53 protein-coding genes and 1 tRNA gene (2 of these 54 running past the window's edge) are annotated in these 57,671 nt (G+C 40.4%); 13 read left to right on the top strand and 41 right to left on the bottom strand.

All coding sequences use genetic code 11. The features are described 5' to 3' along the window. From B1C82_RS15975 to B1C82_RS15940, 8 genes are all read right to left on the bottom strand, one after another. A protein-coding gene (locus B1C82_RS15975; protein ID WP_086448473.1) for a response regulator crosses the window boundary here: on the bottom strand, positions 1-142 show its beginning. Its footprint begins 236 nt before the window's first position; 142 of the gene's 378 nt are visible here — the first part of the coding sequence; its start codon is at positions 140-142; its stop codon lies beyond the left edge, outside the window. Between the two features lies 1 nt (position 143). Beyond that, positions 144-1,691: a PAS domain S-box protein gene (locus B1C82_RS15970; RefSeq protein WP_086448472.1), complete on the bottom strand. Its 1,548-nt coding sequence runs from the start codon at positions 1,689-1,691 to the stop codon at positions 144-146. A 159-nt stretch (positions 1,692-1,850) separates the two neighbouring features. Continuing rightward, complete coding sequence (locus tag B1C82_RS15965; protein ID WP_086448471.1) at positions 1,851-2,246, bottom strand: DUF6941 family protein; 396 nt, start codon at positions 2,244-2,246, stop codon at positions 1,851-1,853. A 19-nt stretch (positions 2,247-2,265) separates the two neighbouring features. Further along, positions 2,266-5,040, bottom strand: a complete 2,775-nt coding sequence (locus tag B1C82_RS15960) for a 2-oxoglutarate dehydrogenase E1 component (protein WP_086448470.1) — start codon at positions 5,038-5,040, stop codon at positions 2,266-2,268. Positions 5,041-5,052: 12 nt separating this feature from the next. Next, on the bottom strand, positions 5,053-6,456 hold the full coding sequence (gene lpdA / locus B1C82_RS15955) for a dihydrolipoyl dehydrogenase (protein WP_086448469.1): 1,404 nt from the start codon (positions 6,454-6,456) through the stop codon (positions 5,053-5,055). A 15-nt stretch (positions 6,457-6,471) separates the two neighbouring features. Further along, a complete protein-coding gene (gene odhB, locus B1C82_RS15950) occupies positions 6,472-7,722 on the bottom strand; it encodes a 2-oxoglutarate dehydrogenase complex dihydrolipoyllysine-residue succinyltransferase (protein WP_167373771.1) in 1,251 nt (416 codons plus the stop codon). Positions 7,723-7,862: 140 nt separating this feature from the next. Beyond that, positions 7,863-10,319, bottom strand: coding sequence for a penicillin-binding protein 1A (locus B1C82_RS15945; protein ID WP_086448467.1), 2,457 nt, complete (start codon positions 10,317-10,319; stop codon positions 7,863-7,865). Beyond that, on the bottom strand, positions 10,316-11,269 hold the full coding sequence (locus tag B1C82_RS15940; RefSeq protein ID WP_086448466.1) for an MBL fold metallo-hydrolase: 954 nt from the start codon (positions 11,267-11,269) through the stop codon (positions 10,316-10,318). The genes B1C82_RS15945 and B1C82_RS15940 overlap by 4 nt, the downstream gene beginning before the upstream one ends. Positions 11,270-11,366: 97 nt before the next feature. Here B1C82_RS15940 and B1C82_RS15935 point away from each other — a divergent pair, with 97 nt between their 5' ends. Next, a complete protein-coding gene (locus B1C82_RS15935; RefSeq protein WP_086448465.1) occupies positions 11,367-12,206 on the top strand; it encodes a rhomboid family intramembrane serine protease in 840 nt (279 codons plus the stop codon). A gap of 11 nt (positions 12,207-12,217) precedes the next feature. Here the strand turns inward: B1C82_RS15935 and B1C82_RS15930 are convergent, their stop codons facing one another. Both B1C82_RS15930 and B1C82_RS15925 read right to left on the bottom strand, forming a co-directional pair. Continuing rightward, positions 12,218-13,012: a hypothetical protein gene (locus tag B1C82_RS15930; RefSeq protein WP_086448464.1), complete on the bottom strand. Its 795-nt coding sequence runs from the start codon at positions 13,010-13,012 to the stop codon at positions 12,218-12,220. Continuing rightward, positions 13,009-13,692 (bottom strand): SGNH/GDSL hydrolase family protein, encoded by a 684-nt coding sequence (locus tag B1C82_RS15925; RefSeq protein ID WP_086448463.1) that lies wholly within the window; start codon positions 13,690-13,692, stop codon positions 13,009-13,011. Before B1C82_RS15925 ends, B1C82_RS15930 begins: the two co-directional genes overlap by 4 nt. A 298-nt stretch (positions 13,693-13,990) precedes the next feature. Here B1C82_RS15925 and B1C82_RS15920 point away from each other — a divergent pair, with 298 nt between their 5' ends. The 4 genes from B1C82_RS15920 (at position 13,991) to B1C82_RS15905 (ending at position 19,548) form a co-directional block, all read left to right on the top strand. Next, positions 13,991-14,824 (top strand): lipoate--protein ligase family protein, encoded by an 834-nt coding sequence (locus B1C82_RS15920; protein WP_086448641.1) that lies wholly within the window; start codon positions 13,991-13,993, stop codon positions 14,822-14,824. Positions 14,825-14,848: 24 nt separating this feature from the next. Continuing rightward, positions 14,849-16,096 (top strand): serine hydroxymethyltransferase, encoded by a 1,248-nt coding sequence (gene glyA, locus B1C82_RS15915; protein ID WP_086448462.1) that lies wholly within the window; start codon positions 14,849-14,851, stop codon positions 16,094-16,096. Between the two features lie 125 nt (positions 16,097-16,221). Further along, a complete protein-coding gene (locus B1C82_RS15910; protein ID WP_086448461.1) occupies positions 16,222-18,195 on the top strand; it encodes a hypothetical protein in 1,974 nt (657 codons plus the stop codon). Between the two features lie 150 nt (positions 18,196-18,345). Further along, positions 18,346-19,548 carry an acyltransferase family protein gene (locus B1C82_RS15905; protein ID WP_086448460.1) on the top strand — a complete coding sequence of 401 codons (1,203 nt, stop codon included), beginning with the start codon at positions 18,346-18,348 and terminating at the stop codon, positions 19,546-19,548. Between the two features lie 3 nt (positions 19,549-19,551). Here the strand turns inward: B1C82_RS15905 and B1C82_RS15900 are convergent, their stop codons facing one another. Both B1C82_RS15900 and B1C82_RS15895 read right to left on the bottom strand, forming a co-directional pair. Continuing rightward, a complete protein-coding gene (locus B1C82_RS15900; RefSeq protein ID WP_199775801.1) occupies positions 19,552-19,791 on the bottom strand; it encodes a GNAT family protein in 240 nt (79 codons plus the stop codon). 12 nt (positions 19,792-19,803) lie between these two features. Continuing rightward, positions 19,804-20,325 (bottom strand): Pycsar system effector family protein, encoded by a 522-nt coding sequence (locus tag B1C82_RS15895; RefSeq protein WP_086448459.1) that lies wholly within the window; start codon positions 20,323-20,325, stop codon positions 19,804-19,806. Between the two features lie 237 nt (positions 20,326-20,562). Between B1C82_RS15895 and B1C82_RS15890 the strand changes: the two genes are divergently transcribed. The 4 genes from B1C82_RS15890 (at position 20,563) to B1C82_RS15875 (ending at position 24,381) form a co-directional block, all read left to right on the top strand. Next, positions 20,563-20,937, top strand: coding sequence for a cupin domain-containing protein (locus B1C82_RS15890; RefSeq protein ID WP_086448458.1), 375 nt, complete (start codon positions 20,563-20,565; stop codon positions 20,935-20,937). A gap of 249 nt (positions 20,938-21,186) precedes the next feature. Beyond that, positions 21,187-21,834, top strand: coding sequence for a hypothetical protein (locus B1C82_RS15885; RefSeq protein ID WP_086448457.1), 648 nt, complete (start codon positions 21,187-21,189; stop codon positions 21,832-21,834). After that, positions 21,827-22,087, top strand: coding sequence for a DUF8156 family protein (locus B1C82_RS15880; protein WP_086448456.1), 261 nt, complete (start codon positions 21,827-21,829; stop codon positions 22,085-22,087). Before B1C82_RS15885 ends, B1C82_RS15880 begins: the two co-directional genes overlap by 8 nt. Beyond that, positions 22,084-24,381 carry a DNA polymerase domain-containing protein gene (locus B1C82_RS15875; protein ID WP_086448455.1) on the top strand — a complete coding sequence of 766 codons (2,298 nt, stop codon included), beginning with the start codon at positions 22,084-22,086 and terminating at the stop codon, positions 24,379-24,381. Before B1C82_RS15880 ends, B1C82_RS15875 begins: the two co-directional genes overlap by 4 nt. A 1-nt stretch (position 24,382) precedes the next feature. On the opposite strand, the gene B1C82_RS15870 is transcribed toward B1C82_RS15875, so the two are convergent. Further along, positions 24,383-25,528, bottom strand: a complete 1,146-nt coding sequence (locus B1C82_RS15870) for a DUF1577 domain-containing protein (protein WP_086448454.1) — start codon at positions 25,526-25,528, stop codon at positions 24,383-24,385. A gap of 371 nt (positions 25,529-25,899) precedes the next feature. Here B1C82_RS15870 and B1C82_RS15865 point away from each other — a divergent pair, with 371 nt between their 5' ends. Continuing rightward, positions 25,900-26,199 (top strand): hypothetical protein, encoded by a 300-nt coding sequence (locus B1C82_RS15865; RefSeq protein WP_086448453.1) that lies wholly within the window; start codon positions 25,900-25,902, stop codon positions 26,197-26,199. A 37-nt stretch (positions 26,200-26,236) separates the two neighbouring features. On the opposite strand, the gene B1C82_RS15860 is transcribed toward B1C82_RS15865, so the two are convergent. The 9 genes from B1C82_RS15860 to B1C82_RS15820 all read right to left on the bottom strand — a co-directional run bounded on the left by B1C82_RS15860 (position 26,237) and on the right by B1C82_RS15820 (position 35,529). After that, positions 26,237-27,049 carry an Lp29 family lipoprotein gene (locus B1C82_RS15860; protein ID WP_086448452.1) on the bottom strand — a complete coding sequence of 271 codons (813 nt, stop codon included), beginning with the start codon at positions 27,047-27,049 and terminating at the stop codon, positions 26,237-26,239. Positions 27,050-27,118: 69 nt separating this feature from the next. Next, positions 27,119-27,532 carry a hypothetical protein gene (locus tag B1C82_RS15855; protein ID WP_086448451.1) on the bottom strand — a complete coding sequence of 138 codons (414 nt, stop codon included), beginning with the start codon at positions 27,530-27,532 and terminating at the stop codon, positions 27,119-27,121. A gap of 98 nt (positions 27,533-27,630) precedes the next feature. Continuing rightward, positions 27,631-28,155, bottom strand: a complete 525-nt coding sequence (locus B1C82_RS15850) for an Lsa16 family lipoprotein adhesin (RefSeq protein ID WP_086448450.1) — start codon at positions 28,153-28,155, stop codon at positions 27,631-27,633. Between the two features lie 10 nt (positions 28,156-28,165). Then, positions 28,166-29,389: a hypothetical protein gene (locus tag B1C82_RS15845; RefSeq protein WP_086448449.1), complete on the bottom strand. Its 1,224-nt coding sequence runs from the start codon at positions 29,387-29,389 to the stop codon at positions 28,166-28,168. Continuing rightward, positions 29,389-29,985 (bottom strand): c-type cytochrome, encoded by a 597-nt coding sequence (locus tag B1C82_RS15840; RefSeq protein ID WP_086448448.1) that lies wholly within the window; start codon positions 29,983-29,985, stop codon positions 29,389-29,391. The genes B1C82_RS15845 and B1C82_RS15840 overlap by 1 nt, the downstream gene beginning before the upstream one ends. Positions 29,986-29,995: 10 nt before the next feature. Next, complete coding sequence (locus tag B1C82_RS15835) at positions 29,996-30,547, bottom strand: DUF3341 domain-containing protein (protein WP_008594153.1); 552 nt, start codon at positions 30,545-30,547, stop codon at positions 29,996-29,998. Then, complete coding sequence (gene nrfD / locus B1C82_RS15830; RefSeq protein WP_024863936.1) at positions 30,547-31,914, bottom strand: NrfD/PsrC family molybdoenzyme membrane anchor subunit; 1,368 nt, start codon at positions 31,912-31,914, stop codon at positions 30,547-30,549. The genes B1C82_RS15835 and nrfD overlap by 1 nt, the downstream gene beginning before the upstream one ends. Positions 31,915-31,940: 26 nt before the next feature. Next, the gene (locus B1C82_RS15825) at positions 31,941-35,003 is read right to left on the bottom strand and encodes a TAT-variant-translocated molybdopterin oxidoreductase (RefSeq protein ID WP_086448447.1); all 3,063 of its coding nucleotides are present in this window, start codon (positions 35,001-35,003) and stop codon (positions 31,941-31,943) included. Between the two features lie 19 nt (positions 35,004-35,022). Continuing rightward, on the bottom strand, positions 35,023-35,529 hold the full coding sequence (locus B1C82_RS15820) for a cytochrome c3 family protein (RefSeq protein ID WP_086448446.1): 507 nt from the start codon (positions 35,527-35,529) through the stop codon (positions 35,023-35,025). A 312-nt stretch (positions 35,530-35,841) separates the two neighbouring features. On the opposite strand from B1C82_RS15820, the gene B1C82_RS15815 reads away from it, so the two are divergent. Next, on the top strand, positions 35,842-36,690 hold the full coding sequence (locus B1C82_RS15815; RefSeq protein WP_234008406.1) for an endonuclease/exonuclease/phosphatase family protein: 849 nt from the start codon (positions 35,842-35,844) through the stop codon (positions 36,688-36,690). A 30-nt stretch (positions 36,691-36,720) separates the two neighbouring features. On the opposite strand, the gene B1C82_RS15810 is transcribed toward B1C82_RS15815, so the two are convergent. The 13 genes from B1C82_RS15810 to B1C82_RS15750 all read right to left on the bottom strand — a co-directional run bounded on the left by B1C82_RS15810 (position 36,721) and on the right by B1C82_RS15750 (position 51,540). Further along, positions 36,721-37,428: an SCO family protein gene (locus tag B1C82_RS15810; RefSeq protein ID WP_086448444.1), complete on the bottom strand. Its 708-nt coding sequence runs from the start codon at positions 37,426-37,428 to the stop codon at positions 36,721-36,723. Further along, positions 37,406-37,957: a toxin-antitoxin system YwqK family antitoxin gene (locus tag B1C82_RS15805; RefSeq protein WP_086448443.1), complete on the bottom strand. Its 552-nt coding sequence runs from the start codon at positions 37,955-37,957 to the stop codon at positions 37,406-37,408. Before B1C82_RS15805 ends, B1C82_RS15810 begins: the two co-directional genes overlap by 23 nt. 12 nt (positions 37,958-37,969) lie before the next feature. Then, positions 37,970-38,860 (bottom strand): YHYH protein, encoded by an 891-nt coding sequence (locus B1C82_RS15800; RefSeq protein ID WP_086448442.1) that lies wholly within the window; start codon positions 38,858-38,860, stop codon positions 37,970-37,972. A 92-nt stretch (positions 38,861-38,952) separates the two neighbouring features. Then, positions 38,953-40,116 (bottom strand): helix-turn-helix domain-containing protein, encoded by a 1,164-nt coding sequence (locus B1C82_RS15795; protein WP_086448441.1) that lies wholly within the window; start codon positions 40,114-40,116, stop codon positions 38,953-38,955. A 2-nt stretch (positions 40,117-40,118) separates the two neighbouring features. Further along, positions 40,119-41,081, bottom strand: a complete 963-nt coding sequence (locus B1C82_RS15790; RefSeq protein ID WP_199775805.1) for a lysophospholipid acyltransferase family protein — start codon at positions 41,079-41,081, stop codon at positions 40,119-40,121. A gap of 112 nt (positions 41,082-41,193) precedes the next feature. After that, positions 41,194-42,627, bottom strand: a complete 1,434-nt coding sequence (locus B1C82_RS15785; RefSeq protein WP_086448440.1) for a M20/M25/M40 family metallo-hydrolase — start codon at positions 42,625-42,627, stop codon at positions 41,194-41,196. Positions 42,628-42,936: 309 nt separating this feature from the next. Continuing rightward, a complete protein-coding gene (locus B1C82_RS15780; RefSeq protein WP_086448439.1) occupies positions 42,937-44,670 on the bottom strand; it encodes an ArnT family glycosyltransferase in 1,734 nt (577 codons plus the stop codon). Positions 44,671-44,710: 40 nt separating this feature from the next. Further along, the gene (locus B1C82_RS15775; protein ID WP_086448438.1) at positions 44,711-45,007 is read right to left on the bottom strand and encodes a Cys-rich protein; all 297 of its coding nucleotides are present in this window, start codon (positions 45,005-45,007) and stop codon (positions 44,711-44,713) included. A 31-nt stretch (positions 45,008-45,038) separates the two neighbouring features. Next, positions 45,039-46,100, bottom strand: a complete 1,062-nt coding sequence (rlmN, locus tag B1C82_RS15770; RefSeq protein WP_199775806.1) for a dual-specificity RNA methyltransferase RlmN — start codon at positions 46,098-46,100, stop codon at positions 45,039-45,041. Positions 46,101-46,108: 8 nt separating this feature from the next. Then, positions 46,109-47,017 carry a tetratricopeptide repeat protein gene (locus B1C82_RS15765; RefSeq protein WP_086448437.1) on the bottom strand — a complete coding sequence of 303 codons (909 nt, stop codon included), beginning with the start codon at positions 47,015-47,017 and terminating at the stop codon, positions 46,109-46,111. A gap of 47 nt (positions 47,018-47,064) precedes the next feature. Further along, positions 47,065-48,477 carry a Fe-S cluster assembly protein SufB gene (sufB, locus tag B1C82_RS15760; protein ID WP_086448638.1) on the bottom strand — a complete coding sequence of 471 codons (1,413 nt, stop codon included), beginning with the start codon at positions 48,475-48,477 and terminating at the stop codon, positions 47,065-47,067. Between the two features lie 180 nt (positions 48,478-48,657). After that, entirely contained in the window at positions 48,658-49,239 is a 582-nt protein-coding gene (locus B1C82_RS15755) for a peroxiredoxin (RefSeq protein ID WP_086448436.1), read from the bottom strand. A gap of 267 nt (positions 49,240-49,506) precedes the next feature. After that, positions 49,507-51,540: a hypothetical protein gene (locus B1C82_RS15750; protein ID WP_086448435.1), complete on the bottom strand. Its 2,034-nt coding sequence runs from the start codon at positions 51,538-51,540 to the stop codon at positions 49,507-49,509. A gap of 110 nt (positions 51,541-51,650) precedes the next feature. Here B1C82_RS15750 and B1C82_RS15745 point away from each other — a divergent pair, with 110 nt between their 5' ends. Further along, positions 51,651-52,055: a PaaI family thioesterase gene (locus B1C82_RS15745; protein WP_008595600.1), complete on the top strand. Its 405-nt coding sequence runs from the start codon at positions 51,651-51,653 to the stop codon at positions 52,053-52,055. A gap of 23 nt (positions 52,056-52,078) precedes the next feature. Further along, a tRNA-Leu gene (locus B1C82_RS15740) sits at positions 52,079-52,162 on the top strand. A gap of 3 nt (positions 52,163-52,165) precedes the next feature. On the opposite strand, the gene B1C82_RS15735 is transcribed toward B1C82_RS15740, so the two are convergent. From B1C82_RS15735 to B1C82_RS15710, 6 genes are all read right to left on the bottom strand, one after another. Further along, positions 52,166-52,921, bottom strand: coding sequence for a hypothetical protein (locus tag B1C82_RS15735; RefSeq protein ID WP_086448434.1), 756 nt, complete (start codon positions 52,919-52,921; stop codon positions 52,166-52,168). A 213-nt stretch (positions 52,922-53,134) separates the two neighbouring features. Beyond that, complete coding sequence (locus B1C82_RS15730; protein ID WP_106407697.1) at positions 53,135-54,319, bottom strand: multiheme c-type cytochrome; 1,185 nt, start codon at positions 54,317-54,319, stop codon at positions 53,135-53,137. Then, positions 54,307-55,740 (bottom strand): sulfurtransferase, encoded by a 1,434-nt coding sequence (locus B1C82_RS15725; protein ID WP_086448433.1) that lies wholly within the window; start codon positions 55,738-55,740, stop codon positions 54,307-54,309. Before B1C82_RS15725 ends, B1C82_RS15730 begins: the two co-directional genes overlap by 13 nt. A gap of 13 nt (positions 55,741-55,753) precedes the next feature. After that, complete coding sequence (locus B1C82_RS15720; protein WP_086448432.1) at positions 55,754-56,725, bottom strand: hypothetical protein; 972 nt, start codon at positions 56,723-56,725, stop codon at positions 55,754-55,756. An 18-nt stretch (positions 56,726-56,743) separates the two neighbouring features. Further along, positions 56,744-57,112, bottom strand: coding sequence for a hypothetical protein (locus tag B1C82_RS15715; protein WP_086448431.1), 369 nt, complete (start codon positions 57,110-57,112; stop codon positions 56,744-56,746). An 82-nt stretch (positions 57,113-57,194) separates the two neighbouring features. Then, positions 57,195-57,671 carry the final stretch of a sulfurtransferase gene (locus B1C82_RS15710; protein WP_086448430.1) on the bottom strand. 1,071 nt of this gene lie beyond the right edge of the window, so only the last 477 of its 1,548 coding nucleotides appear in the window; its start codon lies off the right edge, out of view — the gene reads right to left on this strand; its stop codon occupies positions 57,195-57,197.

Here is a 57,671-nt window from a genome sequence, read left to right as displayed (position 1 = left end):
CCAAAGGAAAATTATCAATGATCTGAAGTGCCTCTTCTGCATTCCCTGCTTTTAAAACTTCATACTCATCTAATTCCAATAATTCGCAAATCAATTTGAGATTTACGATATTATCATCTACTACCAAAACCTTAGGAGGCATATTATTTTCCGTTCAAAATATTCCTAGGAAGTATTATAGTGAAAATTGATCCTTTGCCCAACACACTTTCTACTTTTATAGTTCCGTTCATTAATTCCACTATCCTTTTTGTTAGAGCAAGACCTAACCCCGTTCCCTGGAATTGCCGATTTGCGCCGCTATCTATTTGTTGAAATTCCTCAAAAATCCGCGTAATGTCCTTTTCATCTATTCCGATCCCCTCGTCTTCGAATTTCATTCGGATAAAATCTTTGCCTTCTGCCTCCATATTCACTTTAATATTGCCAGTTTCATTGCTGAATTTTACGGCATTGGATAAAAGATTGTATAGTATCTGTTTAATTTTTTGGGGATCCCATGTCACTGAGTCCACAGAGTCCTCTACTTTTACTAAAAAGTTGATCTTCTTCTTTCTTAATAAAGGGCGAATAATGGATGAAACTTCTTTGATTGCGTTGGATAAGGAGAATGTTTCCAGAAATAATTCCATCTTTCCTGATTCTACTTTTGCGAGATCCAGGACATCATTGATCAATTTCAAAAGATGATTCGCGCTATTTAAAATATCTGTTAAGTATTCTTTTTGTTTTCCATTTAATGGTCCTGGCCTTTCGTCGGAAAGTAATTCGGAGAAACCTATAATTCCATTCAAAGGAGTTCTTAGCTCATGTGACATGTTCGCCAGGAATTCGCTTTTTAATCTGGCAGTTTCCTTCATTCTTTCATTCTGTTCTTCTAATGCAGCTCTTCTGAATTCCTCTTGTTGTTTTCTTTCAGTGATATCACGAATAGAACTAGAAACCAGCATACCTTCTTCCGTTTCTAAAGGACTTAAACTTATCTCTACAGGGAATTCTAATCCGTTTTTCTTAAGTCCATATAGTTCTAGCCCGCTTCCCATTCCTCGAACTTTTGGATCCTTGAAAAAACCGATCCTATTGCCGGTATGATTGGACCTGAATCTTTCCGGTACCAGAACTTCCACCGGCTTATACAGCAATTCTTCCCTAGGGTATCCGAATAATTTTTCTGCTTGGGAATTGATTAGGACTATATTTCCGTCCCGATTTACGATCACGACTGCGTCAGGAGCGGACTCAAGAAGTCCTCTGAACTTAGCTTCCGCTTTAATCCTTTCTCTAATGTCACGGATGGCGCTCAATACCAATGTTGTTTCTTCTGTTCGGTAAGGACTTAAACTAATCTCTACCGGGAATTCGGTTCCATTGGATTTCCTACCAAAAAGTTCCGAACCAACGCCCATTGATCTTGTTCTTGGCATTGTGAAATAATGATTACGATGTGAAATATGGTTTTTCCTGAATCTATCAGGAAGAAGAATCTCTATAGGCTGCCCCAATAGCTCCTTTAATGTATAATCAAACATTCTAAGAGCCTGTTCATTTACGAATACTATACTTCCTGAATCGTTTACCATAACGATAGAATCAGGTAAAGATTCTAGAAGGCCTTTAAATCTGGCCTCGATCAGCTTTGCATCCTTCAAAGCCTTTTCGAATGTGATGTCTTTTTCCGCAGGCGTCGTCATAATATATAATAAATTCGTATATTAGAGACAGGTAGAATACTTGGAAAAAAGTCCCAAGGCAAGCCTATTTCAAAAGATGAATATTGGAAAAAAATTATTATCTATTCGTACAAGAAAACGAAGGAATTCCCAAAGTATTTGGATTCTCCAAAAGGAGGGTTAAACAGGAGGATTTAATTTATCTACCCAGAGAGGGCGACTTCCCACGATTTCCTTTCCTACTTTAAAAAGTAGAATATAACGTCCTTCTTTTGGAAAAACGGCATGGGGGATAGGGATACCAATTTCAACTGGTTCGGAGCCGTTATTTACGCGGATATTTCCTCCGACTCCTATTACTTTTTCACCAGAATCTGCATGTTCTAATTCTAGAGAAAACTCATGATCTCCTGGGGAAAGATTTGTGACACATACATATATTCCCCAAGGAGGAAAGACTACGGGAAATTGTCCGGTAAAGAACTTTGTAAAAGTCCCTATTATACCCTTTTTCCCATTGTCTTCCGAGATAACCCGGTCCGCAAAGACTAATGCTAATAGGACGGGTTCTCCCACGTTATTCGACACTCAAGTTTCAGACAGTGTAAGCGTCTGAAACCAGTTGTTCCTGCTCTTTTGTATGAACTTTCATATGTCCTGCAGCAGGGCTTGCAGATTCTTTTCTTCCGGCATATTTGAGTTTTGTTCCATTAGGAAGAAGATCTTCGAATCTATCTCTTACAAATGTCCAAGCTCCTTGATTTTTAGGCTCTTCTTGGCACCAAACAAAAGTTTTAGCGTTTTTGTAAGTTTTAAGGACTTCTTGGATCTCTTTCGCAGGGAAAGGATAAACCTGTTCTACTCGGATAAGCGCAGTATTTTGCACTTTATTCTCTTCTCTATATTTTAGAAGATCATAATATACTTTTCCAAAGCTGAACACTACCTTCTCTACTTTATCCGCTTTGATCTCAGGTTGATCCGGAAGAACTTCTCTAAACGCTCCTTTTAATAGATCGTCTATCGGAGAAAGTGCTCCAGGGAAACGTAACAAGGATTTAGGAGTGAAGATAATCAGAGGTTTGCGGAAATTACGCAGTATCTGCCTACGAAGCAAATGGAAATACTGAGCAGCATTTGTACAATTTGCCACCTGCATATTATTGTCCGCACATAGTTGTAGGAATCTTTCTATCCTACCAGAACTATGCTCAGGTCCTTGTCCTTCGTATCCATGAGGAAGAAGAATCACAAGGCCGGACATCCTTTGCCATTTCACTTCCGAGCTGGAAAGGAATTGGTCAAAGATCACTTGGGTATTGTTTGCAAAGTCACCGAACTGAGCTTCCCAAAGTACGAGTGCACTTGGATCAGAAAGAGAATAACCGTATTCAAAACCTAACACTGAAAACTCAGATAAGGAAGAGTTAACAACCTCTGCCCTGGCTTGTTTTTCGGAAATATGATTTAGACCTACGTATTTAGCTCCCGAGTTGATATCCACAAGAACTGCATGTCTATGAGAGAATGTTCCACGCTGGCTGTCCTGACCGGAAAGACGAACTCTAAATCCATTTTCCAAAATCGAACCGAAAGAAAGAGCTTCCGCCATTCCGTAATCTAAAGAAGCTTTGCCTTCTGCCATTTCCTTACGGCTTTGCAGTAGTTTTACTAATTTAGGGTTCGGAGTAAAACCTTCAGGAACTGTAGTAATCGCTTTTACGATACGATCAATTTGTTCCGCAAGTAGAGAAGTAGCAGTACCACTATCCAAAGGTTCTTTGGAATATTTCGCCCAAACACCTTGCATGGTATCCACTTTCATCTTGATATCTTGTTCTTTTGCTCTTTGGAAAGAATCCTCTAAACCTTGAGCAGAACCGTTCTTAATGAAGTCTAACTCTTCACCAGTGATGTCCCCGTCATTTATCAACTTTTTCTCATATAGCTGAGCGGTTGGAAGATGACTTTTGATGATGGAATACATCTTAGGCTGAGTGAATGCAGGTTCGTCTGTTTCGTTATGACCCAATCTGCGGTAACAAATCAGATCTATAATAAAGTCTTTTTTGAATTTTTGGCGGTATTCCATTCCGAGTTTGGTTACTCGGTAGACTGCTTCTGGATCATCCCCATTTACGTGAACGATTGGGATTTGATAACCTTTTGCAAGATCAGTTGCGTACAAAGTGGATCTGGATTCATTCGGTAAAGTGGTGAATCCTATCTGGTTATTGATCACAATATGGAAAGTTCCACCAGTAGTATAACCGTCCAGGTTCATTAGGTTGATTGTTTCTGCGACAACACCCTGTCCTGCAAATGCAGCGTCACCATGGATTGTGATCGGCATAAATTTAGAACGATCCTCATCCCCATATTGCTCTTGGCGAGCGCGAACAGAACCTGTAACCACAGGGTTCACTGCTTCCAAGTGACTTGGGTTGAATGCGAGAGAAAGTTTTACTTCCTTTCCACTCGAGGTCATTTTGCTATTAGAATATCCTAAGTGATACTTAACGTCCGCGTAATTTTGAGCGCTTGCGTCAGCCTTCTCTTCGAATTCAGCGAATACTAATGAAGCAGGTTTTTCGATCACGTTCACGAGAACGTTCAAACGTCCCCTGTGAGCCATACCGATCACTAGTCCGTCCATTTTGAAACGTCCTGCTTCTTCTATGATGGTATCTAACATAGGGATCATACTTTCTCCCCCTTCGAGAGAGAAACGTTTTTTACCTACGTATTTTTTAGCTAAGAATGTTTCCAAATGATCCGCTTGGAATAATTTTTCGAACAATCTCAGACGAATACTTTTAGGAAGAGGTGCATGATATTCAGCAGACTCGATCTGATGCTGGAGCCATTCTCTTTCTTCGTCGTTTACAAGATAATATTGCTCGTAACCTACAGTGCTGCAATATGCTTTTTCAAACCAAGCCACAACATCTTTCAGTTTTGCACGACCCAGAGAAGGATTCTGTGTGTCGACTACAGTGTCTAAATCCGCAGGAGTTAAATTTCCTAATTTAGATTCGATAAATTTACGATTCGGTTGAGAAATTCCAAGAGGATCTAATTTTGCTGCTAAGTGTCCCTGTCTACGATAAGCGTTTAACAGGTTGATAATCCCCATCTCTCTGATGGATCCTGCCTGAGCATCTGTGAAGGAAGTGGAAACAGCTGATTTCCCGTTGCCATTTCCATTTCCGTTGGATCCATTAGAATATACACCGTTAGTCTCTACTTCTTGAAAGAACAGAGACCATTCTTTGTCCAGAGAGTTCGGATCCTTCTTAAACTTTTCGTAAAGTTCTTCGAGTAATGCTCCGTTCTCTCCGTATAATGCCATCAATTGTTCGATTTTCATGATCGGATCTCCCTAAGCGTGAATCGCCCACTTGTCTACGGCCATTGCGGCCTCTTTTACGACTTCGGACAATGTAGGATGCGCGTGGAAGGAACGTGCTATATCTTCCGAAGAAGCACCGAACTCTACTGCAACCGCAAGTTCTGCGATCATATCCGAAGCTCTAGGCCCGAATACAAACGCTCCCAATACCTTATCCGTTTTTTTATCTGCTAAAATTTTGACTTGGCCTTCCGCTTCGTTCATAGCCTTAGCTCTTGCATTCGGCTTGAATAATGACTTACCAACTTTGTATTCTACACCCGCAGCTTTAAGTTCTTCTTCACCTTTTCCAACCCAAGCCATTTCAGGCCAGGTATAGATAATGCTTGGAACCGCCGCGTAATTCACATGTCCGGATTGACCTGCTAGTAATTCAGCAAGTGCAACACCTTCTTCTTCTGCCTTATGAGCAAGCATAGGACCGTCTATCACATCACCGATCGCGTAGATACCAGCTGCACTAGTTTGGAAATGAGAATCTACTTTGATTCTTTTTCTTTCTGTTAACTGGACCCCAGCTGCTTCTAATCCGATCCCATCAATGAATGGTTTACGTCCAACCGCAACAAGCACAACGTCTGCATCTAATTCTGATTCTTTTCCGTCAGGTGCAGCAATCTTTACCTTAGCACCTGATTTAGAAGCAGTCGCTCCTAATACCTTATGTTCGAATAAGAAATTAAAACCTTGGGACTCTAAACTTCTCTGCAATAAGCTGCCAAAAGATCTGTCAACTGTAGGCAGAAGCCCTGGTAGGAGTTCCACCACAGTTACTTCTGCTCCGAGTCTTCCCCATACGGAACCTAACTCCAAGCCGATAACTCCTGCACCGATCACGACCAGTTTTTTAGGAACTGTTCTTAGATCGATTGCATGGTCGGAAGTGATAATCGTTTTTCCGTCAACGGGCAGGCTTGGAATATCGATTGGAACAGAACCTGTCGCCAGAACGATATGTTTTGCAGTTAGAACTTCCTTTTTGCCGTCAGCCAAAGCAACTTCTACCTGACCACCACCAAGCAATTTACCAAAACCCTCATAACGAGTGATCTTGTTCTTTTTCATTAAGTAGTCTACACCGTCTGTGACTTCCTTAACGATCGTGTTCTTTCGCTCCATGAGTTTGTTTAGGTCCAGAGTGACTTTGCCAACCCCGATCCCATGGACATCAGTCTTATGCAAAACTTTATGATATTCTTCAGAAGAATCTAAAAGTGCCTTGGAAGGAATACAACCTACGTTCAAGCAGGTTCCTCCCAGGGTTTTTCTTTTTTCGATGATCCCGGTTTTGAGCCCGAGTTGAGCCGATCGGATCGCGCCCACATAACCTCCGGGTCCAGATCCGATTACTAATACGTCGTATTGTTCCGCCATGATTCCTTCTATTCCTTAGACTTCTAAAAGAAGGCGGGTCGGATCTTCGATCGCTTCTTTTACTTTTACGAGGAAGGTTACCGCTTCTTTTCCATCTACAACCCTATGGTCATAAGAAAGAGCAACATACATCATAGGTCGTATCACAATCTGATCGTTTACTACTACTGCACGTTTCACAATATTATGGAGTCCTAAAATTCCACTTTGAGGTGGGTTTAGGATAGGAGTGGACATCATGGATCCGTAGATCCCTCCATTGGAGATGGTGAATGTTCCACCTTCCATATCGGAAAGATCAATTTTTCCATCTTTCACCTTATTTGCGAGGCGAGCGATTTCAGATTCTACTTGAGCGAAACTTAAAAGATCAGCGTCACGAACAATCGGAACTACTAGACCTTTTGGACCTCCAACAGCCACACCGATATCAAAATAGTTTTTATAAACTAGATCCGTACCGCGAATTTCAGCGTTGATTGCAGGAACAAATTTTAAGGCTCCGATCACTGCCTTAGTGAAGAAGCTCATAAATCCTAAATTGATATTGTGAGCGTCTTTGAACTTGTCCTTATACTTAGCTCGGAGATCCATCACGGCTCCCATATCCACTTCGTTAAAAGTAGTGAGAAGCGCTGCGTTATGTTGAGCCGCAACCAAACGATTTGCGATCGTCTGGCGAAGTTTAGTCATAGGTACTACATTTTCTCTTGGAAGATTACTACGAGAAGCAGCCGGAACCGCTTTAGGAATTTCAGGAGAAGGAGCAGACTTAGCCGCTGCCGGCGCCGCAGAAACTGCGGCCGCAGGTGCTGACTGTTTATTTGCAATTGCGTTTAACACGTCTTCTTTTGTGATCTGTCCGTTCTTGCCGGAGCCAGAGATAGAAGCAGGATTTAATCCATTATCATCTATCAATTTGCGAACTGCAGGAGGAAGTGTATCGTTCTGCGCTGCGTTAGTCGTGTTAGTTGGTGCTGTATTTGTTGAGGAAGGAGTGCTTGGAGTAGGAGTGCTTTTTGCAGAGGCAGAAGGGTCAATGATTCCGATCACTTCTTTGATCTTGACCGTCTCCCCCGGTTTCTTGTTAATTTTTTGGAGAACTCCCGCCGAGGGGGCTGGTACCTCCATGGTCACCTTGTCGGTTTCCAATTCCACCAGGACCTCGTCCTGTTCTACTCGTTCGCCTTCTTTTTTTACCCAGTTTGCTATTGTTGCTTCCGTAATGGATTCACCCATTTCGGGAACCTTGATCTCTATCGACATCTTGATCCTACGGAGGTCGGTGTATACGTCCCATTCCGGGACCGCCTCCATTTCACTTTCGGAAAGCGGAAATATTCTGTAAAGTCGTTCTTGTCAAAACGGTGTTTTGGACTAATTTTCGCGCAAGCGACTGGAAATTTTTAGTCTGCTTGCGGTTTAAACTTACGGTCTGTTTTTCCGATCTCTTCGTCGCTGATCTGGTATTCCAATTGGAGGAATTCTCTGAAATCTATTGACTTATGATGGTCCCGATCTCCGTCGCATTGGCGGTTTGCCTGGACAGCTTTTGTCACGCCTGCTACAGTAATTGGCTTTAAGGTCAAGTTCTGGGTAACAGGACATACTCCTGGTTTAGGAGACAATCCATTATACGCACAGGTTCCTCCACCTTGCACTTCTTCAGGCTGTGGATCCAGACCATGCTCATTCTCGAAAGTCGGATAATTTTCACCGTTATAGAAACGACGATACATTTTTCCCCAAATAGGAACTGCAAGAACCCCGGCCGCCTGGCCTCTTCCGAGTGAAATAGAACTCTTATCAAATCCAAGCCAAATAACAGTCGTCAATTTAGGATCGAATCCGCAGTACCAAGCATTTGTAAAAGAAGAAGTGGATCCTGTTTTTCCTGCAGCGACCCCTCTGTAATTTCCTTGGTCAGGAGAATGGAGTCCGTTTGCGGCAGTCCCTCCCATGGCAACCATGGTCAACATTTTACGAAGAATATATGCGGTTCCTTCGCTGATGATCTGAATGGAACCATCTTCTGCTTCTTTGTCTAATTCTTCCCTGACTTTTAGCTCTTCATTATAAATTACGTTTCCTGACTGATCGATCACATATCGAACAGAAAGTGGGATCACATTTCTTCCCTTATTCGCAATGATAGAATATCCGACCGCCATTTCATACGGAGAAAGTTCAGCAATCCCGAGTGCAAGCGCAGGGCTTGGCATAAATCTACTCTTATCAGCCTTTGTTAAGCGAGAAGCAAAATCTATAACCGCATCCGCACCAGTTCTCAAGAATACCTGCACAGAAACAATGTTCAAGGACATGGAAAGCGCTCTGGAAAGAGGAACCATACCTTGGAAGTCCCCGTCAAAATCCTGAGGGGACCAACCTTCTCCTTCTTCCGTCAAAGTGGTCAAAGGCGCATCCATGATCCCAGTTCCGGAACCTACGATACGTTCCGCGATTGCGGCACCATACACAAATGGTTTGAAAGAAGATCCAGTCTGCCTTCTCGCCTGGACCGCTCTGTTGAATTGGTTTTTAGGAGTGAATTCATAACCTCCGACCATTGTTTCTATATAACCGTTAGTATGATCTATTGTGATAGCAGCGCCTTCTACGTGAAGGTTTTTGCCGAAGACAGCAGTTCTTTTCTGGAATTCTGTAAATGCAGCGGACTCATTATCCGCAGGAAGAAGTAAACTGAGCACATCTGCGGAATCGATCAGTTCTTTTTCGAGTGCAACTCTGAAATTTGCCTTATCGTCTAAACGGCTTACGAAAGGAGGAGCCACTGGGAATAAGGAACCGATAAAATTATAAAGACCAACAAGTCCTCGATCTGCACCGCCCGCATAATTTACAGTAACACCAGAAACCAGGTCGTCATGCTTTTTGAGAGCCTTACGAAGTTCATCCTGAGCGATCTCTTGCTTACGAATATCCAGAGTGGTATAAATTTTGAGACCACCACTATAGATCCTATCTTCTCCCAATTCCTTTAATAATCTCTGTCTTACGAATTCAGTAAAATGGGGAGCTCTGTTCAGCTTGGTTCCCCATGTAGATTGAGAAGGAGATTGAGTAATTACGATCGGCCAGTATTTTTCCCAGAATTCATCATGAATGGTCTGGACCTTATCTGATGGAACAAATCCCTGGGAAGCCATAAGTTTTAGAACTTCCAAGTGAGCTCTTTTAGAAGCCGCAGGATTTTTATAAGGAGAATAATCTACAGGAGCCTTAGGAAGTCTTGCAAGAAGTGCAGCTTCTGCCACATCTAAGTCCGAAACATCCTTATGGAAATAAACATCCGCTGCGGACGCAAGACCGGTAGTTCCATGACCTAAATATATTAAGTTAAAATAAATTTCTAATATTTCTTCTTTAGAATATTCTTGTTCTATCTGAAGAGTAAACAGTGCTTCCACGAATTTACGAATAAAGGATTTTTTCCTGTTATTCAAAACCGTTTTAGCTAGCTGTTGAGTAAGAGTGGATCCACCCTGCTTGATCCTACCAGAGATCACATTGACAGCCGCCGCGCGAAGGATTGCGGAGAAATCTATCCCGAAGTGATTGAAAAAGTTATTATCCTCTACCGAAAGGAATGCTTGGACTACATGAGGAGGAATATCTTGGTATTTTAGAAGTTGCTGTTTATGACGATATAACTCTGCATACACCACACCATTGATATCATACAGACGAGTCGGGGTAGTTGGCTGGTAAGAAGCCAAGATTGCAAGTTCTCCCCCCTCGTCTACTTCTGCGATGATGTATCCGAAAAACAGACCGCCCAGTAAGGCTAAGACCAAAAGTGTTTTTGTAGCTCTGTGAATTCCTTCGCTAAATAGATTCATACGAGTTTGAATTTCATTCCTTCTCTAGCCAGTACAATGGATAGGTCCTTAGCTCCAAGATTTTCAGCATGGGTTCTGGCGTCATCCAAGATGATGGCTAAAATTTCGTCAGAATAGGCGGGTTCATGGTGGGTCAAAGCCAGTTTTTTGACCTCCCAGGAAGATGCACAATTGACCGCCATTGTGTAAGCAGTATGGCCCCAGTCGAATTTTTGGAAGGATTCGTCCAGAGTGTATTGAGCGTCCAAAACCAAAAGATCCGCACCTTTAAAGAAAGGTTTTTGCTCCTGGATCAATGGAAAATCCTCTCCGTTGTATTCAGCATCGGTGGCAAAAATAAAACTTTTTCCATTTTCGGTAAATTTGTAAGCGATGGAGCCTCCCGGATGTTTGAGAGCCAGCCATTCAATTTTAACACCACCGATTTCCAGGACTTCTCCCTTTTGGAGCCTGCGGAAATTTCTTTCAGAACCGAAATGATCAAAATGGATTGGGAAAAATCTAGGTTCTTGTTGGTATTTTAATCTTTCCGGAAGATCTTCCAGGGGAGAATAGAAGGTGAACTTATTTCCAGGAATATACATAGGTTTGAAAAACGGGATCCCATGTATATGATCCCAGTGGGTATGAGTGAAAAATACGGAGGCTTCTCCCTTTCCTTGCCCGAATTTTTCTCGGACTAAGTCCTCTCCTAGGACTCTTGCGCCTGTTCCCAAATCTACAACCAGTTCCACACCAGAAGAACCGATGATCCGAACGCAGGTAGTATTTCCACCGACCACATAATTTAGAGGTTCAGGTAACTGATCAAACCATTCTTCGGGAGAAGAGAAAGCTTTTCCCTCTGACTTGGCGACAAGTCTCAAAATGGAAATTACTTTCTCCCTGTATTCCGCGTTTGATAAGGGGGCAGGAATGGAGCCCCGGACTCCGTACAAGAAGATTTCCATCTTAGGAACATTTACTATACTTCGCCCAAACTGTCAAAGGAAACAAAATCCGGATTTAGGTTGTCGTTCGAAAGGAAAAAAGAAAACTAGGGAGGCAATGGCGTCTTTCTCTAGCGGATTCGGTGTCTCAACCTCTCCCCTCGTTCGTAAACTTTTAATCTTAAATATAGCGATTTTTGGGATAGAATTTATCCTAAGCTTGGTGGCCCCTACTATTCTTTTGGCAATCCTTGGACTATTCGGGCTAACTCCTGGCCTAGTCCTAGAAAAGTTTTTCGGCTGGCAATTACTGACTTATAGCTTCTTCCATTCCCCTAATATGCTGATCGGATTCTTATTCGAAATGTTTGCATTTTGGATGTTTGGGTCTGCGTTAGAGTCCCATTGGGGAACCAGGAACTTTTTACGTTATTTTATGTTCTGTATCTTCGGAGGCGGGGTTGCTACGGTTTTAGCGTCTCTGTTCGGATTCCAGCAAGGGACAGTACTCGGAATTTCCGCAGTCCTATACGGGCTAATTACGGCTTACGCATTGATCTGGCCGAATAGAGAGCTGTTGTTTTGGGGAATACTTCCGATCAAAGCAAAGTATCTAGCAATTATCATCCTAGCAGTTTTAGTATTTTTCGGATTACAGGCAGGAACTCCTATCGCGAATGGACTAGGCGGCTTTGCTGCAGGCGGGCTGTACTTCTTATATTATACTAAACTAAAATATAGATTCGGTATTAAATTCCCAAGCTTCTCTTTTTCCAGATGGAGACAAAAAAGAAAAATGGTCCGCTGGCAAGAAGAGATGAAAACAAGAGAAGAGGCAAAAGAAGAAGTGGATCGTCTCTTAGAAAAAATTTCGAAAGAAGGAATGAATTCTCTTAACAAAAAAGAGAAAAAATTCCTGAAAGAAGCTTCCAGTAAGTATTATAGAGCAGAAGATTAATTTTGATCGGCCTACTCAAATGAAAACATCTGCTGATACCCCATCTTAAAGCCCTGATCGTAGGTATTATCCTTTCTCATTCCATACAAACCGCTAAAGAAAACTCTCCCTCCATCTCCTATCTTATACTGAACTCCTGGATGAAGATTAAATGAATCAGAACGGGGAGTTGCAATCGTATCCTCTACCGCCATACGATAGGTAGTTTCCAGGAGAAGTATCCAATTCGAATTTGTTTCATAAGATAAAGTCGCACCCGCTTCCATATATCGATAATATTTTTCTTGGATAGGATCCCTTAATCTGAAATCAGTTTCTCTTTCATATAAACCGAATGCTTGAAACTTTGTTCTACCAAAGTCTAAAACAAAACCTAAATGAGGTCGAACCAAAAGTAAATCTGGATTTCTTTCTCCAATCCAAGGTTCAGATGCAGAAGGTCCGTAAACGTTTACACCCCCTCCTATCGAAAATATTCCGAAAGTATAAAATGTTTTTAGCCCCGCTTTCCACCTATCCCATCCACTCCAAGGAGTAGCCTGAGTAGCATATTGGTCTACGTATCCGTAACCCGCAGAAACAGAAAAATGATCCCCTAATTTCAATTCTCCATCTAATGTAATATTGCGGCTTCTATCATAGTCCGTTGAGTTCCTATATTCTTTTGCACCTGCACTAATTACAAAAATATTATATAGTCCGACCGATTGCCCCCATGCGGGATAAGGGATCACGGCCTTATCAGAAGCTAAAATTTCAGCAACAGGACTAAAGAATACCAGAAGAAACATGAACCTATATTTCATAAGAACTCCAACCAGAACTCAGGCAAGGTCACTCTTAAATACTCCCTTACTCTTTGAGAAAGAATTCCGTATCCCTCCTCAGTCAAGTGACCGCCGTCTAATAACATCTCACTATGGATCAGATCTTCTGGATCGATTCTAGGCAAGAAGGTGACCTTCTCCTTCATTTCTAAATTGATCATAGACGCAACCTTTACTGGCCAAGGAAGTTCTACAGACCACACATTCAAGACGATGATATAGTCACAATGGTTGTTTAATATCTCCAAGGTCTTAAGCTGACGTTCAACAGTGGCGTCGACTTCGTCCCAAGTGGGTTCAAAATTATTCAGAAAATCATTTACGCCGCCATTTAACATACAGGATCTATATCTTCTTGTTTCGGTTCTTGCAGCCTCTTGGATCTCACTAGTCCTTCTACCCGGATACGCCTTCTTATACGTTTCAAATTCAGGGAACTGCTCCTCTACAGGCCAAAAGGCGGAGATACTGTCCCCAAAAAGGGCAAAGCTTGGTTTGTACAATCCAGTTTCTTTAGATTGGATATCCTGATGCTGAACGCATACTCCAAGAAAAAGAGACATACCCAAAACAAAAACGGAAAACCGATTAAAAACTCCCTTGGCCTTCGAAGGTAAAGAAAGAAGGTTCAGCTTCTCCAAGAAATAAATTATATTCATTTTTCATAATGCTCTATAACTTAAGACAAAGCGAAAGAGAAGAATGTTCCCATTTTATCAAAATTCGTTTAACAGTGACCGAAGTTCAACTATACTTAAAGTGCACTTTAATATTATATTTTCATAATTCAATTGGAACACGGTTCATTTTTATTTACACAAGGTGTTCTGAAATATTCCCGGAGTAAGAAATTAAAGAAGAAGATCAAGACTGTTGTTCAAATGGATCAATTAAAGACCACAGTCCGTAGTAAAACCCATGGACGAAAACTATAGTCTGATAGACCTTGGTCTCGAAGTGCGAACTTTTATTCTAGACCAAAAATCCATTAGGACACCTTATTATAATCTAGCTTTGGAAGAAGCGCTAGCAGTCCAACTAGTATCCGGAGGATATTCTGGTGGGGTTCGATTTTGGGAAGGACCCAGGTCCATTATAATGGGTCTCTCTGAAAAACCGGAATTAAGCGCAGGAAAGGAAAACATAGAAAATTTCCTGACAGAATTCCAAAATAGAGAAAGGCCTAAAAAACCCTCCCAAAAAGATCCTGTGTATCTAGCCAGACGAGCGAGCGGCGGCGGGACAGTTGTTCATGAGCCGGGATGGAATTTAAACTTCAGTCTTTTTGTATCCTTGGAAACAAAACCTGAATTGTATCCTGTCTCTAACTCTTATAATATATTTTTAGGCCTGATATCTTCTGCTTTGAACAAACAAGGACTCAAAACAAAATGTAAGGGAAAATCCGACCTGGCAATGGAACTTTCTCCGGATGTATGGAAAAAAATTTCAGGGAATGCTCAGTTCAGAAAGAAGAATTGTATCGTACAACATGGGACCTTGATCCTGGATTCCAGGTTAATTCCATTAGTGTCGGACCTCCTACCCCATCCACCGGAAGAACCCGAATACAGAAAAGGCAGAGCTCATGATGAGTTTGTAACCTCTCTACCTGCCTCATTTTCCCCAGGAAAATTCAAACAAGACCTTTCCCTTTTATTTGCGGATTATCTGGGGGTTGAAATCCTAGGTAACGAGACCGATCCTTCCTTCTTTCGAAACGTTCGCAAGCTGGCAGATCGACTGTTCCAGGAAAAATATTCAAATCTAGGCTATATTCTGGGAGAATGATTCTCTCACACCACCGAGGAAAAAATGAAATACCTTCCCCAACAAGACCCCGAAATTTTCAAAGCCTTACAAGCAGAAGACCAAAGACAGGAACAAAACCTGGAAATGATCGCTTCTGAAAACTTTGTATCCAGACCAGTTCTGGAAGCTTATACTTCTACGCTTACCAATAAATACGCAGAAGGATACCCTGGAAAAAGATATTATAATGGATGTGTAAACGCTGACGCAGTTGAGACCTTGGCGATAGAAAGAGCCAAAAAGATCTTTAAAGCAGAATATGCAAACGTTCAGCCTCACTCTGGAGCACAGGCAAATATGGCAGTCTTCTTGGCTACCATGGAACCTGGAGATTCTTTCCTAGGAATGAATCTGGCTCACGGAGGACATTTAACTCATGGTTCTCCAGTTAATATCAGCGGAAAATACTATAAACCGATCCCTTACGGTGTGGATCCTAAAACGGAAACGATTGATTATGATGCTCTTGCATCTCTTGCAAAAGAACATAAGCCAAAATTAATCGTAGCAGGTGCTTCCGCATATTCCAGAACAATCGATTTTGATAAGTTTGCTGAAATTGCAAAGTCTGTAGGCGCAAAACTTATGGCGGATATCGCACATATTTCCGGGTTAGTCGCTACAGGATATCACCCTTCTCCAATCGATAGCTTTGATTATGTTACTACCACAACCCATAAAACCCTTAGAGGGCCAAGAGGTGGATTAATTCTTTCTAAATTAGAAAATGAGAAAGTATTAAACTCCAGAGTATTCCCAGGGATCCAGGGTGGACCTTTAATGCATGTAATCGCTGCAAAAGCGGTAGCATTCGGAGAAGCTTTGACTCCTGATTATAAAAAGTATATTGAAACAGTACTTGCAAACGCAAAAGTTTTGGCAGAAGTTTTTGTAAAAAGAGGATTCAGAGTAGTGAGCGGTGGAACAGACAACCATTTAGTTCTACTCGATGTTTCTGTAAAAGGTCTAACCGGTGCAAAAGCGGCTGATGGATTGGACGAAGTGGGAGTTACCGTGAACAAAAACGCGATCCCATTTGACAAAAATCCTCCCGCAGTTGCTTCCGGAATTCGTTTAGGAACTCCTGCGCTAACTACCAGAGGACTCAAGCCTGCTGATATTGAAAAAGTAGGAAATTTGATCTGCGATTTCTTGGACAACCCGGATGACGAAAAAACAAAGGAAAAAGTCAAGGCTGGCGTAAAAGAGATCACCCAACAATTCCCGATGACCAATTTCAGATTGGATTAAAATTATCAGACTTCTCCGGGATTTTTCCGGAGAAGTCATCCAAGCTTTCTCGAATTCTTTCCGTTCCTCCGCTCCAAACCAAGTAAACATCTTGACTACTTTATAATTCTATTTACTATTTTTGCATGCTCATATTAGGTCAGGATTCCGGAAACCCTATCCTGATTTGGCCAGAATTCTCTTGGACTCCAGTTATCAGTGGAGCAATCTTTTTAGTCCTTCTATTCGCGGTAATCTATCTATTACAACGCTATTTACGCAGACAGAACCAACTCGCGTTAGAACATAGAGCTAAGATTGTATCTAAACTACAACTTCATCACTTTAATTCCAAAGACACGAATCTTTTCCACACATTCTTAGATCGGGTTGATAACTCAGATCTAAAACGATTGGCAGATGATCCGTCTTGGTATCGAAAATATTTTCTTCCTGAATTTTTGCAATTCCTCGCAGAACAAAGCAATCTCCCCGCTTGGAAAGATATCTTGATCGTGCATACTTTGGATCATTTGATAGAAGATCATAAGGCCACTGCCAAAAACTTTATCACTGCTATTATAGAAACAGACTCCCAAGAAAGATTTCCAGCCTTATTAGGGATCCAAGAATTAGATGAGAATTCTTTAAATAGAGCAATTCGCGCCAGAATCTATACTAAAAAAGTAGGAGCTACATTCTCCCTTACAAGATACGAAAGAATGCAGATCTTAGTTCCAGACGAGAGCAAACAATGGCTTAAATCAGAAGCGATATTGATCTCTCAAGAAGGTACAAATCTTACATTACAGATCAAAACCTCTCCAGAACTAGACGAAAAGAAAAGCGAAGAATGGGCTGAATCTCCTAAAACAAGTCCTGCCGGCCCTGCTCATTCTGGAGCAATGCCAGAAGAATACACAAACAGTCTTGCTCAAATTTTAGAATATTCAGGACTAAACCCAAACGTTTGCGAAGAAATCACTAGACTTGTAACCGCATACAAAGAACATCCGGGTTTAACACGCCAAAGACATAGGCAAGAAGATTATAAAATATTAATACGACTATACAAAGTTTGTTTCATAAAATTCCGCTCGCAAGCAGCACATATCCCCAAGCCTGTTCTTCTATTTATATACTTTTTTTTCTTGGACGAGGGCTTGGTCTCCGCAAAACGGTTGCAAGACCTGGAACAATCGATCGCCACACTAAAATCCTCGGCACATGATCGCCATTATCAGGAAGTAAAACTTTCTATTCATCTTCTCCCGGACTGGTTAAACCTAATACTCACAGGTAAAAAGAATCCTTCCCAAAATCATTTCGGACAAACCTACGATCAGATCCAAAAATCGAATCTACGCTGGAACCAAGAAGCAGAATCAAAGAATATTATGAATAAAGAATATCTTTTGCATATTCTGGACTGGGAATTGGAAAATATTCTTTATATGGGTTTATTAGGAGTGTCTTTAAATCCGAACTTTGCTTACCCGATTCTGTCTGAAGATCAATTTTATGGAGCAACTGAATCTAATCTGACTTTCCCGGATAAAATTTTATCAAATGCGGAAAGAGTTTCAAAAATAGATACTAGCATTTTTCACAGAGAAGTAAGTGTAACTTCCCATACAGATCCAAACAAAACAGATCAATATAGAAAGGAATTTTATGCTGATTGTATTCTTCTACCCTATAGCGGAAATAGAGGAGTTCTCTGGCAAGAAACAAGTGTAGGCAACCAAGATTATAGTAGATTATTATTTCCAGTAGTCATGACAGAGAACGCAACCCTAGTAGTTACGAAAACCTTAGGAGAATTTCGCTGGGAAACGGAAAGAACCTTAAAAGGTAGAAAATGGAAAGATCCTATCCCTGCGTCTCTGACCTCAGAATATTATTCCTATTTAGAAAATTTCGAAAGAAATCCCAACCTAACTCCGGAAGCTAAAAAAAGAATAGAGCAACAATGGGTAAAGGTCGGAAAAAATATAAAGGATATGTTTAGCATAGACTATGCCTATTGGATCCTTCTGGAAGCAGAAGGAAAACCGAGACTCAATCGGGCCATCAGGGAAATCCTAAATCGATTTGTTCCTATCAAGATTAAGATGTGATTTGATTCCGGATCACATTATCTCGTTTTAACCGAACGAAACGTTAAAATTAAAATCCAAAAATAAGTTTTCAATTTAAGGTCCTTCCCTTTTATATTGTAACGCCGATCCGATATTCGGTTTTAGAAACAAAAAAATAAGAGATTCGAATTGAAATACCTATTCTCCAAAAATGAGTCCGAATTACCCGCTTTAAACGGCCTAAGGGCCTTATCTATCTTCCTAGTAATTATTTATCATATGTGGGACCATGCAGAAAAGGTCCATTTATTAAACTATGAATATTCTTTAACAAAGATCGTTTTCCACAATTTCCGGACAGGTGTAGATTTATTTTTTATCCTCAGCGGGTTTCTTATCTATAGTGGATTATTGGAGGAAAAAAAGAGAACAAACACATTGAATCTAAAGATGTTTTATCTAAAGAGAACTCTTAGGATCATGCCTGCTTATTATATCTGCCTAATTATTACTTATTTTCAGTCCAGGAATCTATTAAATTTTTATCAATCACATCCAGATCTTGCTCCAAATGGTATTGCGGGAATACAAAAATTAGCCACGACGATTTCCACTTCCTGGGCAGATTTTTTTTATATTTCAAATTATTTTAATCATAGACTCTTCCTTTACGGCTGGTCTTTATCCATCGAGGAACAATTCTATTTAGTGATACCTGGTCTATGTCTTTTATTCTTCTTTAAAATCTCTGATAAAATTAGAAGGATCTCACTACTTGGATTATTTTTTGTACCGTTAATCATAAGAATTTTCTATATGTTTTTGGGATTCAAAGAAGGAATCGTGCTCTATCATACCGAAACCAGATTCGATACCATAATTTGTGGAATGCTGATCGCTGAGTTATTTTTTTGGAAACCTGATTTTTTTAAATTATGGAACTCTAAAATTCCTTATTTGTTAGGATTCGGAGCAATCTTATTCTTAAGTTTTGGTTATTTAACGGAACGAGCCGGCTGGGGTTTAGTATTCAATTTTACCGGATTTCATCTAGGATACTCTTCCTTATTCATACTTTCATTATGGGAAGGCGGAATTATCAATCGGTTCTTTAGTCTTTCCATTTTCAGACCTTTTTCAAGGATCAGTTACACAATGTATTTATGGCATACACCTTGTACTGCAATTGCGCTTGGAATTATTTTTGGAACAAAAATTCCAGAAAGTTTAGCCTGGAGATCATTTTGGCTGACTGGGGCTTTTGCGGTCATAGTCTCTTTCTTAGTTTGTATCCCTATATTTTACGTAACTGAAAGACCTTTCTTGCTTCTAAGAGATTATCTAATCAAAAGAATGAAGAAAAAGAAAAACGAAGCAGCGGTTCTGAACTAAAGTTTATCTTTCGTTCCTTCTCCAGTCTTCCCTGGTCAAAAGGTAAACTTTGCAGTCATCCAATCCAAACCTGCGGTTTTCTAAAAATTTGAATCCAAATCTTTCGTAAAACTTGTGGGCCCTAAGATTTTTAGCAAGCGGGTCCACAAGAATTGAATGAATTGAATTCTTAGAAAAACATTTTTCTAAGGTTTTTAGATCTCCATAGTTTGCGATTCGAAGGACAATCTCAGATCCTTTCATAGAAAAATCTTATTAGAGAATTCCTTTAATTTCCAGGAATATTAAGACCATGGAAGAAGTTACTCCTACTAAAAGGCAACGGTAGCTCCATCTCAAATATCTATATTTTGTAAAGTAGAGGGATCTTCCTAACTCATACAGATCTCGAGTCAGAGCTTCATACAAAGAAGAATCTTCCGAAGCGATTTCTTCCATCTTATTCATAAATTCTTTTTCACTCATAGGAGCAAAATGCCCGAAAAACAAAGGATTCGACTTACCATTCTTTTTCTGTTTGAATGTGGGCATTACAGCAAGTATAGCTAAGCTCGCCGCAACTACGATAAATACCATCAAGGTTAATAAACCTGTTCTATAGGTAGGTCTTTGAACATATCCTAAGGAAAGTGAAAGTATTACAAAAGATGCAGCGATCAGAATGTTGGCCTTCTGATCTGCCATCTGACTGAGTTGAGAATGATGTTGGTGAACGGTCCTAAAAAGATAATCCACTGCAGAGCGCGCACGGACCGTTTTGAAATGATCTGATTCCATAGCTCCAAGGATTTAGGAAAAATTTTTTCGACAAGACATAAATCAAACCCGAGAAGCCTTAGCTGTTTGTTCTACTTAAACTATGCGCAACAAGATGCTCTCATATAACATATATTTATTCTGTTATATGGAATGGAGCTTTCCCTTCCTTTTCCCAAAAGCAAAATCAGAAAATCGAGCCTTTCTTTCTATATACGGAAGCAAAGACTCCAATTTCAACGTAAAAGGTAAAATCACATGTCGGATCATAAAATGCAAAGAGGAAGTTTAAATTCTCCGAACGATGTAGTTCGGTTCGGTTTAATAAAAAAAGAAGAAGTAGTTCTAGACGGTGTGATCGTGCATCGAGTAACATTTGATGTAGGTGCAAAATGGTCAAAAGATCTAAAACCAGTTGCTGGAACAGAAAGTTGCCTGCTCCCCCATGTTGCCTATGTTCAATCCGGTAAATTACATGTGGTAATGGATGATGGAAGCGAAGACGAGTTTGGCCCGAATGATATAATGTTATTGCCTCCCGGACATGATGCCTGGTCTGTAGGAGATCAACCTTGCGTGTTCATAGAATTTTCCGCGGGTGGCGATATTTACGAACATAACCACAAACATTGATACAAAAGCGGAATTTTGTCTTTTCCAAAATTCCGCTTCCGATTATCAATTCGACATTTATATTATAAATTTTTAATGTAATAGATATCAATGGAATCCATAACGGAACAACTGTTGATATAAAAATCTCCAGATTCCGTGGAATTCCGACATAATCCGAATTTTAGCCCAAAGACCAAGCTTCTCTTTTTGTAATTCCTATACCTCAAATCACTTTACATTTTTTAACATATCATTTATATAGTATATATGTATTTAGGTCCCCTGGAGGGTTTCCAAGACCAGTTGTTTCGCCCTGTTCTAGGTTGGAGCAGGGACAATGTCGGACTCTTAACAGGAAGACAGGGAATCTATAAATTGGCGCTTCTTTGGCAATATGCTTTTGCAGTTTCAGGATTCCAAGTTTTCAATTTGGACTGCGCCATTCGTTTTGACGTATTCACGATTACAGAAGAGACCAGAAAAAGAAGAGTTTCTCCCGAGGCACTTTTAGAAAAGATCTTAGTCCAGAGAGCATTCACTCCTTATCAAATCTTGGACTCTGTCCAGGAAATTTATACTTCTACAAAAGAGAATACCATTTATTTCGTTTTAGCTCCATGCAAACAATTCTTCGATGGAGATGTTCAAGACGACGAGGGGCTTTTTCTTTTAGAAAAATTAGTATTACTATTGGAACGTATACGCTCCAGGCAGATTCCAATCGTTCTCGTAGAATCTACAAAATACACCCATCCCAGTTTTCAAAAAATTTTTCCCAAGTTGGTTGAACTCTCTGAAGACCTTTGGGAACTAAATGTGGTAGAAGGTCATTCTTACCTAAAGATCAGAAAAGCAAAATCTATATCTGAAATTGAAACAGATCCGAATCCCAAGCAGGAGTTTATTTATGGGTAGGACGGTTATTCCATATTCTAGGCAAATGCAATACATTGAATCTAGCTTAGGGCAATACCGAAGAGGACTTCGCAAACCGGATCAGGAAATTTTTGATGAATTGATCCGAACTGCAAAATTACAAGTGCAAGCTGGAGTAATGGCGTCTTCTCCTTATCCAATCGATATCATGCTTCTTACAATGATGATAGATCTGAAAAAAGAAATTCACAAATTGAAAAAGGAAATGGAAACTCTTCGGAAATCGGAATGAACCTCCAAACTGCTAAAGGATATTTGTTCGACGTTTACCATGCGGAGGACATCGTATATCTTTGGCTAAAAAACAAAGAAGGTGAATCTAAACTCTTTTTAGATAAATTTAATCCAATCATATATGCAAGAGGAGAAGCGGATTTACTTAAAAAATTAGTAAAACGCCTTTTCGAGTTAGATGCGATTGTAGATATTCCTGTTTACGAAAACAGAAACCTATTCTACGAAAACAAAACAGTTCCAGTCCTAAAAATTATCATCACCAGACCTTCTATCTTACCTAAAATCAGTCGCAAATTATTTGCTCTGTATGGCAAATTCGAGATCTATCACTCAGATCTAGATCTTCCCACAAGCTATATGTTCCAAAAAGGTCTATTTCCCTTATGCAAAATGGAGATTGATTACACAGAAGATCCCGGGGCAAAAAGGGTCGTGAATATTAGGACTCAAGATTCTCCCTTAGAAATGGATTATGAGGTTCCTAAATTTAAGATCATGCATTTGGACCTCAAAAAAAGCCATAGGATCGGCATAGAAAATAATCCATTGATAGTTCGCACAGACACCGATTACCACGAATTATCCGGAACAAATCCAAAAAGACTATTAGAAAAATTAGATATACTATTAAGGGAAGAAGATCCAGACATTCTTCTAACCAGATATGGGGACCAAGTCATTCTCCCTTATTTGTTCTACCAATCACAAAGGCAGGGATTTCTTCCGGCTTTGGATAGGGATAGGACAACTCCTATCCGAAGAAATATCAGCACCAAGGGAACCAGTTATTTTACTTATGGAAATATAGTATTTCGTGCACCTTCCTATCCATTATTTGGGAGATGGCATATAGATTCTAAAAACAGCTTCGTATATAAAGAAGCGGATCTAATGGGAGTCGTGGAACTCGCAAGGCTTTCCAGGCTTCCTATGCAAAAGATGGCAAGAGCATCTACAGGGAAGGCACTCACTTATATTGAAACAGATGTAGCATTAAGAAGAGGCTATTTAGTTCCTTGGCAGAAAAGTGCGGTAGAAGCTCCAAAAACCGCACTTCAATTATTGGAAGCAGATAAAGGAGGATTAGTTTTTCAACCAGACATTAGCTATGGAAAGACGGCGGAGAATGTTGCACAATTGGATTTTGCTCAGATGTATCCAAGCATCATGGCAATGCATAATATTTCTCCAGAGTGTGTGAATTGTCTATGTTGCGTTAACGACAAGACAGTTCCCAAGGCTCCAGACATAGGATATCGTATATGTAATAAACGTAAAGGAGTTGTATCGGAAGCCTTGGAGCATGTGTTAGAAAGAAGAGCCTATTACAAAAAACAATCAAAGATCACTTCAGGGCGTCTGTTAGAAGATTATGAAGCAAAACAAGCCAGTTTAAAATGGATGTTAGTTACTTCTTTCGGATATTTAGGTTATAGAAATGCGAAATTCGGAAGATTGGAAAGCCATGAAAGTGTAAATGCATTCGGAAGGGAAAAACTTCTAATTGCAAAAGAAACTGCGGAAGAGTTCGGCTATGAATTCGTTCACGCAATTACCGACAGTATATTTATCAAACACTATAATTCTTCTTCTTTAAGTGCAGCCGAGCTGGATTCTTTATGTTTAGAAATACAAAAACGGACAGGGATCCGCATGGAAGTGGATGGGATCTATACTTGGTTACTTTTTCCGCCATCTAGCCAAGATTCTGATATGCCGGTTGCCAACAGATATATGGGAAGATTTCAATCTGGAAAATTGAAATGCAGAGGAATAGGAGCCAGAAGGAAAGATTTACCTCACTTTATAACAAGAGCCCAAAGTGAAATGTTAGAGTGGATGAAAACCAAGGTAACGATCCAAGAACTAAAAAATTCTGAACCAGAAATTTTATCCATATACCATAAATACGATTCTATTATCCGGCAAGATCTAATCTCTCCAGAAGATCTGCTCCTCGTTAAGTCCAGCTCAAGAGAATTAGAAGAATACGAAGTAATGGGAGCCACCGCTCTTTCCATGATGAAATTGAAGGAATTTGGGATGGATGTGCAAGCGGGAGAAAAAATAAAATACTTAGTATTGAACCAAAAATCAAAAACTAAGGATAGAAGGTACATGCCGGAAGAAGAATTACAACTCTATCCGAACAAGATCAAAAAAACAGGTTTTGATAAAGAATATTATAGAAAAATGTTAGTTGGTGCATTCAGGGAAGTTTGGGCAGAATTTGCATCATTTGCCGATTTTGATTCTCTCACAGATCCTCAGGGTAGGTTCAATTTCTAAACTAAAGAGCGCCCTTTTGCATCAATTCTAAATTCTTAATATATCTATCTCTTTCCCCAGGATGATCCGACTTACTCTTAAACTCCAATCCCAAAGTTAAATGTCCATCTTCATCTTTTCCCCACCAACGAATCGCAGCAGAAACAGTTAAAGGTGCCTGCATCTTGAATAGAACATCTAATATAAAGCCTTCTTGCTTAGGCAAGGTATCTATCAAATTCGGATCATGTATTTTTACCTTAAGTCCCTTGGGAGAAGCATCCAAGACGCTGAATTTTTCAGTGGTCTTGATCGTATTGGATTCTTTGATCCTGCCTACAACCTCATCGGAGAGTCTTCCTAATTCCGCCAAATAATCCGAACTGAGTTTTTTATCCTTACTTTGTATCCAAATATAACCTATTGGGATTGGTTGATCTGAATGGTTTTTGTAAATGATGGGACGTATGAGTTCCGAAACTATTTTTTGATCCTTAAATTTCCGGATTATGGCACCGATGTCATCGTCAATATCTTTAGAATAATCCAAACGATCCGGTCCAGATTCAGAATATGAATTTGTATTTTGTGTATCTTCTAATAACAAAGACTTGCGAGATCGTTTAACAATCTCGAATTTTCTATCCAACCCAGGTTTAAATGCCTCGATCACTATATTATCAGTGCTTATCTTCTTCAGGCGGTTTTTATAATCTTCTAAATTCACTTTTATTAAAGTAGGAATATTGAACATATTCGCTTCGATAACAGTTTTTGGTGTGATCAGATTTGTAATGACAGCTTTACCTTTTGAGACCTGAACCCTTGCACTTTCTCGATTTAATTTTGCAATAGCTAGTCTCTCTACCTTTAAAAGGTAAAGGTCCTTCTCCGCTTTTTGAAGGAGTTGACAGTCAATTTCGATATACTTAGCAAGTATCTTGAATAAAGAGACCTTCTTCTCTCCAGTGTCTTCCCAACCCTCAGGCATACGGATCAGGATCTTTTCATCTTCTTCTAGATACTTTTTAATGACTGCCTTTTGATCAAAAGGATAGATCTTAAGAGAAACTTCTTGGTCTAGTAGATATTTAAGAATTACGTGCTTTTTCTGATCCTTGGAAACGATATAATCTAAAGCCCTGGAATTTTTTTCAAAATATTGCATAATCAGACTATACTTCTTTTAATAAGCGAATTGATTCTTCCCGAATTAACCGACTCACAATTTATTCTTGGAATGTCTTTTGTTTTCGATTTTTTCAGGTAAAATCGCGTTCTTTTGGAAAAAATTTCTTACCAAATATTATCCATTAGGGGACACAGACCCTGACTAACGTATCACTTGATCTAGGGAGAGTTTGAAAAAGGTAGAAAAATCCGCAAAAAATCGAGCTTTACTCAGTTTTTCATAAACTGATATTTTTATTTGATATAGGACTAATCTTAATTTAAAGAATATATTTTTTGAAATTAATCGATTGACTATCTTCAAATTTGGAAATAAATTATTAATTTATTTTTGAGTTTGGAGTATAAATGAAAAAACTAATCATCATTCAGCTTCTCATCTTGCTCTTTTCGGCTCATTCCAAACTAGGCCTTTCTGCAGACGGATGTTATATCTGCAGTTCAGGATCTAGTTCAAATTGTAGGGACTATTGTAGTTATTCAGGTTCTGATACTTCTGAAAGCCGCAAAAAATGTGAAAAGTCAGGCTGTAAGATCGGAGGAACGGCGAGTTGTCCCTCTGCCGTAAATTATAAAGTTTGTTCTGCTTCTATTTTCGATTCTGCCATCGATAAGAAAAGTCTCCTCGCATCCCTTCTCGCTAAATAGCTTCTATTCCCGGGGAAAATTCCCCGGGTGTCTTTTCCTACTTTAATGTATTTATAAAATCACTAAGATCGGCGCTGATCTTAGGGGAACTTGCTTCAAACACCATAGGCGGGTTTGTTCCTAATGTTGGGCTGAACATTCCAAGGCAGCTTAAACTTCCAATCCCACATTCTTTAGGATTCGGAGAGATCCATAATGCTCTCCAAACTGAATAATTATTATCGTAATCCAGTTCTTTAAGCAAGTTTAGATTTTTATCATAAATTAAAATTTTTGTATTCGCTGCGTACGCTTCATAAGAAGGCAAGATCCCTAATGTTGCTACGCTGAATAAACTGGAGAAAATAGTTATGAAGTTCAAACCAACATTTCTCGTTTTTTCGAAAACAGGGTAATGAAGGCCTACAATATAATAATCATAAGGAAGATTTTTAAAAGAGTATATATAATTTTCCCCAGTTTTTGAGATCTCTAAAAACTTCTCCAGTTCTTTGATGCCAGTTGGGCCTGTTACCTCTAAGAAAGATTTTGCAAATTTCGAAACCTTCTCTGATGCTAAATCCTTTCTAATTCCATTTGGTTTATTTTCTCCAGGAATAGGAAAACTACCTCCGATAGGCTCTTTGATCGTACGTGAATACGGATCTGAAAGTGCTTCAAAATCAACTGTTCCATCCGGATTTTTTAATTTTGTGGATTTAAATGTATTAAACCCTAAATAAGCGATTTTGAATTTTTTAGTGAGTTGTTTTGTGGGAGCTCCCATTTCTCCACTTTGAGTAAGAGAATATCTGGAGGCGCAGGCGTTGGACAAAAATAAAAAGAATAAAAGATATACCAGTAAACGCATTTGAAAACCCTAAAGGAGTTTTCCGTAAGATTCCAGTAAAAAATGAAATTCGTTTGAGGAATTAAATTCTCAAACTTCTTCTTTAGAAGGGAGCAATACCAAAGTCAAACTAAGTAGAGCGATCACTAAAGTGACTGGAGTAAATACTGCAGTTTCGGTTGAATTCAAAGAAAATATATTTCCGAGAGTATTTAGGGAGAAGATCGCGACCATACCCCAAATAGCACCTCGAACAACCCGATTGGAAATGGGAAGTTTGATATATTTAGAATCAAGTGCAATCACCATTAGAAAGAGCAAATTTACGAGAATAGAAATCGATTCAAAAACGATCATTTGTTCCCAGGTTTCTAACCTTCCTCCCCATACGATGGAAAAAGGAGCGGCACCAGATATGATGATTGTATGAAAAATGATAGAACAGGAAAAAAATAGAAGAAGTAAACCTGCAGCGAACTTTCTAATCAGTAACTTTTTATTCATAATATCACCCCACTTCACCTTGCAAAAAAAATCCCCCAACGAATCAAATCCGGAGGGGGTTTTGTGAATTTTGAAACGGATAAAAGAACGTTCTTCTTTTACTTTTTCAGCTCAGGTGCCAAATCGGCAAGAGGAACCTTATCTTTTGGAAGGTTCTTATAGATATCATATTCGAAACCGTCCGCAGATCTACCTTTCGAATCAGGTCCTGCATTAGGATCATTTTTATGATTATATCTGTCTCTATCTTCTCTGTTCAAGAAAGGTTTATAATCGGAACGATATCCCCATTTGAAAACGGAATCGTCAGGATTCTGAGCGACTACTAAACAAGACGGATCGACCCAACCTTCGTTTTTTTCAGTCTTGATACGAACCAATTTTTTCGCGATATAGTCATGGTTTCTGTAATCATAAACCTTTACTACAGTCCCAACAGGAAGAAATTCCACAGGAACCGGATTCGATTGATCGTCAGAAAGAATTCCAACTTTAGGATCTAATTTACCTTTTTCTAATGTAGGGCAGTTAATATTCCCTACAACTTGTGCGGTGTTGGAGCAAGCTCCCAATGCGAGAGCTGCAATTCCGAGGATCGTAATATTTAATGCTAATTTTTTCATGATCCTTTCCTTATTGGTGATGGTGCAAAGCTTCTTCCAATCTCGGGTCTCCCACAGGGATCAAAGGAGCTTTTTCCAATCTTTTCAGAACTACCAAACCGAATACTCCGATCACTCCCACTACGGATCCCAGAGATACCAGGTATCCTCCAAAGGAGAAGTCCACGAAATTAGCAGGATAAACCAGCCAGAAAATTTCAGTAGCTTGAGTAAAGATGACCCAAAGAGCGACTTTCACTAAGAAATCGATGTCTCTTTTGTTCGGACGGTTTAACAAAAGCATAAAAGGAACTGCGAACTTGATTGCAGGTAATGCTAAAGTCAGATATTCCCATCCACCTGTCAGCCTTTGCTCGTAGAAGAAAGTTTCTTCCGGAATGGAAGCATACCAGATCAACATGAACTGAGAGAAACCAACGTAAGCCCAGAATACAGTGAAACCGAGCAGGAATTTTCCTAAGTCATGGATATGGTTTTCGTTCACCAGGTTTCCTAAAAATCCCTTCTTCTTCAGGTAATATGCCATTATGATGAAAGAAGAAAGTCCTGCCTGATAAGCTCCTGCGAAGCAGTAAACCCCAAACATGGTAGAGAACCAGTGTGGAGTAAGAGACATTACCAACATGATAGAAACTAAGGAGAAAGAAAGAGCGAAGAATATGATATATCCTCCGGCTAACTTCGCATTGAATTGAGTATGTTTAACGTCTTTGTCGCTGTCTTGGGTAACGGATTTCTTCCAAAAAAGATATCCGAATGTAGTCCAAGCCGCTCCTAAAACAACCACCATTGCGGTAAAGAATCCGATGTTTAAGAGTGGTTTTTTGTGTTTAAGAAGTTTATCGGCTGCTACAGCTTCTGCATGGGTCCACTCATATAGATCATGAGCTCCCAAGATCAGAACAAGAAGAAGTACTGCCGCAACAGGGACGAATAGTCCGTATGTTTCGGAAATTCTGCGAAGAGTTACCGGCCAATGGGCACCTGTGATATGTGCCAAAGAGGTGAAGAAGATCCCTGCAAGTGTAATTCCTAAAATGAAGAATACACCTACTAAGTATGCAGACCAAGCTGGATTGGAATGTCCACCTTCATGACGAAGTTCAGGATGTCCAAGACCGAAAGCTGCGAGACCTAAGCTTACCAAACCTACTAGAATCATTCCGACCAGAGCGTTTCTGGTTTTGGAATCCAACTTAAAGTTGATTAAGTTTTGTTCTACTTTAACTTCCATTATTTACCAGCCGTTCTATTGTCGTATTCTTGTAATTTACGAACATATAATATGATTTTCCAACGATCCTCGGAAGGAACTTGAGAAGCATAACTTTTCATAGCTCCTTTTCCTTCGGTGATGATATGATAAATCTGTCCGTCGGAATAACCTTTAGCGGTTGCAGATGTTAATGCAGCCATCGGGCTTCCGTCAGACTGAGCCATATTCAAACGAGGAGCAGGACCTACTACAGTTCCATTTCCTTGTCCTCTAACACCGTGACAAGGGCTACAATACGTTTGGTATTTGATCTCCCCTTTTTGAAGAGTAGCCAAATCTCCTTTGATAGGATTTGCAAGTCCCTTGTTTGGAAGAGCATCCAAGGTTTGAGTCCAACCAGCATACTCGTATGGGAAATAACCCTGAGGAACTGCTCCTACAGGAGGAAGACGTAAGGAAGTATTATTCGGAAAATTAGAGTCCGCTTCCTGAGCTTCTCTTGCTGGAGAATCAGCCATATCCGGCATGTACTCCATAGGAGGAGTCTTAGACTCGCAGTTCCATAGGACCAAACCTGCGAGAGAAAGAGCAAAAATTCTTTGCAGTGAAATCATCAAAATTCTCCTATTTCACCGTCTCGACATGTTTAGAGCCGAGGCCTTTGATAAAGTCGGTCACTGAACCTTCTGAATAATTTGCAGAGTTGGAAGGTATCCAAAGTGCAAATTTGTCGGTAGTGATATCCGGATGTAAAACCTTACGACCGGTTCTTGGAAGTTTAGCCAGGAAGAACAAAGCTGCAGCTGTAGAAAGTCCAGCCATGAACACTGTAAACTCGAATGTGATTGGAATATAAGCAAACCAAGCGTTGAAACTTTTTCCGGAAATATTGATCGGCCAGTCGTATTTATGAGTTAAATACTGCATTCCAAAGCCGACTGTGCATCCAAAAATTCCCATGAAAAAAGTCACCCAAGGAAGTCCGGAACGAGGAAGGCCCATTGCGTCATCCAATCCGTGAACAGGATACGGAGTAAAACAATCGAAGTTGGTATAACCCTTCTCCTTTGTTTTTTGAGCCGCGTCTATGATCTGCGCAGGAGTATCGAATAATCCGAAAACTCCATGCTCAGTTTCTTCGAAAGTATGAAACTGTTCTTTCTTAGGAGTATACATTAATGATGACCTCCATCTTTATGAGGCATTACCGTTTTCACTTCCGCGATTGCAATTACTGGAAGTAATCTACAGAAGAGAAGGAACATAGTGAAGAAGATACCGAAGGTTCCGAGTAACATCATGAAGTCGTAAACTGTTGGAATGTATTTATCCCAGCTGGAAGGTAAGAAGTCCGCGTGTAATGTCATCACGATCACGAAACGTTCGAACCACATACCGATGTTTACGATGATGGAAACGATGAACATTACAGGGATGCTGTTTCTAAGTTTTTTAGACCAGAATACCTGAGGAGCGAACACGTTACAGCTGAACATGATGAAGTATGCCCATCCGTAAGGACCGAATGCTCTGTTTACGAAAGTAAATCCTTCGTATTCGTTTCCTGAATACCAAGCCATGAAGAACTCAGTGGAGTAAGCAAGACCCACGATCAAACCAGTAACCATGATCACTTTGTTCATGTTTTCCAAGTGTTTCATGGTAATATAATCTTTCAGTTGGAAGACTTCCCTTGCAATTACCATCAGAGTAACCACCATCGCAAATCCGGAGAAAATCGCACCGGCAACGAAGTAAGGAGGGAAGATCGTAGTATGCCATCCAGGAACGATGGAAACCGCGAAGTCGAAGGATACGATTGTGTGCACCGAAAGAACCAGAGGTGTAGACAATGCAGCGAGGATCATCGCAACAGTCTCTAAGTGAGACCATGCTTTATTGGATCCAACCCATCCGAAGGAAAGAATATCATAAACTTTTCTACGTAAAGGAGTAGTCGCTCTATCTCTTACAGCCGCAATATCAGGGATCAAACCGATATACCAGAAAACAAGAGAGATACTCAAGTAAGTGGAAACCGCGAAAGTATCCCAGATCAGCGGAGATCTGAAGTTCACCCAAAGAGGTCCTCTTTCATTCGGATAAGGGAATAACCAAAATCCCATCCAAGGACGTCCGATGTGGATGATCAAAGTGGATGCAGCAGTTAATACCGCGAAGATGGTCATCGCTTCCGCAGCACGGTTAATACCGGTTCTCCACTCTTGGCGGAACAAATAAAGAACCGCGGAGATCAGAGTTCCTGCGTGACCGATACCGATCCAGAATACGAAGTTTACGATAAAGAATCCCCAACCTACAGGATTGTTGATCCCGAGGATGTAAAGACCTTCGTATACCAAGTATCCGATGATACCTAAATCGATTACGGTAATAGTAAGAGCCAGAATGAACGCCTTCCACCACAGAGAAGTGGGGAAAGCTTCGACCGGCTTGAGGATATCCTCGGTAACGTCACGGACGGACTTGCCGCCAGTGACTAAGGGTTGGATATCCAGGGCTTCTTTGATTGCGTTAGGTATAGACATAGCGCTTTAATTACTCCGGATTAAGCTCTTACCCTGGTCAGATAAGCGACCGCGGGACCGACATTTAAATACTCGAGAACTCTGAAAGATCTAGGATCCGCACTAAGTTTGGATACCGTAGAAGTTTTATCGTTCGTGTTTCCGAAACTGATGGCATCAGCCGCACAACTTTGTTGGCAAGCAGTCTTCAGTTCTCCGTCTTTCAAAGTACGACCTTCGTTTTTAGCCTGGATCTTTTTCTCCGCGATACGAGAAGAACAGAAGTTACATTTTTCCATAACCCCTCTTCCACGAACCGTAACATCCGGATTAAGTCCAAGATATCTAGGAGTTCTGGATCCTTTTTCGGCTCCGGTATCGTTATACCAGTGTTGAGCCCAGTTATAACGACGAACTTTGTAAGGACAGTTGTTAGAGCAGTAACGAGTTCCAACGCAACGGTTATAAACCATGTCGTTGATCCCTTCAGAACTATGAACAGTTGCCATAACAGGACAAACAGTCTCACAAGGAGCGTTATCACATTGCTGGCAAAGCATAGGCTGGTGAGCGATCTGTAGATCTTCCGGTTTTTCAGGATCACCGATATAGTAACGGTCGATTCGAAGCCAATGCATCTCGCGACCCACTCTAACTTCGTCTCTTCCTACGACCGGAATATTGTTCTCTACTTGGCAAGCGATGACGCAAGAACCGCAACCGGTACAAGCAGTCAAATCGATAGCCATACCCCATTTGTAACCAGGGTATTCATGAACCGGGTTTGCTCCGGTTGCGTAGACCATCTTACCGTCTTTTTTAATTTTAGGAATTTCGGATTCTTTCACTCCGGAAGCTGGATTCTTTTTCCATTCTTCCAAAGAAGTAGATTGAACCAAAGGACGATCTTCGTATCCGAAACCTGGTGATAAAACGTGGTGATGCTGGGTGCAAGCAAGCTTGTAGGTTTTACCTGTTTTCTCGAGAGAAGTAACAGAAATTCCGGAGAATACTCCGTCTTCTGCCAGAACATATGCGTTCTTGCCTACTTCGTTACCTACTTTACCAGCTGCAGTTCTACCGTAACCAACCGCGATCCCGATCGTATCTTTATGCATTCCAGGTTGAACCTGAGCAGGAAGTTCGATAGAACCTTTGGTAGTTTTAACGGAAACTACATCGTTGGATTGGATCCCTTTTTCTTTTGCAAGTCCTGGTGAAAGGATTACATAGTTGTCCCAAGTAACCTTGGTAACAGGATCCGGAAGTTCTTGTAATAGAGAGTTATTTGCTGCTCTACCATCCCCGATGGAGCTTGTCTCATAGAGAGCCAAACGAATTCCAGCAGGATAAGAAGCAGGCTTTTTCAAAGCAGCTTTATTAAAGCCACGAGTAGCACTTGCAGTCTTTCTGCGGTCTTTAGCTCTTACTGTAGTTCCAACTCTGAGAAGATCTTCCCATTTTAGTTTGGAGCCCAGTTTTTTGGTCCAGGAGTTCTTTACGTATTCGTAAAATGATTTTTCTCCGCTAAGAGATCCGCCAGCGAAAGCGATCAAGCTGTCCTCGAAAGAACGAGTGTTGAATAAAGGACGGATCGCAGGCTGTTGGATAGAGAATATTCCTTTAGTTCCTTCTGAATCTCCCCAAGACTCTAAGAAATGAGTAGTCGAAGCCAGATAGTTGGAAGCAAGTGCAGTCTCATCCGCTCTGTCTGTTAGACTTACAGTTAAAGCAGCTCTATGAAGAAGGTCCTTCCAAGAATCACCAGCTTGGTAAACCAAGTTAGTATCATAGAGGAATAGAACTCCTACTTTAGTTTGTTTTAATGCTTCAGTAAGTTTGTTTAAGTTACCTGAATAATCAGCTAAACCTTCTTTTTTAGGAGAAGCGTAATCAACAGTCTTACCGTCGTTGTCTAACGTAGAGTTTAAGAAGTTCACAAGGATCTGAAGATCAACAGCTTCTTTTGTAGAAGCAGCTAGACCACCCGCAACCACGAGAGATCTACCTTTGTTTGACCAAAGAGCTTTTGCAGTCTTGCGGATACCTTCTGCACTAACTCCAAGTTCGCTCGCGAGGCTTTCTACAGTAGAAGCTCCGGTAACATCCTTAGTGTTTGCTCCTAATTCTCCGAGACCTGCAGCAATTGCAAGAGCCAGTTTGGACTGGTCACCAGGACGAATCGGAAGTCTAAGATCTGCGTTAGATCCGGACATAGTAGGAACGGTTTCAGAAGCGATGAAGTAATTAAGATCTTTTGCTCCATCTCTTAGGTTTCTGCGTTTTGCAAAATCCTTTTGGTGCTCTTCAGGAGACAACCATCCACCCATAAAATCGCAATCGATGGACAGGATAGTGTTCGCCAATTCGAAATTATAGTTAGGAACAAGAGCCTTTCCATAGGAAGCAGCTTGAGCTTTGGAGATTGCATCTTCTGGAGAAGTGATAGAGATCTCTAAATGTTGTCCCCCACCTACTGCTTTTAAGAAGTCAGCGATGATCGCTTTGGTGGAAGGAGAATCAAGAGGTCTTGTTACGATTACAGTGTTACCTTTGTTCTTAGAAAGAGCTTCCTGAACCTTAGAGTCCAAAGCGGCCCATTGGATATTCTCCACTTTTCCGCCGGAAACTGCCGCTGGACCTTGCGCTCTATCTGGATCATAAAGATCAAAAATAGCAGCTTGTCCGGAAGCTCCAAGAGCACCTTGAGATACAGGGTGATCTTCGTTTCCTTCTAATTTTAGAGGACGGCCATCTTTTGATCTTACTAAGTAACCAGTTCCATTGAATGCAGTAGCGTAGTAATAAGATTGTCCGTGTTTTACGAAATCAAAATTACCTTCGTCGGTTTTAAGATCAACGTAAGGAACGATTTTTTCAACAGGCTTGCGTACACAATTTAAGGAAGTCATTGCGACTCCCGCACCCATCAATTTTAGGAAGGTCTTACGATCAAACTCCCCTGACTTAATCCTTGCGATGACTGGATCCGGAGAAGTGAAAAATTCAGAGCGCGCCAGATCCTTCGTTTCTTTTTCGTTATCTTTCAGTTCGAGGGAGAGCCAGTGAGCTTTCTTTTCTTTCTGGAAATTCTTTTTATCCATCTGTTATGCTATCTCCTGATTATCTGTGGCAGGTGGAACAGTCGGTAGGAGCGTTATTCTCCCGGTGGCAGTTGATGCAGTATCCCATATTCAGGGATGCAACCTGCTTGACCTTGACCATTTCAGCTACGTTACCGTGGCATTGCGAACAATCCACGCCTCTTGAGATATGGCGAGAGTGATTGAACTGAACATGATCCGGAAGGTCGTGGATTTTCACCCACTCGATCGGTTTCTTGTTCGTGTAACTTTCGCTCAAAAATTTTATATCTGGGCTGTTCTTTGCAACAAGCGAGTGACAGTTCATACAAGTAGAAGTATTCGGAACCGTTGCGTGCGCGCTTGTTTCTACACCAGTGTGACAATAACGACAATCTATCTTATTATCACCTGCGTGAATCTTGTGGTTAAAAGGTATAGGCTGATCCGGAGAGTAGCCTACATATTTGGAGGGAGAAAAAATCAGGTAAGCCACTGCTGCAATAGCAATAAGCGGAACCGAAAGTTTCAAAGCTTTCTTATTCATTCGTGAGAAGTCCCGTGGGTTCCAAAATAAGGTTTGGGAACAAGGATTTTGTCTTAGGTTAAAATTGCAAGTAAACGCGTAAAAACGCGATTGGTTTGGCGATTTCTTGCATTTTTATATGAGACTTAGTATCAATTAAATTGATGTTATTTATACTTAATACAGTCGATTTTAGAAGATAAAAGATCTCGAATAGCAAACCTAAGTTTATGATAGATATGATTAGAACGATCGTTCTTACGTATAAGAAAATTTCTGGATTTTACTTCTTGTTTTACTAAAATATGAATTCAGAAAACTAATCTGGAAAGAATGATGCACCGCCCACTGATCCTATTTCTGGGAATTCCCTTCGCTTTCCTAATAACAATCTCTACTATTGCGAAAGGTCAGATAAAAAAACTTAAAGTTACAAGCTTCAACTCCTACTTTTTATATGATGAGATTGGAGATTCTCATAAGTTCCCGAAAGATAGAAAACATAGAACAGAAGAAGATTTTGCTAAAATTAAAAAAATCATTCTATCCAATCATCCTGATATAATAGGGTTCCAAGAAATAGAAAATGAAACTGCACTTCAGCATATTATAATAAATGAATATGACTGTAAGGCAACGGTCACTCCTGGTTATTCCCAAGAATTGGGGCTTTGCTGGAAAAAGGAACTGGGCAAACCTACGATCAGCGAATTAACACAACTTTCGACTCGCCCAGGCCTCAGAAAAGGTCTACTCGCAGAATTCAACCTTGATGGCGGGAAAATTTCCGTGCTTGTTGTTCATCTAAAGGCAGGCCATTCTCCCAGAGATAAGAAGGAAAGGAAAGAACAGATCCTAATATTAAAAGATATCTTACCTTCTCTCGGCAAGTTTGTTCTATTAGGAGATTTCAATGAAGTTCTGGAAAGAAGAGTAGACCTCCTGAAAATTCTACAACGAAATCTAAAACTTAAAATAGCAAATTATAAACAGAAATCAGATTGTTGGCAGCACCATGACGGCTTCATAGATTATTTGATCACTAATATGGATTGGCAGCAAGGAAGTTTCGCCCAAACCAAATTTGAGTCCGATGATGGCAATTTTGACGGAAACCCAAGTGCAGAAAAAGGTCTTTCCGATCATTGTCCTGTAAGTGCGGAGTTGTTGTTAGAAAGATAGAGAGGATTAAACTATCCTTAAAACTCAGAATTAAAGTTCTCGTTTCAAAACTTCTATATCTGAATTTAGTTCTTGGATAGATGATCTCATTTTTCCATTATAAATTCCGCGCAATCTAAGTTGTGAATCTAAAAGATAAACATGATCTGAATGAAGAAAATCACTTTCAGTCAGTTTCTTTTTGGCGTCTTCTTTCGGGATCACAGTATCTGCATTAAAGGAATCTCTTGCTAAAGCATAAATTTCCTTTTGGTTTCCAGTGAGAAGTTTCCATTTTTCATAACGAATCTTACGTTTGGACCCATACTCTTTCAAGACTTGAGGAGAATCGAGATCAGGTGTAGCCGAGAAGGAGAAAATTTGGATATTGGGATCTGCCTCAAACTCCTTCTGCACCAAACTCAAATTATTTGTGATCGTCGGACAAATCCCTGCACATTTAGTAAAGAAGAAGGAAACCACAGTAATTTTTCCCTTACAAAGACCTTCAGAAACATTTTGATTTTCTTGATCCTTCATTATAAATTTGGAAATCTCTCTTGGCTTAGAAGAATTTTTATTTTCCCAAACAGGCTGTAGATCTTTTCCATAGTACAAAGGAAGTTTGTCCTTTTGAGGAACGGAAAAGTCAGTGATCTCTTCTGAATATTCTTCTTTTGGATCCTTCGCACAACCGAAAGAAAGGGAGACTATAATCAAACTGCAGAATAAAATTTTAGAATAAGATCGTATTTCCATCTTCATTTCCTCGGATCTGGCTGCATAATTTTCCACCAGTCATTCCGTATGCTCGTCCCTGATAGATCACAAAGTTCATATAGATCTGTCCGTTCTCTCTCCACATCTTCTTTCCGATCACTTTCCCATGATCGAATTTCGCATAAGAATATAATGATCCTGAGTTTCTCCATTCCCATTGGGGACCATGAAATTGCCCTTCTAAGTATTCATTATGAAAACGTTTTTTTCCGTCAGGAAACCAACCCAAATGGGTTCCGATCTTCTTCCCTCCAGAAAATTCTCTTTCTGCTAAAACCTGGCCATTAGAATGCACATCCTTTTCTATACCGTCTGGCAAACCATTCTTATAGGAGGTAATTCGAATAATTTCCAATTCTTCTGCTTTCGATTCCAGAAGTCCGAAGAACTTTTCTCCCTTATAAAGAACATATCTTCCATTTCGAGTGATAGAAGGATCAGTATTTGCGACCCGAATCGGATCGCAAGTGACTAGAAGAAAACAAATCGAGAGTAAAAAGAATTTCAATCTATCCTCTGATTAGTCTACGGAACCTGGAGTTCCTTTAAAATAACTTCCGATGATATATCCGTTCAAACCTGTATTGTTCTCCACATGATAACAATATGTACCGTCCGGAAACTCAGTTGGAGTACAAGAAGTTGTATGAGTGGTAGAATCCAATGTAGGATAAGAGCCTGATTGGTTTTTCTTTCCGTAAATTGGGAAACCGTCCAACATGATCCCTACCATACTACCATCATCATTTGTGATTTTATAAGGTTCTGTATGATAATGATATTTTCCAGTATTCTGAGGATGACCTTGAGAAGGGTCCATTGTGTAATATTCGGTAGCAAAAGAATCTCCAGGAGCTGCCTGGTTATTAAAGATCACAACGCCCAATGTTGTAACTCCTACAGAATCTGTTCCCGCGTTGGACTGAGTACAATCGGTAACAGTTGGAGTGGTTGGGATCGTCATCGTAATATTCTGAGACAGAATGGTATTTGGATTCGTATGAAAACCGCCAGCAGAATCTATCGCCTCGTTATAGCCAGAAGCCACTGAATAATAAGAGCTTTTATGTGGAGGTTTATCGTTGGTTGTGATCACATAATTGGAACCTTCTACTGTAACAGTTACGCAGTGAAAATTGGTTTTCATCCAGCATGGTGCCTCTGCAGCGATACTTGTAACACAAGTTGGCCCTCCAAAGCCAAGATCATCTGTTGAGTCATTCACTGCCCCCGGACAAGACGAGTTATCCGTAAGAGTTGTAGGTAATGTAGTAGTGGTTGTAGGTGTACACTGTGAAGGAGAGGAAGATAATAAAACCGCAGCGGAAGAAAGATCAGTTCCTCCAGAACTATCGCAGTTCCAAATAAAAGCGGCAACTGCGGTCAACAGAATAGATCGTAAACGAAGCATAATTACTCCAAACTTATTAGTTTAGAATAATCTACGAAATCTTACGGCCGAATTCGACCGCCCCAATCGGCTCGAACCACATTTTTTGGATTTTAAGTAGAGCTCACTGTGGAAATTTCTTCCAGATACTGTGTCGGTGTCTTTCCTGTGACTTTTTTAAAAGAAGTATTAAAAGTAGACTTGGAATTGAATCCATACTCAAGGGCTAATCTCAAAAAGTTAGGACGTTCTTCTGAAATATTTTCCAAAACAGAGATGATATCTTTGATCCGATACTCGTTAACAAAATTATAGAAATTTGTTTCCAAAGTTTCGCTTAATATTTGTGTTATATAGAATCTCGGAATTTCAGTATTTTCAGAAAGTAAATCAATGGAGAATTCAGAATCTTTATACGGTTTTTCCGATTCCATATAATTTCTGATCTTAGATAGAAATTCAGGGATCATATCTTCCCGCAGCCCTGACTTTTCGTATTTTTTCCTTTCTTCCTCTACTTCCTCTTCTTCATTTAATGTTTTTTCTTTAAATGCATGTAGTTCCCTGTGGGTGTAAACCACAGTCTGCCGTACGCCAAGCCAACAAAAGAAAACGGAAAATGCTAATACAGCTGCTCCTCGAACAAACCTAGGTTCGTAGGTTTCAGGAGGAAGATCTGTGAACAGTAAACCTTCTAATAAAAAATGAATGCCCGTGGATACTACAAACAGAAGTAGACTCCAATACATCCATCGTAAATCCTTAATACTATCTATATTAGAGAAATGATTTACTATTTTCTTCCGATGTCGGTTTAAAAGTACAAATGTCCAAACAGAATATACCAACATAGAAGTAACAAGCAATCCACCGTTCGGATGAAATCCTCTACTCGGTCTATGCCAATCATGAGGGTAAAACTCTTCTTCGGGAGGATTAGAGAAGAATAATCGAAATAAAAGGATACATTGCAAAATCACAAAAGGGACAAAATGAAGGAGATCTACTCTTCTGAAACTTTTGCCTTCGGTTGTTAGATTCCGAATATACAATAATAATAAAGGGCCATATGTATAAGGAAAGAGAATGGTAAAATCTAAAAACTCAGGCCCCCAATCAAATCTATGGACAAACAAATGTCCAAGATGAGGGGCCGCCAGAAATATTATAAATATTGAATAAATAGAATCAAAAGAATAGCGAGGCCTTTTAGTAAAGATCAGAAACGCAGAAAAAACGCAGATCGTAAATGAGATAATCGGAATCGCAGGAACCATGACTAAATTTGACCCGGGAAATCGCCCGGTTTGGTTCTCCATCTTCTATGCACCCAAAAATATTGTTCAGGATACAATTTCACTTCTTCTTCTAATGCTTTAGTCCAAACTTCAGTATAATGACGAATTGCGGCTTCTCTGTCGGAGAATGCAGATTTATCTACAAAGCCTAGGTCTTTGACTCGGACCATGACCTTTCCTTTTTCTCCGCATAAAACTGAATAGAGTAACATTTTAGCACCGGTTAAGTATGCCATCAAAGCAGGACCTTGATAGGTTGATGCTTTTCGATTAAAGAAGTCAACGAAGATCCCAACCTTACCTGCATTCTGATCAGAACCGAATCCTACCCAATAACCTTGTTTTAACATCTTAGTAACTTGGCTAGATTCTTCTGTAGAAACTAATTTGATGCCGTTTTTACTTCTTAATTTATGAATGAGCCTGTCCACATAAGGGTTTCGGACTTTTTTATAAATCCCTCCACCCTTCATTCTGATTCCCATAAACTGTACAAGAATTTCCCAAGTACCAAAATGCCCGGAGATCAGAACAACTCCTACTCCTTCTTGGATCGTTTTCTGTTCAATCGCTAATGACTCTGCATCATAAACCAGATACTTATCCATCCACTTGCGGCTTAGACGAGGAGCAAATAAAGTTCCAGCGAGAAGGTCACCTATATGAAGAAAACTTTTCCATACAAGTTCCTTCTTCTTCTCTTCCGAATAATCAGGAAATGCATAAGAAATATTATCGTAAGCAATCTTACGATGCTTTTTAGCGAGCGGATATAAAAGACATACCAAAAATCTTCCGTATATCAAGCAGGCTCTATAAGGTAGAATTCTAAACGGTAGGTAAAATAAGTATAAAAAGATATAGGGAATAATATAGCGAACCAAGGTAGATCCAATTCTTGTTTTTCGAACATAAGGATTCGGTCTAGCTTCTTTGACAAGCATTTTGGTCACACAGAGACTCAGAGAACGCAGGGAAAATTATCTAGATAACTAAATCAAACCGACCCTGCGCCTCCACAGCTCTGTGTGAAAAAAGTTTTGTTTTCCATAAACATCAGTTCATTTGGTATAAAATCTCAAATATAATCTGTGTCCCTAATTTTAGGTTTTCTACACTAATACTTTCATTCTTACCATGAAGCATGGTAAGTTCTTTTTCGTTTAGTAGAACAGGGATTAACCCATAACATTCCATACCGATCTGACGAAAGTATGCATTATCCGTTTTGCCTGGAGAAATAAAAGGAGTGGCCACACTTCCAGGAATTTTGCGAGTCGCAACCGAAGAAAGTTTTTGGAATAAGATTGAATCCAAAGTAGATTTATCTGAATTTACAGTAGATGCAGGCTCCACTTCTACTTCATATTTTGCCGCGATCTTTTGGATTTCTTTCAAATATTCTAAAGGATCAAATCCAGGAAGAAGTCTCACATCCAATTTAGCTTCTGCTAAGGAAGAAAGTACATTATGACCTTTACCTTCTTCCGTTTTTAGACCTGAAACTGCTTTAGTATTTCTAGTGATCGCACTCAGCTGTCTGCTTGTGCGAATAGGTCCATATAACAATCTCCTTAGGCCAGGAATATTCGAATTTTTTAATATGAATGAATTCGGGAAAGGACTAATGGTCCCAAGTTGATAGAAAAATCCTTCGGTCTCTTCGGAGATTCGGATCTCAGTATCGTATTCCAAAACTTCCGTTAAAAATTTTAAAAGCCTGAGACTTGGATAATTCTGACTGGGGGTGCTACCATGCCCTTGATCTCCCTTTGCCCTTACATTCAGCCAAAGATTCCCTTTTTCGGCATATTGGATATTGAAGATAGTACTCCCAGGAATGGCAACACCCTTGGTTCCAAAACTCCCTTCGTTCAACATGTATCCGTAACCTTTGAATAATTCAGGATGCGCTTTTAGTAAGAACCTCGCTCCTCTTTCACTTCCTGATTCTTCATCCGCCAAACCTAAGAACATTATTTTTCTCTTAAGTGGAATAGCAGATCTTTTCAGTTCCAAAAAGGAAACGATCTGCATTGCAATGAGCCCCTTACAATCCAAGGCACCTCTTCCATGAATTCTACCGTCTTTAATGGTTCCGGCAAACGGATCTTCCGCCCATTCTTTAGGATCTGCTTCTACCACATCCAGATGATTTCCTAAAATTAAACCTTTGTCGGAACTAGGAACACTTGGTTCTAACTCTGCAATTAGATTTATTCTATCCGGAAATCCAGGTTCTGAGATAAGTTTAGTCTTAATCCCTTCTTTCTCGAAAATGGATCTGAGATATTCTGCTACCTGTTTTTCGTTTCCTCTTACTGATTTGATCCGGATGAGGTCAGCGAGAATTTTGACTGTTTCTGCTTCTCTTTTCTCCCAAGACAGGATATGATTTTCTTCCTTTATAGGAATGTTCTTAATAGGGGAAGTGACACATTGAAACAGGAATAAGATCGCACAGAGGAACAAGGAACGGGGAAAATCCATTCGTCATTTCTAAAGGAAGAATGCTCAAAAGTCGAGAAATACTTATGGATTTTCGCACGGAGGTCACTGAGAACACTGAGATGTAGCTTAAGAGAACTTAGGAATCTATATTAAATTAAAGACTTATAATAACTCCGTGTCCCCCCGTGAGCTCTGTGTGAAAAAAAGAATTACAAAAAGAAGGGAAAAGTAGCCCCAGGAGGACCCTGGGACCAAAACCAAACCAGGCTCATAACAAAGCCTACTTAAGAATTCGGTGGGTTTGTAAAATTTCCCTTATTCTTTTTTCTAAAATCTAAAAAAAAAGAATTATTTAGAATTCGCTGCTGCGGTCTCTTTTCCTGGTTTAAATCGGATTTTGCCTAAATACACCTTGGTGGTCAAAGAATCTCTTTTAGATTTTAAGAAGAAACCAAACTCAGGAGTTGCCACCTTATAACTCTCATATTCCGCAAAAATATCCAGATCCACTCGATTTGCAGTAAACTCATCAAAATGAGGCAGATACTTTTCGGAGATAAGTATCATTCTTTCCCCATCTTTCTGAAGTGCTTCGAAAAGAACTTCCGGATCAAATAAGGTTCTTGTGATACGTTTAGAATAAAACGCGTAGGATCTTTTAGAGGCAGGAACCCCAAACATCAGAAACTTTTCTTTGCCTGGCTCTGCTTCTTGTATAATCTCCCCTACTTCCTTAGAAGGTTGGTAAGAAACAAGTAATGGATATGCATACAAACTTACCAAAGTAAAGAAGAAGGAGACGGATACAACCAGGGTCCCAAGCACCGCATTCATTTTGAAATACAATAAAACGATCGCTGCGATCCCAAGATAAATAGCTACCCAAACATAATAAGAAATTGGGACATCCAAAACTAAGATGGGAAATAAGATCCCGGCAAATACGAATCCTAAACTAGTCAGATAAACTAAAATTTTACCTGCAAAAGAAAGAGAACCCTCTGGACTTTCGATAAGTTTTAGTAAAAAACCGGAGCCTACAACCGCTCCCGCAGGAAGGCACCAATAAATGTACTGGGGCAATTGGTATTTAGAAAAACTGATCAAAAATAAGAATAAGAAAAGCCAGAACGCAGGCACAAAATCTTGATCCTTCCATTCATTTTTTCGAATATTAGCGAATAGACCTTTACCCTTCTCCCTTACGAACCCAACGAAATTTGATCCGATCCAAAGTAAAAAAGGTAATATAAAAATCCCAAACGCCCAAGAGAAATTGGAATAGAAGAATAGAGGATTGAATTTTTGGTCGTACATTTTTATGTAAAAACGACCGAATGATTGTACCCAAAGGAAGAAATAAGGTCCGTAAGTATTAAACTCTAAATATAAAGGTATAGACCATAATAAAGGAGGAAGAATTGCCAAAATTCCGCCAGGGAAAAGTTTCATCCCCAAAAGTCGTTTCCAGTCTCTTCTGAAAAGAATATCCCCTCCAATTCCAATTCCAGGGATCACAACTGCAATCGGGCCCTTTGTTATAAAGCCAAGTCCCATAGCAAGATACATCGCGTAATAGTAGGCGGAATTCTTTTTAGTCCCTAAATAATAAAAAGCGAATACTAAGATGATATAAGGAGTTACATATACATCTATCTTAGGATCCACCACCATTGCATATAATCCAGGAGATAATGCGTATAGAAACACAGAGATCCAGGCACGCTTAATATTTCCTGAGTATAGTTTGGTAATAGTGAACACTCCCCAAAGAGAGAGAAGTGTCATTAAGATCGCAGGCAAGCGGAATGCGTAATTATTCTGACCAAAAAGAGTAAAAGCAGAACTGATCTTCCAGAAAGTGAGGATCGGTTTGTCCAAGTATCTTCTACCATTATCTCTGATAAAAAACCAATTCCCACTGTCAGTCATTTCCCTTCCAATTTCTGCATATTGGGAAGAATCGATATCAATCACATCCAGAGGGAATGTAAGAAATAAAGGCAGAACAGCTACTGCCAAAAGGAACCATACAGAATATTTCACAAAAGAGGCGTTTTTCCCGTCCTGAACGAAATTCATATTTTTATAATACTCCAAACTTAATAGAAAAACGTTAAGCTCAATCCATGAGACCGGATTCCATGAGGCAACGTGTAAATCCGGTACATGTTTTTTCGGATTCGTAACAAGGCATTGCGTAACCTTGTTCTCTCAAACATCCGGATTCACATTCAATCTGCATGAAACTTTTTTTGGAAGCATCAATGGGTCCCTTGGATTCGAATTGTTTCTCCACACAAGAGGTGAAAAATCCGCAGATCTCTTGGCATTTTTGTTGGTAGGGATCTTTACAATCGGTGGTCCCGATCATAATAAAAGAAAATAAGAATAAGGTCGAAAGGAAGGACAGCCTCATTCCAACTAGGTTATTCGATACGTATCTAAGGTCAACTTTTTGCGGCGAGCATTCCGCAGGCCCCGTTGATGTCTTTTCCAGGGGACCTTCGATTCAAAATAGGAACTCCAGCAGGTTCTAAATGACGTAAAAACTCGTCTATCTCTTGGTCTGTGGGTCTTCTCCAACCAAAGAACTCAGTATTCAATGGGATTACGTTTATTTTACAGTCCAGTCTTCTTGCGATCTTCACCAATTTTTTGGCGTCTTCTGCACTCATATTCACGCCTGGGATCATTACATACTCAAATGTGATCCTACGTTTTAAAACTTTGGTATATTCTAAAGCAGCGTCCAAAAGTTCGGGAAGAGCAAACTTCTCCTCTATATCCATGATCTCTTTCCGTCCGTTTGGATCAGGATGATTGAGAGAGATTGCAAGATTATAAGGCTCTTTATTGTCTATAAATCTACGAATTCCATTTACTACTCCTGAAGTGGAGATTGTAATTCTTTTTGCACCCATTCCAAGTGCTTCTCCATCATGAAGAAGTTTCGCCGCACGCATTACATTAAAGTAATTATGCATTGGTTCACCCATTCCCATGAACACTATATTTGTGGCCCTATCACCTACGATCTTTTCTACCTGGAGGATCTGATCAATGATCTCCCCTGCTTTTAAATTTCCCATATAGGGAAGTTTAGCTGTAGCACAAAATTTACAATTTAAGGTGCAGCCTATTTGCGAAGAAATACAGATCGTTTTTCTTCCACCATCTCCGGAAGGAATCCATACTGATTCGAATTCTTTTCCACTTCCAGGGACAGATTCAAAAGTGAATTTTTGAGTGCCGTCCACAGATTTTAAATGTTTTGCGACGCTGATATTGGAGAAGCTAAACTTCTCCTTTAATTTTTCCCTTAAATCCTTTCCGATCGTGGAAAATTCTTCCCAGGACTCGTAACGATTTGCGTATAATCCATTATAAATTTGTTTAGCTCTAAAAGGTCTTTCACCCAACTCGGAAACAATCTGAGTGAGTTCCTCCAATGTATGACCCTTAACCGGAATTTTTCCAGTTACATTTTCCTTTATTTCTGAATCGGAAATGGTCTCGTTCACTTGCAAGAATCCTTATATTCTTTTTCTGCGTCCGCATAGCCCAGATCCCAGGCTTTTTTATAATCTCTGCAGGACTCCGCTTTTCTTTTTAAGGCAGCATAACCTAAACCACGGTTAAAATATGAGGTGGAATCGTCCGGCAGAATTTTCAAAACTTTGGAGTAAGAGTCTATACTTTCCTTATATTTTCCGGAAGCGTAATTTGCAAATCCCAAGGCAAAGATCGCTCTTGTATATTCTGGCTCTAATTGTACGGATTTTTTAGCATCCGCCAGACCTTCTTTCGTTTTTCCTAATATACTTAGCTGGATCGATCTTTCAGCAAATGCATACGACTTAATCAAACCAGAATTGATAGCCTTATTCATGTCTTCTAAGCCTTCTTCTTTTCTTTCCAGGCCAAAACGGCTTAATCCCCTATAAAATAATGCATCAAGATCCTTGCTGTCCAAAGAATAAGCTGAATCAAAATCAGTTTCTGATTCGGTGTATCGATTCAGATAATATTTGCTGAGGCCACGGTTATAGAATGCAGAAGAATCTTTAGGATTTACGGCGAGATAACGATCATACTGGGAAATTGCATTTTCGTATTCAGCTGCATTATAAGAATCTAAACCTTGTTGGAAAAGTTCCTTCAATTCTTGGTCCGTTAGAACTTCAGCAGGGGCATTGCGGCTTGCTGATTCTTTTTCTAACTGGTCCAGAAAAGAACTGAGAGCAGCAGTAATCCAAAATAACACTGCGCTTGGAGAAGTTTCCTTTTTTACTCCCTGTTCTTCGGGTTTTACCGGAGAACTCGCGTTTTCAGTTTCGTTAGAAGAAGCTGCCCCATCCGGAGAAAAGATCTGAAACCCCGCCAAGATCAAACCAACCACCAGGAAAATACCCAATACTCTCTGCATATGATTTGTATGACCGGATTTTAAAAGGAATGCCAGCTTTTTTCCAGTTAGGAAACGGAAGAATCCGAATGTTCGGAAATAACTTTCCCGTCTTCCAGGATCATTCTGATAAGCCTTGTCATCTCTACGGAATATTCCACGTTCAAATGTTTAGTCACACCTTCGCAGAAACCGTTGATAATCAGAAGTTTTGCATCGTCTTCTGAAAGTCCTCTGGATTGAAGGTAGAAGAGTTGGTCCTCATCGATACGAGAAACTGTCGCCTCATAGTTCAAGGTTCCATTCTGACCGGTCACATCATTATAAGGATAGGCATGAGATTGAGAGCGATCGTCCATCATGAGACCATCACATTTCACATGGCTATATGCGTTAGAAGATCCAGTGGTGAATTTTACCAAACCTCTGTAAGAGTTGATCCCACCATCCAAGGAAACACCTTTTGCTAAAATATTACTGCGAGTGTTTTTACCTACGTGGATAATCCTCGCGCCAGTATCTTGGATCTGACCTGAACCTGCAAAAGCCAAGGATAGAATATCACCTGTAGAATTATCACCTTGTAATATGATTCCTGGATACTTGATTGTGTTTGCACCGATATTCACATCTGTCCAGGTGATATGAGCTGCTTCATGACAAAGACCACGTTTCACTGTCCAGTTATACATATTCTTTTTCCAATTCTGGATAGTAGTGTAGAATATTTTGGAATTCTTATGAGCAATCAGCTCCACAACAGCAGTATGGAAATTTGTGCCTTTGTCTTGCACTGAAGAACATCCTTCCGAATATTCTAACTCTGCTCCATCTTCTGCTATCAAGAGAGTTCTTTCATATTGACCAGAAGAAGCAGCACTTACTTTGAAATAAGCCTGTAAAGGCATAGGAGTTTTCACTCCTTTAGGAACGTAAGCGAATGATCCACCTGAAAAAACTGCGGAGTTCAATGCAGAGAATTTATTATCTCCGATAGAAACAACAGTTCCGATATATTTGCGAACGATATCCGGATATTCACGAATAGCAGTATCTATATCGCAGAAAATAATTCCTAAATCGGTAAGTTCTTTTTTGACGTTAGCGTAAACAGTCTCTGAATCTTCCATGGCTTCGATACCAGCCAGGTATTTTCTTTCATGTTCGGGAATCCCAAGTCTTTCAAAACTTTTTAATACTTCAGGATCCACCTCGTCCCAGGATTTTTTCTTCTTATGATTTGCGCCTATATAATGCACATACTCGTCTATATCCACTTTGAAGTTAGGAAAAAATCCCCAACCAGGCATAGGTTTACTTTCATAAACTTTAAATGCTTCTAGGCGGAATTCAGTAAGCCAAGCAGGCTCATTTTTAATATGGGAGATGGACTCCACCACTTTGCGTGTAAGTCCTTTGGGAAAATTATCCGCACGATAATATCTATCTTCGTCGGAAATGATCTCAAGTGCTTGTGCCATAATATTCTTCTCCCATATCTTAGACTTTAGAAAGATTTTACGCAACCTTTTCCAGAGTCCTAAGTGCGAGTTTTGCCCGAATGAGGGCTATAATAGCAAGATTTTAAGGGAATGGGTGTGTGACCAGGAGAAATTAGAAAGGAGAATCCGGCCCTAAGACCGGATTTCCGAAAGTATGGATTAGTTTACCGCAGAGAAGTATTCTTTGGACTTTTCTGGATCCGCTTTCATAGTTTTCTTTCCTTCGTCCCAGTTTGCAGGGCAAACTTCGCCGTGTTTTTCCACGTATTGGAAAGCTTTTACCAGACGAATCGCTTCATCTATGTTTCTTCCTACAGGAAGATCATTGATAGTAGACTGACGAATCACTCCAGCTGGATCGATGATGAAAGTTCCTCTTAAAGCCACTCCGCCTTCTAAAAGAACTCCATAGTCTCTTGCGATTGACTTGGTTATGTCTGCAATTAGAGGATACTTGATATCTCCTAATCCGCCTTGTTTACGAGGAGTGTTCTTCCATGCAAGGTGAGTAAAAGCACTGTCTACGGAAACTCCCAGAACTTCCGCTCCGATTTTTTTGAAGTCGTCCAATTTTGCATCATATTCGATGATTTCAGTAGGACAAACGAAAGTGAAGTCGAGGGGCCAGAAGAATAGAACAACCCACTTTCCTTTATAGTCGGAAAGTTTGATTTCCTTGATTTGCTGGCCGATCACGGCTTCTGCTTTAAAGTCCGGTGCGAGTGAAGTAACTTGAGGCATTTTGCTCTCTCCTATTTAGAATCATTCTAAATTTAGACAGTCAGGATGGAAAGCAGTTTTTCTTTTTTAAGAAATTCCAGGATTTTTTTTCTAAATCACTTTTTCTGTCAGAATTTCAGACTACGGGCTCACTCGGAGGCGCGGAGAACAATATAGCACGCAGAGGCGCCGAGTCGCAGAGAGGAATCAGGACTCAAGAGTTCCTATCATATTTAAAACCCTCTGCGACTTAGCGGCTCTGCGTGAGAAAACCTCTGCGTCTCTTTACTACCCTTTAGCCATAAGATATTTTTCCATGAACTCAGTGATGTCCTTGATATTCCGATTTATCATCTTCCTGAGTTCAGGCGGAATGTTTTGCGATTTGATCACACGATAATAGTTCAAAGCGTTCTTCAACATTTTGCGTCGAGCAAATTCTTGGGCCTTGATCAGCATAGGTTTATACTTATAATATGAGTATTCCATAATACTGTAATTCTTGGAAAGTTTGAAAGAGTGCGGTATCTTCCCAAAATCATAAGTCAATGTTAAGAAAGGAGCATCGTCCACTTCCGGAGGTTTTAACTCCAGAATACCATGGATCATCTTAGGCTCGTCGTCCCCTCCACCGCTTGAACTTTCAGGCTTATCCTGGTCTAAAGGTTCAAGACCTCCATCTAGAACTTCTATTTCAGGAGCGTCTTCTGCATTTGGAACTGGAGAAGGAGAAGAACCCGCCGGAGCCGGAGCACCTGGTCCCGCGAGCGGAGGAATTTCAGGTGTATATTCTTCGTGTTTTGTTTCATCTACAGGATCAGGAAGATCTATTTTAGGTAATTCTAATGGACCTGGCGCAGGGGCCGCTTCTCCACTTGGAGTTGGCGCGGGTGCTCCTTGAGGAGATCCTTCAGGTTCACCTCTTAAAACTTTATCTTCCGGATCAGGTAAACGGATCGGAACTAGATCTATCTGAGGAAGAACAGGTGAAGCATAACCTGGGATCTGATCCGAAAGAGGATATTCAGGTTTTGGCCAGTCTTGAGGTAAAGGTTCTTCTAATGCTTGCTCTTCTCTTTCTTGGCGTTTTTCTTCCGCCTTCTTCTTGAGATAATCATCTCTCTCTTTGAAAAGATCTTCCTTCCTTCTGTCGTCTTCTCCCCTTCTGTCTTTACGAGAGCCTTCTCCTCCTCTTCGGTCTTCGCCGGCACGGCGATCTTCTCCTGTTCTCCTATCAACAAGAGGAAGGTCCTTAAATTTATCCCATTCGTCCGAAAAGAATGTATCTTCCGGAAGATCCATCTCATTCGGATCTAAATGTGCGGGATCTTTAGGTTTTGGAGAAGGTTCAGAAGGAGCAAAATCTTCCGGACCTACAGAACCCGGTCCCTCACCTGGAGATGCACCGCCTGGTGGAGAACCTCCTGGACCAGAAGGAAAGCCACCTGGAGGTGAAGGAACACCAGCATTATAAGAAATAGGCGCACCTGGCGGAGGAGGAGGCATTGGCCCCGAAGAAGGAGCATAAGAAATAATTTGATAAGATACTGGGCCAGGAGGAAGTTCCGCTGGAAGTTTAGGTGCTTCTGTTCCTGGAGGAGCTTGGATCTGGATCGGATTAGAAAATCCTTGGGACATACTGTTCCCAAGAGCTTGGCTGATATCCTTGATCGCCTTGACCAAGTCTCCCAATGGAATAGGAGGTCCTGTATAATTTGGATCGTCAGGAGTATATGTATCTTCCTCTGGAGGAGAATTAATATGATCCTCGATTGCTTGGATATTATTATCAATTTTTTCATTAATATCCGAATCAGGAATTCTAGCGTTAGTTCTCTTTAAGATCTCCAACGCAGCTAAGAAGTTTTCTTTATCTACTAATGCTTCTGAATGTAAAAGCGGCCTTCGATGATGCGCATAACGAGAGTTATTTCGAATGATGTCATCTGTTGCATGAGGAAGTTGTAATTTTTCCTTCTTCTTTAATCCGGGATAATTAGGTTTTTCTTCACCAGGAGAAGGAGGACTCCACTCTTCCTTAGGCTTCTCCGCTCCTGGTTGTCCGGAAGCTTTTTGCGGAGCAGACGAAGATGAAGAAGGGCTAGAATCTTGGTCTCCAACATTTACTAATTTTCCTCGATCCGCTGCCGAAGGAGTTCCAGCTCCTCCACCTCCGCCAGACCCAGGACCACCTCCTCCACTGGAACCTCCACCACCCGGAGAAGGCGCAGAACTTCCAGACGATCTATTCGGATCTCTGAATAAAGTATAAGCTCCTGCTCCCGCAGAAAGAAGTCCTAATAATAAAAGAAGTGCAGTCATCTAGAAGATTCTTACCTATTATTTTCGACAGAACATTACGTCGTTCTTAAACAGCAATCAGTAGCTTTTTCGGATTGACACCATGAATGTTAAGTAATAACTTGACATATATGAAATCAACGGTTCGGGAAAACCTGAGCTTCGGGTCTAGTCCTGACAATCCGGACGGTCTTCAGTTAAAGATCACCTTTGATGAGGACACTAAAACCGCTTACGGCGACTACACGGTTCCTGAAAAGTTCCAAGGGTCTCCGGACGTGATCCATCCCGGAATCATCGCCACTATTTTGGACGAAATCATGGCCAAAATCAACGAGGCGATGAATTTTAAAACAACAACTGGCGAGTTGACGATCCGTTTCTTACAACCTGCACAAGTAAATCAACCTCTGCATTTACGTGGCTGGTTCGTTAAAAAGAACAAAAAAGTGATCGAAAACAGAGCCGAAATTGAGAACGAGATCGGTAAAATCGTTGCCCGCGGTAAGGGCAAATACATCGAACTCGATTCCTGATCCAATAAGGAATTATAAAACCCGCCGATGTGGTGGAATTGGTAGACGCACTGGATTCAAAATCCAGCGAGGGCAACCTCGTGTCGGTTCGACTCCGACCGTCGGCAGGGTTATTTAACTACGGAAGCAATCGCTTCTTCAAACGCATCCTTCTCCACTTGGTCGATCGCCTCTAAAATCAAATCCATTTCTTCGCGAGTCATTCCAGAAAATAATTCTTCTCCTTTTGTGAGAATTCCGGCACCCAACATAATACCTTCTACTTCTTCAGGAGTATAAGTTTTAGGTTTGGATTTCATTGTTTTAACAACTACATCCATGAGTTGTTTAATTTTAGAAAGAAGTTCCTTATCAGAAAGTGTCGCAAATAGTTTTAAGATATCTTTCCTGAATTCATCGGCGTCTTTTTTGGAAACGGAAGCAAGCACCTGATCAAAGTGCGATTTGTTTTGTAGATCCTTCCCTTCTTTTAATAATTCTTTTGCCTTCGAAAACATAATCTCTTCGAATCGGTGAGCCGTTACGTAAGAGTGTAATGCTGCAAATCCAGCTTGGAATGCAGATTTTAAATGGCGACCCAACTTGAATACTGCCATACTCAATGAGCCTAAAAGTCCGAATACTTTTGGGGGAGAATGTACAAATCCGGCTAAAGATTCAAACGCTCCGTCTAATTTCCTTCTGCCCTCGTATTCAGGATATAATAGTTCTAGAAAGTAACGCACAAGAAGATCCACTTTCTCTTCTGAAATAGATGAAAACTTAGGATATTGAGAGAGATTGTTTTTGGAATATCTTCTCTTTAAGGCTTCTCTATAAGCACTTATCAATTTTGGAAATTCTGGTTCTTCTAATAGAGATGCCATACTCAGGGTGAGTTTGGGAAAACTTCGCGGAAAGGGAAATTGTTTTTTATGATTTCGAGCGTGGAATAAAGAGACATTGTAGGAGCTCCTACGTGTGAAGAAGTTTGCCCCGCCCGCTTAGGGTGGGGGCCGGTGCGGTGGTACCCCAAAGGCATTAGCATAAAAATTCATCCTTTGCAAGTTAATTATTTCTCGGTTATGATGTTGGAATTCCTACATTTTCCATTCCAGTCTGGATAGTTCATATTTTGCCGAATTCGCCTCTTCTATAGCTTTTTTTAAATTTGGCAGAACCCAAGGTTTTATATCTTCCCGAAATGTATCTTTGTAATTCCAATTGTCTTGGAACATTCTTTTATAATATTCTTTCGGATCTACTATTACGATAAACTCGACTCGTTTTAGCTTAGAAAATTCTTCCTTGGATAAGTTTATATTAAGAAAAGCTGATTCTCCAGGAGAAAGTCTGGTATCAAAAATCTCTTTTTGCAATTCCAGGTCCAACATCCAGCCAAGAGTTTTTTCTGAAATTTTTCTTTTTCGTCCAGAAACGTATTTTACCCAAACTTCCAAGTATACTTTTGGAACGGAATAGCTTGGGAAAGAATGCCCTACACCCGAGTTTTTCAGTTCTGCAATAATTTCGGCGCCTTCTTCTTTTAACAATACTTGCAAGTTTGTTTGGACTCCCCGCTTTACCATTTCAGGATCAGAGATACCTTTCCATTCATGTTTTCTGTCAGGCATATGGCAGTTCTGGCATTGCACATTAGATCTTGAAAATTCAGATCTTCTCCATTGCCCATACGTATCCATAAGGAACTTTCCGTTTAACTGTTTTGCAGTCTCAGGGGATTGGTGACAGGTCTTACAAAATTCGGATTCTTCGAATTCTTTTTGAGGAATAAAACCTTCATGTGGAATATTTGAATTTTGGAATATTCTATTCTTATTCCCATCTTTTGGATATGGCCCGTACACTTTTCCTTTTCGGAGATGACAACTTGCACATTGTATCCCATTTTCTTCAGAGCCTGGTTTCCAAGAAGAATCGGAGACTTCTCCCCAGCCTAAACGAGAGAGTAATAATGTTTTAGCTTCCGGATTTGGGCCATGGCAGTTCATACAATTTTCGGATCCATGTTTTCCAATCCGAGGCAATTGCCAAAGAAAGCCCGGGCCAACGGCCCGGGAGTGAAGAGTCGACTTCCAGGAAACGAACTGTTGTAAATGGCAGCTCCCGCAAGAGGCCGGGTTCGGATCTACTGTAATCGAGCCTTGGGATTCGAGGGGGAATGCCCAATGCCTCTGGTGAAACCCTTCTTCTTTACAAAATAATAAGAAGAAGGCTGCCGCAATGATTGCGACAAAGAAGAGTGAGGATATTACCCTCCGCAAGGATTTCCTCCTCCACCTCCTCCTGAACTACCGCCTCCTCCGCCACCGGAAGAAGCAGAACCTGAAAGATATTTCTTATCTTGCTTTATGACATCATTTGTACCTTTCGCAAAGCTGCGTTCAGGTGTGAAATAAGTTCCTAAATTAGAAATATTGGATGCGTCTATACCGGATTTTCCCACGTTATACGTAATCGATTCAGTAACTGTAGAACGGTCCGTTCTCCATGCAGATACTGCGCTTAGATTGGACCAATTTCCATTCGTATCGTAAGCGAGAGATCCCCATTCTACCCAAGAACCGTCATAAAATCTGGTGGGATATCCAAGGATCGCAAGAGTTGCAAATCCTGTGATAGAAGATCTTACATTAGTTCTGCAATAGGTAAGGATTGTCTGTCCTTCCGTATATCCGTTCGATGCGAGTAAATTTTGGAGATCCGATTTTGGCAGGAACTCTTTATTTGCATTGATGAAATTCGTGAACCAAATGTTTTTTGCACCCTTAATATGGCCTTCGAAAGAAGTGTAACAACTTGGAGTATCCGCGCATGTATAATTAGAAGGTCCAACAGTGGATCCACTTCCATCATATTCCGTAGGAGCTCTTGCATCTAAGATGAAACTTCCACCTGCAGGTGCAGGAGTGGAGCCTTCAAATGTAGGATTCGTAATACCTTGGACTGCATTAAAAATGTCCGCGAGTGTTGCCTGTAAGATCGTATGATCTCTGTATAAGTTTCCAACAGTGCCAGCTCCGCTAGTTGTAGGAACTGTATAAGAAGATCCACCAGTAAGTTGAGAAGAAGCGATCTTAGTAGAAACCGCTCCATTCAAAACTGCAAGATGAGTTTTTTCCACTCCCCAATAATACAATGTGTACCAGGAACGAAGAGTCATCATCAGATTCCCATCCGAAGGAATATCCTGAGCAAACACGATTAGATCCGTTGCAGGATTCACTCCAAAACGTTTTAAGAATGCATCTATATTCTTCCCTTCCGGAACGATTGTCTCAGTATCGAGTAGACCATTAAATCTAGTCTGACCAAAAAAAGTGTAATCGGTAGAAGTTGCCGTGATCCCATACACTCTCACCCCAGTCTCAGGTCTTATATACGAACCGGAAAGTGTTCCTCCGCTAATCTGAAAGATGATCAATCTTCCACTAATCGCAGCAGGATGATTTGCCGCCCAATTCGATCTCCAAGATTCTAAAGTGGATGCAGTGATCAGTCCATATGTATTATCACTATAATCTTCTTTGGACACTGACAAAAGTTGCGAAGTATTAAAAACTTCTACAGGTCGCAAAAGAGCAAGCTTCTCATAAGGAGTAATATACTCCGGAGCATCGCAGGATCCTAAAAAAGGAATTAGTAATAAACAAACTCCTAAATTTCTAATTTTTAAATGAAACATATTCTCCTCCGATCTATAAGTTAAATGGAAAATTGATCAAGAACCCAAAGGTCCTTAAGATTGCGGTGTTATAGCCGGAATAAGTATGAGAATAGAAGAAGTTATAATAATTTCCGTACTTATCCGTATAACCTAAACTTACTTCCAGGTTATGATAAACTTCCTTTCTTCCCCAGGCCGGTCTTTCGTGTTCGAGATAATAATTATACCAATCCTGCCCAAAAGGAGCGATGGAAGGTGTATCTATTTGGATTAGATTTAGAGGAGGAGTTCCTTTAGGATCTGCGAATGCATATCCTCCCTGACCAATCTGTCCTCTACTTCCTACAATAAAGATAAAAGAATCAAAAAAACGTTTATACAACGCTCCGTAATACAGAACATCATCCGGCACCGGCTTTTCTCTTCTTCGATAACTCCATTCTCCAAGAGCACCTAAGCCCCAGACATTGAAGTCTTTTCCAAGATAGATATTTACTTCTGCGCCGTTTGCTCCGTCACCTAGAGCTTGAGGGTTTCTATCATAATCACCCTTTTTAATCCCGCCAATCCTTACGCTAATTGTTGGAACCCAAATGGAATCATAATCATACTCATCCAGGACCTTATAACGCAAACCCGCTCTGGAATCTATGATCCCATATTTATCAGGCTGTTCTGGAGAAGTTAAAGTCCCGAAGTAACGATTAATCAACTGGGTCCTTCCTAATTTACCAAAACCTGTTTGTAAATCTACGGTAAGACGATCTGTAATCCCATACTCAAAAGCTAAAGCGCCTACATTGATCCGAACATCATCATCATAAGTGGTATGATATTTTCCTACGTATGCGGAATCGTAGACCGAATTCACCGCAGTGGTCCTGACCCATAATTGTCTTTGATAAGGAGCCCAAACCGTTTGGGGAAATAAGTCCCCTAAAAAGAACGGTTGAGCCAAAAATAGAAGGGGAAGAAAAACTCCCTTCTTAATTAAATATTTCATTATATAAAGATTCCCTGATTAATCCTTCTTCTCCTCCAACTTAACGTTGAAGCGGATACTTACGAAAAATTCCAAAGCGGAAATCTGTTCTTCGGACAATTTACCTGCTAAATCTTCTAGGTTAACCCTTCCTTTCTCCGAGTTGGGCAAGGAACCTTGTAGATATTCTAAACGGTTCTTCTGAGACTTTGATTGGTCTTCTTTTTTGGCGTCCAGGGCGACTTCTCCATTATAGATAGCCTTTCCTAGATTAAACTTTTCCCTTTCTTTTCCTCGAAGTGCCTGCCCGGCCACCCCGCCTCCTCCAAATCCACCGGAGGCTAAAATTATATCCAAAGATGAGAAGAATAATGCGCCGATCAGCGCAGAGATGTATAATATTTTCATAAAGCAGTAACTCCCTCTTTTTTATTTTATGTTACAGAATTGAAAGGGCGGAGATATCTCCGCCCCCGTTATATAGCGTAGTTTATTGGTTTTTGTAATTCCAATCCTCTACGAATGCTTGTTTGGTTGTGGTCGCCGATGAATTGATCTGGAAATAATCCACGGTGGATTTTTTCACACCTGTGTTATAGTGAGGTCCATCTCCGGATCCTCTAACACCGGACTCGATCGCTCCTTGAACGTCAGCAGCGAACTTAACTGGAACGGAAGGATAAGAAGAAGCTCCCGCAGTTACATCATCGTTGAAATTCGCAGCAGGGAAGTTTCCAGATAAGAATCCGAAAATACTCCATCCATCTTCTAAGAACACAGAAGGACGTCCTAAGATCAACTGTGTGGAAATTCCACTTGTTTGAGTTCTGGTGTTCGTTCTGCAGTATTGAAGAATGGTTTGACCTTCTTCGTAAGCAGACGCACCTGCGTTAGGTCCACCTGTAGTTCCGTAAGTGTCCCAGATATCCTTAACATCAGCCTTGGACTTGAACTTCACAGTATTGAA

The organism is Leptospira venezuelensis (genome assembly GCF_002150035.1).
Classification (GTDB): Bacteria; Spirochaetota; Leptospiria; order Leptospirales; family Leptospiraceae; genus Leptospira_B; species Leptospira_B venezuelensis.
The sequence above is the reverse complement of the archived record's forward strand: the minus strand, read 5'-3'. Positions and strand labels throughout refer to the sequence as shown.

What these genes read in the sequence shown, in the direction of transcription:
- B1C82_RS15970 (WP_086448472.1), bottom strand. Translation starts at nt 1,691, where the DNA reads ATGACGACGCCTGCGGAAAAAGACATCACATTCGAAAAGGCTTTGAAG.
- B1C82_RS15960 (WP_086448470.1), bottom strand. Translation starts at nt 5,040, where the DNA reads ATGAAAATCGAACAATTGATGGCATTATACGGAGAGAACGGAGCATTA.
- lpdA (WP_086448469.1), bottom strand. Translation starts at nt 6,456, where the DNA reads ATGGCGGAACAATACGACGTATTAGTAATCGGATCTGGACCCGGAGGT.
- odhB (WP_167373771.1), bottom strand. Translation starts at nt 7,722, where the DNA reads ATGTCGATAGAGATCAAGGTTCCCGAAATGGGTGAATCCATTACGGAA.
- B1C82_RS15945 (WP_086448467.1), bottom strand. Translation starts at nt 10,319, where the DNA reads ATGAATCTATTTAGCGAAGGAATTCACAGAGCTACAAAAACACTTTTG.
- B1C82_RS15940 (WP_086448466.1), bottom strand. Translation starts at nt 11,269, where the DNA reads ATGGAAATCTTCTTGTACGGAGTCCGGGGCTCCATTCCTGCCCCCTTA.
- B1C82_RS15935 (WP_086448465.1), top strand. Translation starts at nt 11,367, where the DNA reads ATGGCGTCTTTCTCTAGCGGATTCGGTGTCTCAACCTCTCCCCTCGTT.
- B1C82_RS15930 (WP_086448464.1), bottom strand. Translation starts at nt 13,012, where the DNA reads ATGAAATATAGGTTCATGTTTCTTCTGGTATTCTTTAGTCCTGTTGCT.
- B1C82_RS15925 (WP_086448463.1), bottom strand. Translation starts at nt 13,692, where the DNA reads ATGAATATAATTTATTTCTTGGAGAAGCTGAACCTTCTTTCTTTACCT.
- glyA (WP_086448462.1), top strand. Translation starts at nt 14,849, where the DNA reads ATGAAATACCTTCCCCAACAAGACCCCGAAATTTTCAAAGCCTTACAA.
- B1C82_RS15910 (WP_086448461.1), top strand. Translation starts at nt 16,222, where the DNA reads ATGCTCATATTAGGTCAGGATTCCGGAAACCCTATCCTGATTTGGCCA.
- B1C82_RS15900 (WP_199775801.1), bottom strand. Translation starts at nt 19,791, where the DNA reads ATGAAAGGATCTGAGATTGTCCTTCGAATCGCAAACTATGGAGATCTA.
- B1C82_RS15895 (WP_086448459.1), bottom strand. Translation starts at nt 20,325, where the DNA reads ATGGAATCAGATCATTTCAAAACGGTCCGTGCGCGCTCTGCAGTGGAT.
- B1C82_RS15890 (WP_086448458.1), top strand. Translation starts at nt 20,563, where the DNA reads ATGTCGGATCATAAAATGCAAAGAGGAAGTTTAAATTCTCCGAACGAT.
- B1C82_RS15885 (WP_086448457.1), top strand. Translation starts at nt 21,187, where the DNA reads ATGTATTTAGGTCCCCTGGAGGGTTTCCAAGACCAGTTGTTTCGCCCT.
- B1C82_RS15880 (WP_086448456.1), top strand. Translation starts at nt 21,827, where the DNA reads ATGGGTAGGACGGTTATTCCATATTCTAGGCAAATGCAATACATTGAA.
- B1C82_RS15875 (WP_086448455.1), top strand. Translation starts at nt 22,084, where the DNA reads ATGAACCTCCAAACTGCTAAAGGATATTTGTTCGACGTTTACCATGCG.
- B1C82_RS15870 (WP_086448454.1), bottom strand. Translation starts at nt 25,528, where the DNA reads ATGCAATATTTTGAAAAAAATTCCAGGGCTTTAGATTATATCGTTTCC.
- B1C82_RS15865 (WP_086448453.1), top strand. Translation starts at nt 25,900, where the DNA reads ATGAAAAAACTAATCATCATTCAGCTTCTCATCTTGCTCTTTTCGGCT.
- B1C82_RS15860 (WP_086448452.1), bottom strand. Translation starts at nt 27,049, where the DNA reads ATGCGTTTACTGGTATATCTTTTATTCTTTTTATTTTTGTCCAACGCC.
- B1C82_RS15855 (WP_086448451.1), bottom strand. Translation starts at nt 27,532, where the DNA reads ATGAATAAAAAGTTACTGATTAGAAAGTTCGCTGCAGGTTTACTTCTT.
- B1C82_RS15850 (WP_086448450.1), bottom strand. Translation starts at nt 28,155, where the DNA reads ATGAAAAAATTAGCATTAAATATTACGATCCTCGGAATTGCAGCTCTC.
- B1C82_RS15845 (WP_086448449.1), bottom strand. Translation starts at nt 29,389, where the DNA reads ATGGAAGTTAAAGTAGAACAAAACTTAATCAACTTTAAGTTGGATTCC.
- B1C82_RS15840 (WP_086448448.1), bottom strand. Translation starts at nt 29,985, where the DNA reads ATGATTTCACTGCAAAGAATTTTTGCTCTTTCTCTCGCAGGTTTGGTC.
- B1C82_RS15835 (WP_008594153.1), bottom strand. Translation starts at nt 30,547, where the DNA reads ATGTATACTCCTAAGAAAGAACAGTTTCATACTTTCGAAGAAACTGAG.
- B1C82_RS15825 (WP_086448447.1), bottom strand. Translation starts at nt 35,003, where the DNA reads ATGGATAAAAAGAATTTCCAGAAAGAAAAGAAAGCTCACTGGCTCTCC.
- B1C82_RS15820 (WP_086448446.1), bottom strand. Translation starts at nt 35,529, where the DNA reads ATGAATAAGAAAGCTTTGAAACTTTCGGTTCCGCTTATTGCTATTGCA.
- B1C82_RS15815 (WP_234008406.1), top strand. Translation starts at nt 35,842, where the DNA reads ATGATGCACCGCCCACTGATCCTATTTCTGGGAATTCCCTTCGCTTTC.
- B1C82_RS15810 (WP_086448444.1), bottom strand. Translation starts at nt 37,428, where the DNA reads ATGGAAATACGATCTTATTCTAAAATTTTATTCTGCAGTTTGATTATA.
- B1C82_RS15800 (WP_086448442.1), bottom strand. Translation starts at nt 38,860, where the DNA reads ATGCTTCGTTTACGATCTATTCTGTTGACCGCAGTTGCCGCTTTTATT.
- B1C82_RS15795 (WP_086448441.1), bottom strand. Translation starts at nt 40,116, where the DNA reads ATGGTTCCTGCGATTCCGATTATCTCATTTACGATCTGCGTTTTTTCT.
- B1C82_RS15790 (WP_199775805.1), bottom strand. Translation starts at nt 41,081, where the DNA reads ATGCTTGTCAAAGAAGCTAGACCGAATCCTTATGTTCGAAAAACAAGA.
- B1C82_RS15785 (WP_086448440.1), bottom strand. Translation starts at nt 42,627, where the DNA reads ATGGATTTTCCCCGTTCCTTGTTCCTCTGTGCGATCTTATTCCTGTTT.
- B1C82_RS15780 (WP_086448439.1), bottom strand. Translation starts at nt 44,670, where the DNA reads ATGAATTTCGTTCAGGACGGGAAAAACGCCTCTTTTGTGAAATATTCT.
- B1C82_RS15775 (WP_086448438.1), bottom strand. Translation starts at nt 45,007, where the DNA reads ATGAGGCTGTCCTTCCTTTCGACCTTATTCTTATTTTCTTTTATTATG.
- B1C82_RS15765 (WP_086448437.1), bottom strand. Translation starts at nt 47,017, where the DNA reads ATGCAGAGAGTATTGGGTATTTTCCTGGTGGTTGGTTTGATCTTGGCG.
- sufB (WP_086448638.1), bottom strand. Translation starts at nt 48,477, where the DNA reads ATGGCACAAGCACTTGAGATCATTTCCGACGAAGATAGATATTATCGT.
- B1C82_RS15755 (WP_086448436.1), bottom strand. Translation starts at nt 49,239, where the DNA reads ATGCCTCAAGTTACTTCACTCGCACCGGACTTTAAAGCAGAAGCCGTG.
- B1C82_RS15750 (WP_086448435.1), bottom strand. Translation starts at nt 51,540, where the DNA reads ATGACTGCACTTCTTTTATTATTAGGACTTCTTTCTGCGGGAGCAGGA.
- B1C82_RS15745 (WP_008595600.1), top strand. Translation starts at nt 51,651, where the DNA reads ATGAAATCAACGGTTCGGGAAAACCTGAGCTTCGGGTCTAGTCCTGAC.
- B1C82_RS15735 (WP_086448434.1), bottom strand. Translation starts at nt 52,921, where the DNA reads ATGGCATCTCTATTAGAAGAACCAGAATTTCCAAAATTGATAAGTGCT.
- B1C82_RS15725 (WP_086448433.1), bottom strand. Translation starts at nt 55,740, where the DNA reads ATGTTTCATTTAAAAATTAGAAATTTAGGAGTTTGTTTATTACTAATT.
- B1C82_RS15720 (WP_086448432.1), bottom strand. Translation starts at nt 56,725, where the DNA reads ATGAAATATTTAATTAAGAAGGGAGTTTTTCTTCCCCTTCTATTTTTG.
- B1C82_RS15715 (WP_086448431.1), bottom strand. Translation starts at nt 57,112, where the DNA reads ATGAAAATATTATACATCTCTGCGCTGATCGGCGCATTATTCTTCTCA.